The organism is Chryseobacterium vrystaatense (assembly GCF_000737765.1).
Taxonomy (GTDB): Bacteria; Bacteroidota; Bacteroidia; order Flavobacteriales; family Weeksellaceae; genus Chryseobacterium; species Chryseobacterium vrystaatense.
The window spans coordinates 57,672-114,973 of the sequence record NZ_JPRI01000004.1 but is presented as its reverse complement, the minus strand read 5'-3'; the positions used below and the strand labels follow the sequence as shown (position 1 = coordinate 114,973).

At 37.4% G+C, this 57,302-nt stretch carries 61 protein-coding genes (2 of these 61 cut by a window edge); 25 read left to right on the top strand and 36 right to left on the bottom strand.

Annotated features, from left to right (window positions below):
- Positions 1 to 451, top strand: partial view of a ligase-associated DNA damage response DEXH box helicase gene (locus tag IW16_RS12505; RefSeq protein WP_034744679.1) — the final stretch only. Its footprint begins 2,000 nt before the window's first position; 451 of the gene's 2,451 nt are visible here — the last part of the coding sequence; its start codon lies off the left edge, out of view; its stop codon occupies positions 449 to 451.
- 269 nt (positions 452 to 720) lie between these two features.
- Positions 721 to 1,365, top strand: coding sequence for a ligase-associated DNA damage response endonuclease PdeM (gene pdeM, locus IW16_RS12500; RefSeq protein WP_034744675.1), 645 nt, complete (start codon positions 721 to 723; stop codon positions 1,363 to 1,365).
- 54 nt (positions 1,366 to 1,419) lie between these two features.
- On the opposite strand, the gene IW16_RS12495 is transcribed toward pdeM, so the two are convergent.
- Positions 1,420 to 2,640, bottom strand: coding sequence for an MFS transporter (locus IW16_RS12495; protein WP_051890177.1), 1,221 nt, complete (start codon positions 2,638 to 2,640; stop codon positions 1,420 to 1,422).
- A 152-nt stretch (positions 2,641 to 2,792) separates the two neighbouring features.
- On the opposite strand from IW16_RS12495, the gene IW16_RS12490 reads away from it, so the two are divergent.
- From IW16_RS12490 to IW16_RS12475, 4 genes are all read left to right on the top strand, one after another.
- The gene (locus IW16_RS12490; RefSeq protein ID WP_034744672.1) at positions 2,793 to 3,383 is read left to right on the top strand and encodes a TetR/AcrR family transcriptional regulator; all 591 of its coding nucleotides are present in this window, start codon (positions 2,793 to 2,795) and stop codon (positions 3,381 to 3,383) included.
- A gap of 69 nt (positions 3,384 to 3,452) precedes the next feature.
- Positions 3,453 to 3,911, top strand: a complete 459-nt coding sequence (locus tag IW16_RS12485; protein WP_034744669.1) for a hypothetical protein — start codon at positions 3,453 to 3,455, stop codon at positions 3,909 to 3,911.
- Between the two features lie 2 nt (positions 3,912 to 3,913).
- Positions 3,914 to 4,216: a DUF3817 domain-containing protein gene (locus tag IW16_RS12480; protein WP_034744667.1), complete on the top strand. Its 303-nt coding sequence runs from the start codon at positions 3,914 to 3,916 to the stop codon at positions 4,214 to 4,216.
- Positions 4,213 to 4,566: a rhodanese-like domain-containing protein gene (locus tag IW16_RS12475; protein ID WP_034744665.1), complete on the top strand. Its 354-nt coding sequence runs from the start codon at positions 4,213 to 4,215 to the stop codon at positions 4,564 to 4,566. The genes IW16_RS12480 and IW16_RS12475 overlap by 4 nt, the downstream gene beginning before the upstream one ends.
- A gap of 90 nt (positions 4,567 to 4,656) precedes the next feature.
- Here IW16_RS12475 and IW16_RS12470 read toward each other — a convergent pair whose 3' ends face one another.
- The 3 genes from IW16_RS12470 to IW16_RS12460 all read right to left on the bottom strand — a co-directional run bounded on the left by IW16_RS12470 (position 4,657) and on the right by IW16_RS12460 (position 7,716).
- A complete protein-coding gene (locus IW16_RS12470) occupies positions 4,657 to 5,613 on the bottom strand; it encodes a nitrilase family protein (protein ID WP_034744664.1) in 957 nt (318 codons plus the stop codon).
- A 61-nt stretch (positions 5,614 to 5,674) separates the two neighbouring features.
- Positions 5,675 to 6,475 (bottom strand): AraC family transcriptional regulator, encoded by an 801-nt coding sequence (locus tag IW16_RS12465; RefSeq protein ID WP_034744662.1) that lies wholly within the window; start codon positions 6,473 to 6,475, stop codon positions 5,675 to 5,677.
- 2 nt (positions 6,476 to 6,477) lie between these two features.
- Positions 6,478 to 7,716, bottom strand: a complete 1,239-nt coding sequence (locus tag IW16_RS12460; protein ID WP_034744660.1) for a Na+/H+ antiporter — start codon at positions 7,714 to 7,716, stop codon at positions 6,478 to 6,480.
- A 264-nt stretch (positions 7,717 to 7,980) separates the two neighbouring features.
- Between IW16_RS12460 and IW16_RS12455 the strand changes: the two genes are divergently transcribed.
- Positions 7,981 to 8,487, top strand: coding sequence for a pyridoxamine 5'-phosphate oxidase family protein (locus tag IW16_RS12455; RefSeq protein WP_034744657.1), 507 nt, complete (start codon positions 7,981 to 7,983; stop codon positions 8,485 to 8,487).
- A 124-nt stretch (positions 8,488 to 8,611) separates the two neighbouring features.
- Here IW16_RS12455 and IW16_RS12450 read toward each other — a convergent pair whose 3' ends face one another.
- The 3 genes from IW16_RS12450 to IW16_RS12440 all read right to left on the bottom strand — a co-directional run bounded on the left by IW16_RS12450 (position 8,612) and on the right by IW16_RS12440 (position 10,434).
- Positions 8,612 to 8,845, bottom strand: coding sequence for a thioredoxin (locus IW16_RS12450; protein ID WP_034744653.1), 234 nt, complete (start codon positions 8,843 to 8,845; stop codon positions 8,612 to 8,614).
- 7 nt (positions 8,846 to 8,852) lie between these two features.
- Complete coding sequence (locus tag IW16_RS12445) at positions 8,853 to 9,737, bottom strand: dihydrodipicolinate synthase family protein (protein WP_034744650.1); 885 nt, start codon at positions 9,735 to 9,737, stop codon at positions 8,853 to 8,855.
- A gap of 241 nt (positions 9,738 to 9,978) precedes the next feature.
- Positions 9,979 to 10,434, bottom strand: a complete 456-nt coding sequence (locus IW16_RS12440) for a cupin domain-containing protein (RefSeq protein WP_034744647.1) — start codon at positions 10,432 to 10,434, stop codon at positions 9,979 to 9,981.
- A 102-nt stretch (positions 10,435 to 10,536) separates the two neighbouring features.
- On the opposite strand from IW16_RS12440, the gene pdxR reads away from it, so the two are divergent.
- Complete coding sequence (gene pdxR, locus IW16_RS12435) at positions 10,537 to 11,976, top strand: MocR-like pyridoxine biosynthesis transcription factor PdxR (RefSeq protein WP_034744644.1); 1,440 nt, start codon at positions 10,537 to 10,539, stop codon at positions 11,974 to 11,976.
- Between the two features lie 98 nt (positions 11,977 to 12,074).
- Here pdxR and IW16_RS12430 read toward each other — a convergent pair whose 3' ends face one another.
- Together IW16_RS12430 and IW16_RS12425 are read right to left on the bottom strand one after the other, a co-directional pair.
- Entirely contained in the window at positions 12,075 to 12,395 is a 321-nt protein-coding gene (locus IW16_RS12430) for a hypothetical protein (protein WP_034744641.1), read from the bottom strand.
- A 483-nt stretch (positions 12,396 to 12,878) separates the two neighbouring features.
- Positions 12,879 to 14,024: an NAD(P)H:quinone oxidoreductase gene (locus IW16_RS12425; protein WP_034744638.1), complete on the bottom strand. Its 1,146-nt coding sequence runs from the start codon at positions 14,022 to 14,024 to the stop codon at positions 12,879 to 12,881.
- Between the two features lie 69 nt (positions 14,025 to 14,093).
- Between IW16_RS12425 and IW16_RS12420 the strand changes: the two genes are divergently transcribed.
- Complete coding sequence (locus tag IW16_RS12420; RefSeq protein ID WP_034744633.1) at positions 14,094 to 14,900, top strand: AraC family transcriptional regulator; 807 nt, start codon at positions 14,094 to 14,096, stop codon at positions 14,898 to 14,900.
- Here IW16_RS12420 and IW16_RS12415 read toward each other — a convergent pair.
- The 8 genes from IW16_RS12415 to IW16_RS12380 form a co-directional block, all read right to left on the bottom strand.
- The gene (locus tag IW16_RS12415) at positions 14,897 to 15,553 is read right to left on the bottom strand and encodes a DUF6766 family protein (RefSeq protein WP_034744631.1); all 657 of its coding nucleotides are present in this window, start codon (positions 15,551 to 15,553) and stop codon (positions 14,897 to 14,899) included. The genes IW16_RS12420 and IW16_RS12415 overlap by 4 nt on opposite strands.
- Positions 15,554 to 15,618: 65 nt before the next feature.
- Positions 15,619 to 16,119 (bottom strand): CinA family protein, encoded by a 501-nt coding sequence (locus IW16_RS12410; RefSeq protein WP_034744628.1) that lies wholly within the window; start codon positions 16,117 to 16,119, stop codon positions 15,619 to 15,621.
- A gap of 42 nt (positions 16,120 to 16,161) precedes the next feature.
- Positions 16,162 to 18,297 carry a catalase gene (locus IW16_RS12405; RefSeq protein ID WP_034744623.1) on the bottom strand — a complete coding sequence of 712 codons (2,136 nt, stop codon included), beginning with the start codon at positions 18,295 to 18,297 and terminating at the stop codon, positions 16,162 to 16,164.
- A 59-nt stretch (positions 18,298 to 18,356) separates the two neighbouring features.
- A complete protein-coding gene (locus tag IW16_RS12400) occupies positions 18,357 to 18,743 on the bottom strand; it encodes a hypothetical protein (protein ID WP_034744620.1) in 387 nt (128 codons plus the stop codon).
- A 14-nt stretch (positions 18,744 to 18,757) separates the two neighbouring features.
- Entirely contained in the window at positions 18,758 to 19,060 is a 303-nt protein-coding gene (locus tag IW16_RS12395) for a hypothetical protein (protein ID WP_034744617.1), read from the bottom strand.
- Between the two features lie 291 nt (positions 19,061 to 19,351).
- Positions 19,352 to 19,966: a Crp/Fnr family transcriptional regulator gene (locus tag IW16_RS12390; protein ID WP_051890176.1), complete on the bottom strand. Its 615-nt coding sequence runs from the start codon at positions 19,964 to 19,966 to the stop codon at positions 19,352 to 19,354.
- Positions 19,967 to 20,413: 447 nt separating this feature from the next.
- Positions 20,414 to 20,626 (bottom strand): hypothetical protein, encoded by a 213-nt coding sequence (locus IW16_RS12385; protein WP_034744614.1) that lies wholly within the window; start codon positions 20,624 to 20,626, stop codon positions 20,414 to 20,416.
- 84 nt (positions 20,627 to 20,710) lie between these two features.
- Positions 20,711 to 21,592: a DMT family transporter gene (locus IW16_RS12380; protein WP_034745289.1), complete on the bottom strand. Its 882-nt coding sequence runs from the start codon at positions 21,590 to 21,592 to the stop codon at positions 20,711 to 20,713.
- A 93-nt stretch (positions 21,593 to 21,685) separates the two neighbouring features.
- On the opposite strand from IW16_RS12380, the gene IW16_RS12375 reads away from it, so the two are divergent.
- Positions 21,686 to 23,098, top strand: a complete 1,413-nt coding sequence (locus IW16_RS12375) for an aminotransferase-like domain-containing protein (protein ID WP_034744611.1) — start codon at positions 21,686 to 21,688, stop codon at positions 23,096 to 23,098.
- A 6-nt stretch (positions 23,099 to 23,104) separates the two neighbouring features.
- On the opposite strand, the gene IW16_RS12370 is transcribed toward IW16_RS12375, so the two are convergent.
- The 5 genes from IW16_RS12370 to IW16_RS12350 form a co-directional block, all read right to left on the bottom strand.
- Positions 23,105 to 23,698, bottom strand: a complete 594-nt coding sequence (locus IW16_RS12370; RefSeq protein WP_034730236.1) for a Crp/Fnr family transcriptional regulator — start codon at positions 23,696 to 23,698, stop codon at positions 23,105 to 23,107.
- Complete coding sequence (ytxJ, locus tag IW16_RS12365; protein WP_034744608.1) at positions 23,695 to 24,075, bottom strand: bacillithiol system redox-active protein YtxJ; 381 nt, start codon at positions 24,073 to 24,075, stop codon at positions 23,695 to 23,697. The genes IW16_RS12370 and ytxJ overlap by 4 nt, the downstream gene beginning before the upstream one ends.
- Positions 24,072 to 24,518: a DUF1569 domain-containing protein gene (locus IW16_RS12360; RefSeq protein ID WP_223878164.1), complete on the bottom strand. Its 447-nt coding sequence runs from the start codon at positions 24,516 to 24,518 to the stop codon at positions 24,072 to 24,074. The genes ytxJ and IW16_RS12360 overlap by 4 nt, the downstream gene beginning before the upstream one ends.
- Positions 24,519 to 24,526: 8 nt before the next feature.
- The gene (locus IW16_RS12355; RefSeq protein WP_034744604.1) at positions 24,527 to 25,063 is read right to left on the bottom strand and encodes a YfiT family bacillithiol transferase; all 537 of its coding nucleotides are present in this window, start codon (positions 25,061 to 25,063) and stop codon (positions 24,527 to 24,529) included.
- Positions 25,064 to 25,275: 212 nt separating this feature from the next.
- On the bottom strand, positions 25,276 to 26,418 hold the full coding sequence (locus tag IW16_RS12350; protein WP_034744600.1) for a DEAD/DEAH box helicase: 1,143 nt from the start codon (positions 26,416 to 26,418) through the stop codon (positions 25,276 to 25,278).
- A 317-nt stretch (positions 26,419 to 26,735) separates the two neighbouring features.
- On the opposite strand from IW16_RS12350, the gene pncA reads away from it, so the two are divergent.
- Positions 26,736 to 27,341, top strand: a complete 606-nt coding sequence (gene pncA / locus IW16_RS12345) for a bifunctional nicotinamidase/pyrazinamidase (protein ID WP_034744596.1) — start codon at positions 26,736 to 26,738, stop codon at positions 27,339 to 27,341.
- 243 nt (positions 27,342 to 27,584) lie between these two features.
- On the opposite strand, the gene IW16_RS12340 is transcribed toward pncA, so the two are convergent.
- Complete coding sequence (locus IW16_RS12340; RefSeq protein WP_051890230.1) at positions 27,585 to 28,505, bottom strand: pseudouridine synthase; 921 nt, start codon at positions 28,503 to 28,505, stop codon at positions 27,585 to 27,587.
- A gap of 366 nt (positions 28,506 to 28,871) precedes the next feature.
- Between IW16_RS12340 and aroB the strand changes: the two genes are divergently transcribed.
- Complete coding sequence (aroB, locus tag IW16_RS12335) at positions 28,872 to 29,918, top strand: 3-dehydroquinate synthase (protein ID WP_034744590.1); 1,047 nt, start codon at positions 28,872 to 28,874, stop codon at positions 29,916 to 29,918.
- A 115-nt stretch (positions 29,919 to 30,033) separates the two neighbouring features.
- Here the strand turns inward: aroB and IW16_RS12330 are convergent, their stop codons facing one another.
- Both IW16_RS12330 and IW16_RS12325 read right to left on the bottom strand, forming a co-directional pair.
- Entirely contained in the window at positions 30,034 to 30,777 is a 744-nt protein-coding gene (locus tag IW16_RS12330) for a hypothetical protein (RefSeq protein ID WP_034744588.1), read from the bottom strand.
- 72 nt (positions 30,778 to 30,849) lie between these two features.
- Entirely contained in the window at positions 30,850 to 31,353 is a 504-nt protein-coding gene (locus IW16_RS12325; protein WP_034744585.1) for an STM3941 family protein, read from the bottom strand.
- Between the two features lie 426 nt (positions 31,354 to 31,779).
- Between IW16_RS12325 and IW16_RS12320 the strand changes: the two genes are divergently transcribed.
- From IW16_RS12320 to IW16_RS12305, 4 genes are all read left to right on the top strand, one after another.
- A complete protein-coding gene (locus IW16_RS12320) occupies positions 31,780 to 32,412 on the top strand; it encodes a porin family protein (RefSeq protein WP_034744582.1) in 633 nt (210 codons plus the stop codon).
- 317 nt (positions 32,413 to 32,729) lie between these two features.
- A complete protein-coding gene (locus IW16_RS12315) occupies positions 32,730 to 33,425 on the top strand; it encodes a porin family protein (RefSeq protein WP_034744579.1) in 696 nt (231 codons plus the stop codon).
- Positions 33,426 to 33,610: 185 nt separating this feature from the next.
- Positions 33,611 to 34,312, top strand: coding sequence for a porin family protein (locus tag IW16_RS12310; RefSeq protein WP_034744576.1), 702 nt, complete (start codon positions 33,611 to 33,613; stop codon positions 34,310 to 34,312).
- Between the two features lie 427 nt (positions 34,313 to 34,739).
- Positions 34,740 to 35,447, top strand: coding sequence for a porin family protein (locus tag IW16_RS12305; RefSeq protein WP_034744572.1), 708 nt, complete (start codon positions 34,740 to 34,742; stop codon positions 35,445 to 35,447).
- Between the two features lie 150 nt (positions 35,448 to 35,597).
- Here the strand turns inward: IW16_RS12305 and IW16_RS12300 are convergent, their stop codons facing one another.
- From IW16_RS12300 to IW16_RS12275, 6 genes are all read right to left on the bottom strand, one after another.
- A complete protein-coding gene (locus IW16_RS12300; protein ID WP_034744569.1) occupies positions 35,598 to 36,545 on the bottom strand; it encodes a glycerophosphodiester phosphodiesterase family protein in 948 nt (315 codons plus the stop codon).
- 144 nt (positions 36,546 to 36,689) lie between these two features.
- Positions 36,690 to 38,189, bottom strand: coding sequence for an amidophosphoribosyltransferase (gene purF / locus IW16_RS12295; protein WP_034744566.1), 1,500 nt, complete (start codon positions 38,187 to 38,189; stop codon positions 36,690 to 36,692).
- A 269-nt stretch (positions 38,190 to 38,458) separates the two neighbouring features.
- Positions 38,459 to 39,178: a phosphoribosylaminoimidazolesuccinocarboxamide synthase gene (gene purC, locus IW16_RS12290; protein WP_034744558.1), complete on the bottom strand. Its 720-nt coding sequence runs from the start codon at positions 39,176 to 39,178 to the stop codon at positions 38,459 to 38,461.
- Positions 39,179 to 39,211: 33 nt separating this feature from the next.
- Positions 39,212 to 39,907 carry a DUF3307 domain-containing protein gene (locus tag IW16_RS12285; RefSeq protein WP_034744556.1) on the bottom strand — a complete coding sequence of 232 codons (696 nt, stop codon included), beginning with the start codon at positions 39,905 to 39,907 and terminating at the stop codon, positions 39,212 to 39,214.
- Between the two features lie 2 nt (positions 39,908 to 39,909).
- Positions 39,910 to 40,515, bottom strand: coding sequence for a SatD family protein (locus IW16_RS12280; RefSeq protein ID WP_034744552.1), 606 nt, complete (start codon positions 40,513 to 40,515; stop codon positions 39,910 to 39,912).
- A 226-nt stretch (positions 40,516 to 40,741) separates the two neighbouring features.
- Positions 40,742 to 42,622, bottom strand: coding sequence for an endonuclease (locus IW16_RS12275; protein WP_034744549.1), 1,881 nt, complete (start codon positions 42,620 to 42,622; stop codon positions 40,742 to 40,744).
- Between the two features lie 192 nt (positions 42,623 to 42,814).
- Here IW16_RS12275 and IW16_RS12270 point away from each other — a divergent pair, with 192 nt between their 5' ends.
- The 8 genes from IW16_RS12270 to IW16_RS12235 all read left to right on the top strand — a co-directional run bounded on the left by IW16_RS12270 (position 42,815) and on the right by IW16_RS12235 (position 50,828).
- Positions 42,815 to 43,954: an acyl-CoA dehydrogenase family protein gene (locus IW16_RS12270; protein ID WP_034744547.1), complete on the top strand. Its 1,140-nt coding sequence runs from the start codon at positions 42,815 to 42,817 to the stop codon at positions 43,952 to 43,954.
- Positions 43,955 to 44,192: 238 nt separating this feature from the next.
- Positions 44,193 to 47,123, top strand: a complete 2,931-nt coding sequence (locus IW16_RS12265; protein WP_034744543.1) for a reprolysin-like metallopeptidase — start codon at positions 44,193 to 44,195, stop codon at positions 47,121 to 47,123.
- Positions 47,124 to 47,647: 524 nt separating this feature from the next.
- Positions 47,648 to 48,364, top strand: a complete 717-nt coding sequence (locus IW16_RS12260; protein WP_034744541.1) for a glycohydrolase toxin TNT-related protein — start codon at positions 47,648 to 47,650, stop codon at positions 48,362 to 48,364.
- Positions 48,365 to 48,374: 10 nt separating this feature from the next.
- Positions 48,375 to 48,794, top strand: a complete 420-nt coding sequence (locus tag IW16_RS12255; protein ID WP_034744539.1) for a hypothetical protein — start codon at positions 48,375 to 48,377, stop codon at positions 48,792 to 48,794.
- Positions 48,795 to 48,989: 195 nt separating this feature from the next.
- Complete coding sequence (locus tag IW16_RS12250) at positions 48,990 to 49,457, top strand: pyrophosphohydrolase domain-containing protein (RefSeq protein WP_034744534.1); 468 nt, start codon at positions 48,990 to 48,992, stop codon at positions 49,455 to 49,457.
- 1 nt (position 49,458) lies between these two features.
- Entirely contained in the window at positions 49,459 to 50,025 is a 567-nt protein-coding gene (locus IW16_RS12245; RefSeq protein ID WP_034744532.1) for a TlpA family protein disulfide reductase, read from the top strand.
- A 2-nt stretch (positions 50,026 to 50,027) separates the two neighbouring features.
- Complete coding sequence (locus IW16_RS12240) at positions 50,028 to 50,633, top strand: DUF4230 domain-containing protein (RefSeq protein ID WP_034744529.1); 606 nt, start codon at positions 50,028 to 50,030, stop codon at positions 50,631 to 50,633.
- 12 nt (positions 50,634 to 50,645) lie between these two features.
- A complete protein-coding gene (locus IW16_RS12235; protein WP_034744526.1) occupies positions 50,646 to 50,828 on the top strand; it encodes a hypothetical protein in 183 nt (60 codons plus the stop codon).
- Positions 50,829 to 50,953: 125 nt separating this feature from the next.
- Here the strand turns inward: IW16_RS12235 and leuB are convergent, their stop codons facing one another.
- From leuB to IW16_RS12215, 4 genes are read right to left on the bottom strand one after another with little or no spacing between them, the layout of a single operon-like run.
- Entirely contained in the window at positions 50,954 to 52,078 is a 1,125-nt protein-coding gene (gene leuB, locus IW16_RS12230) for a 3-isopropylmalate dehydrogenase (RefSeq protein ID WP_034744523.1), read from the bottom strand.
- Positions 52,059 to 52,664 (bottom strand): 3-isopropylmalate dehydratase small subunit, encoded by a 606-nt coding sequence (leuD, locus tag IW16_RS12225; RefSeq protein WP_034744519.1) that lies wholly within the window; start codon positions 52,662 to 52,664, stop codon positions 52,059 to 52,061. Before leuD ends, leuB begins: the two co-directional genes overlap by 20 nt.
- Positions 52,665 to 52,681: 17 nt before the next feature.
- Positions 52,682 to 54,070, bottom strand: coding sequence for a 3-isopropylmalate dehydratase large subunit (gene leuC / locus IW16_RS12220; protein WP_034744518.1), 1,389 nt, complete (start codon positions 54,068 to 54,070; stop codon positions 52,682 to 52,684).
- A gap of 33 nt (positions 54,071 to 54,103) precedes the next feature.
- The gene (locus IW16_RS12215) at positions 54,104 to 55,267 is read right to left on the bottom strand and encodes a 2-isopropylmalate synthase (protein WP_084694541.1); all 1,164 of its coding nucleotides are present in this window, start codon (positions 55,265 to 55,267) and stop codon (positions 54,104 to 54,106) included.
- 146 nt (positions 55,268 to 55,413) lie between these two features.
- Between IW16_RS12215 and IW16_RS12210 the strand changes: the two genes are divergently transcribed.
- Complete coding sequence (locus IW16_RS12210; protein ID WP_034744513.1) at positions 55,414 to 56,958, top strand: hypothetical protein; 1,545 nt, start codon at positions 55,414 to 55,416, stop codon at positions 56,956 to 56,958.
- A 40-nt stretch (positions 56,959 to 56,998) separates the two neighbouring features.
- Here IW16_RS12210 and IW16_RS12205 read toward each other — a convergent pair whose 3' ends face one another.
- On the bottom strand, positions 56,999 to 57,302 hold the 3' portion of the coding sequence (locus IW16_RS12205) for a dipeptidase (protein WP_034745284.1). 665 nt of this gene lie beyond the right edge of the window; only the last 304 of its 969 coding nucleotides appear in the window; the start codon falls outside the window, past its right edge; its stop codon occupies positions 56,999 to 57,001.

Genomic DNA, 57,302 nt, shown 5'->3' with positions numbered 1-57,302 from the left:
AGATCATCTCCATAAAATTCTGTCCCGTGACAACCTCATGAACGATGTTATAGCCAGTATCAACTCCGCAGAAATGGCAAGAAGAAAATTCAGAGATATTGCCGTAATTTCAGGAATGGTTATTCAGAACTATGCGGGAAAACAGCGGTCCAACAAATCATTACAGAGCTCAGCCGGACTGATTTTCAAAGTTCTGGAAGATCATGATCCGAATCATTTCCTTGTCAGACAGGCCTATACTGAAGTTTTCAATATGCAGCTTCAGGAACAGCGGCTGGTGGAAGCTTTTAAGAGAATTGAAAAATCAAAAATTATTTTAAAATACTCCAATACCTTTACCCCATTAAGTTTCCCTATCAAAGTAGACAGCCTGAGACAGACCCTTTCCAGTGAAAGTTTGGATACAAGAATCAAACGGATGGTGGAACAGGCAAGGAAGAAAGGATTTTAGAGTTTTAGAATTATAAATTTAACCGCGATAAATTGCTTTATCTGCTCGTAGATTATGGGCTCATGTTCGTGATGTGGTGTCAAATTTTTGTGCTGATTACTTATTTTATGACCCAAATTCCCAGCTGGATTTTTGCAAAGCAAAAATCCGAGGCAATGAAAAACAGCCACAAGACTGCACCGGTGCATGATGGTCTGTTTATTGCTGAATCTGTCTGTAATGTCAGAGAAAAAACGCTCTTCTCATTTTTTAACCTCTAATTTCCAACTTTGAATATCGCAGTAAAAAATATCACCATCAACAAAGAGATCTTCACTTTAACCAATCAGCGCGCAGCATTCTGGAAAAAGGAAAAGGCGCTCATTCTGTCTGATCTTCACATTGGAAAAACAGCCCATTTCCGAAAGAACGGCATTGCGCTGGCCAATCATATTATGAAAAGTGATCTGGAAAGACTTTCTGTTTTGATTGAGTATTTTCAACCGGAAAAATTCATTGTGGTTGGAGATCTCCTTCATGCCGGAGACAACTCGGATGTAGATGAATTCTGCATCTGGAGAAATCAATATCCGGATCTGATGTTTTATCTTATTGAAGGTAATCATGACCGCCTGTCAGCGAAATTAGAGAAAAAGTTATGCTTAAATTTCAAATCTGAATCCCTTAATATCAATGGTTTTACTTTTATTCATGATTTCGACAAAACATTGTCTGGATTTCAGATCACAGGACATATTCATCCCGGTGTAGTACTCAATTCTTCTGTTAAAAGGATAAGACTTCCCTGTTTTGTTCAGACCGAAAATCAGTTACTGCTTCCTGCCTTCAGTGAATTTACAGGATTGGACACTAAAAACATTCCTAAAGGTGGGAAATTCTATGTATTTACTGATTCTGAAATTCATGAAATATAAATGAGGCTGCCCGATTATGGACAGCCTCAGAAAATATAAAAAACAGGTGAAAAATTATTTTTGATTTTTGCTTAAACGGATGCTGTACAAAGTAATCAGTACCGTGGCTGCTAAAAATAAAGCCCCTATCCACGGTGTACTTGCCAATCCCAGCGAAGAAGTTACAATAAGACCTCCGGTATAAGAGCCAACAGCAATCCCTATGTTAAACGCTGCAATATTGATTCCTGATGCCACATCTTCTGTTCCCGGAAGCTCTTTTTCTGCAATCTGTACCACCAACAGCTGAAGTCCCGGTACTGTAGCAAAAGACAGACCTCCTAAAAGGAATAAAGTAATAATACTTAAAACCTGATTTCCCGCAGTGAAATAGAACGCTAATAAAACCAACCCTTGTGCAGCAAACATCCACAGAAGTGCTTTTAAAGGATTTTTATTTGCTGTCTTTCCGCCCAAAAGGTTACCCAAAGCAATCGCGATTCCATAGATAAGAAGAATAAAAGTAACGGTAGATTCCTGAAACCCTGTAATCTCCTGCAAGATCGGTGATAAATAAGTAAACACGACGAAGGTACCTCCATAACCCATTGCTGTCATTAAAAATGCAAAGATCATACGTCTGTTTCCGAAGACTTTAGGAAGACTTTTTAAAGAGGCACTCTGATCGCTTTTGAGATTTTTGGGAACCAGCAGCATACTTGCTATTAATCCGATAATCCCCAGAATCGAAACTCCTATAAAAGTAGCTCTCCATCCAAAATGCTGTCCTATGAAAGTTCCCAGTGGAACTCCGGTTACAATAGCCAGTGTAAGTCCGGCAAACATGATGGAAATTGCTGTTGCTCTTTTCTCTTCAGGAACAAGCGATGCCGCAATAGTGGAACCGATAGAAAAATAAACCCCGTGGGCAAATCCAGTCAGAATTCTGGCCATCACCAAAGTAATGAAACCTGGAGCTATAGAAGCCAACCCATTTCCGATGACGAATAGCATCATGATTGAAATCAATAACATTTTGCGTGGTACTTTCCCCGTTAAGGCCGTTAGTATCGGAGCTCCTATCGCCACTCCTATTGCATATAAACTTACCAGAAGCCCGGCTGACGGGATACTGATTCCAAGGTCTCCGGCTACTGTAGGAAGAAGTCCGACAATAACGAATTCCGTAGTTCCAATTCCAAAGGCACTGATGGTCAATGCCCATAATGCTGCAGGAAGACCTTTGCCTTTTACACCTGATTCGGTCTTGATCTGTATGTCTTTTTGAAAATTCATTGCCTTATAATTTTGTTGTGTTTGACGAAGCAAATTTCCGACGATTTATTGTATTATAAAAATTATTTAAATTCTAGTAAAGTATCAGAATAATGATAGTTTGTTTTTTTGGTTAAAAATTCCGTTCCTTTGCAAAAAGCTAGTGCATCCTAATGAAAAAATCAGAAGCAACCCGACTGAATATCCTTCAGAAAGCCTTTGAACTGATCTATGCAAAAGGTTACCAGACCACCAGCATTGATGAGATCATTGCCACTACACAGGTGACAAAAGGCGCCTTTTATTACCATTTTAAAACCAAAGATGAAATGGGACTGGCCATCATCAACGAACTGCTTAAAAACAATTTCAAAAGCACTTTTATTGAACCGTTGCAAAATACCGATCATCCTTTGGACAGCATCTATCAGCTGGTCTATGGTATTCTAATGGAAAATGATCTTTTAAAGGTTGAGTACGGCTGCCCCACTTCCAATTTTACACAGGAAATGGCTCCCTGGCATGTTGATTTCACAAAAGCACTGAATGAACTGTCTTCACGCTGGGAAAATGCGATGATCGCATGTATTGAAAATGGAAAGACAGCAGGCTCTGTGAAAGAGCATGTCAATGCCAAAGAGATTGCCGTTTTTGTTATGTCCGGCTATTGGGGCGTACGTAATTTAGGAAAACTGGAAAACTCAAAATCAGTCTATCTTATTTATTTAAAAGGACTTAAGTCTTATTTTCAATCATTGGAATAATTTTTTATCCAAAAACATACTAACTAGTATGTTTTTTATATACCTTTGGTCCATTCAAAAAACTGATCGATGTACCAGACCCTTACATTTTTGCACTCCACATTCCGGTGGGTGGTTCTGTTAAGTCTTATCTACGCTTTATGGAGAGCTTACAGAGGCTATTTTTATCACAAAACATTTTCAAAAACGGATGATTCTGTTCGGCACTGGACTGCCACAATTGCCCACATTCAACTGATCTTTGGAATTATCCTCTATGTTAAAAGCCCCATTGTTGAGTATTTCTGGAAAAATTTCAGCGAAGCTAAAGAATCTTTGGATATACTCTTCTTCGGCCTGATTCATATTCTTCTCATGATTACTGCCATTGTCGTAATTACCATTGGTTCCGCTTTAGCTAAAAGAAAAAATACAGACCGTAAAAAATTCCAAACGATGCTCATCTGGTTTGCCATTGCACTGTCCGTTATCTTTATAGCTATTCCGTGGCCGTTCTCTCCTTTTGTCAACAGACCTTATTTCAGATAATTATGATACATTTATTAAAAACAAAAATCGGACGCCTGAGAATTCTGGCCATTCTTGAAGGAATATCTCTGCTTACCCTCGTATTTATAGCTGTTCCATTGAAATACTGGCTGGGAAACCCTGCTTTGGTAAAAATGATGGGGCCAGTTCACGGAACGTTATTTCTGCTTTTCCTGTTCAATACTTTAAGCGTAGGGGTTGAACAGCATTGGAAATTTAAAGAGATTACCTGGAAAGTTATTTTGGCGTGTTTCATTCCTTTTGGCACCTTTTACATTGATAAAAAAATTCTGAGTAAATTATGAAAAGCGTCTTAATGTTTTTCGGAATAGCACTTATGGTGCATGTTGTTTACAGAGTTTACCAATATCAGACCTTAGATAACGGCTTAGATCAATTGATTAAAAAAGGAGCTGTCATTCTTGATGTAAGAACAGAAAAAGAATATAAAATGGGACATATTGAAGGTTCCCTGAATATTTCTTTGGGAACCATCAGGGAAAGATATACGGAACTTGATCCTGACAAAACTTATATCACCGTCTGCTCGCATGGATTACGCAGTGTAAAAGCTGAAACTATTTTAAAAGAAAGAGGTTTTACGCTTGTCCATAACGGAGGTGCGTGGAGTGATCTGCAAAAAATCATTAAGTAAGATGAGGCGTATCCCTGCCCATGTTTAAAACCATGACAGGGATATGTTCCACCTTCTCTTTCCGGTTGTTAATCTTTAATACAGACCAGACTAAATCATGTTGTTTTTCATCCAGACAACTTTCTGTTCAGAATGATGATCCATGCCGATGATATCCCTGTAGAGTTCAGGTCTTCTTGCTTTCACATACCTGTTTCCTCCAGCCTGAATGAGTTTTTCAGCAGAAATAGTAACCGTTTCAAAACTGTCATCAAACGAACGGCATTCTGCAATGACATCACCAAAAGGATCAACAATCATAGAACATCCGTTTTTCAGCTGATCATCATCCATCCCTATAGGATTTGAGAAAACGGCATAAATTCCGTTATCATAAGCTCTTGCAGGCAGCCACTTCATCAGCCAGTCTCTTCCCTTCATTCCATCGAATTCCAGACGAAGCGATGTAGGATCAGCTTCTCTGTTTTCCCATAATTCCGGATTTACAAATCCAGCTCCCGGTCTGGTGGATGGTGTACACATGGTCACATGGGGCATAAAGATGATATCCGCTCCCAAAAGTTTCGTAGCCCTCACATTCTCAACGATATTATTATCGTAGCAGATAAGAATTCCGCATTTCCAGCCGTGAATATCAAAAACGCAATATTCATTTCCCGGAGTCAGATGAGGATTGATAAAAGGATGAAGTTTCCTGTATTTAGCTTTAAGTCCTGTCTCATCGACACATACGTAAGCTTTAAAAATATGATCGTTTTCGTCTTTTTCAAAAAGTCCGGCCAGGAGGGTGATGTGGTACTTCGCTGCGATCTGCTGTAATTTCAGAACGCTTTTTCCATCCGGAATATACTCTGCAATATCAAGCATCTGCTCTTTGCTAAGGTTTCTGGCAAATGTATAACCGGTAATTGAGCATTCGTGAAAAGCAATAACCTGCGAACCTTTAGCAGCTGCTTCCGCTGCCAGTTTTTCGATCACCGAAAGATTGTAGTCTTTGTCTCCGCTTTTATTTTCGAACTGTGCGGTTGAAATTTTGAGATTGTCCATCTTTTTTTTCTGCAAAGCTACCCCGCAGGGTTATTCAGAAATTGTATAAAACCGACATCGGTCAGGTAAACGGAATTTCTATAAAATTCACAGCCAGTTTATTTTCAGTTTTAAGATATTGTCCCGGCGTTAATCCGATGGTATTTTTAAATTCTCTGATCAGGTGGGATTGGTCAGAATAGCCCGCTTCATAAGAGAGATGGGTAATACTCTTTTGATCAGGATTATTTTTCATCAGGCTTAAAAAGTGATGAAGACGGATGATTGTACTGTATTTTTTTGGAGATATGCCGATATGGTCTTCAAACTTCCGTTCAATATGCCGTTCGGAATATCCTGTGAAATGTTCCAGTTCTTTCAAAGATAAACCGCCTCTGTTTTGAAGCATATATTGCTGCGTTTTAATAAGCCATGGTTCAGGATTTTTCTTGGCTGAAATGAGCTTCATGAAATAGGCATTTAATGCTGCTATTATTGACTGGGGATCTTCATTATGATAAAGACTTTCCTGAAATGGCAGCAGTTGATCTTTTAGAATATCCGAAGCTGAAATGATTTCATTTTTAATGTCCTTAGCTGCAACACTGAAAAGCAGATTGAAAAAATAGGGTTGAAATACAACCGCTAATAAAGAAAACCGGCCAGTAGTGGTCAGATCTTTATACTGCGTAGGCTGTCCATAGAAAAAAGATAATGGCAGGTTACTATTCTGTTCATCCTGCATATGGATATCCGGAGAAATGATCAGACCTGTATTACCGTCTGCAAATAACCGCAAATGTTTAGCCATATCTTCTGTGTTCTTTAAAAAGATATAATGCTTAATATATCTGGCCAGCGGTTTTGGAGGAGAAATCTGCATGATTATAATTTAAGTTTTTTTATAATCCAGGGTAATGTAAGCCCTTGTCCTAACAGTGAAATTAATACAACAGCAATGGATAGAAAAACAATCTCGCTTCGCAAAGGAAAAGGCTCGCCATCATTTAATGTTGCAGGAAGTCCCAGCGCAATAGCTAATGAGACAATTCCACGCATTCCCGACCAGGTAATAATAAAACTTGTTTTAGAATCAAACAATGCTTCTTCGCTGATTTTCCTTTTACCCTGGAAGGCCTTCTGAAGATTAAACTGCTGCAAATAGACCCTTGCCATTCTGATCAGTAAAGTAATCAGGACAATGACAACAGCATACCCTGCGTACGTCCATACCTGAATATGAGGGATTTTCTTAAGTACAATCGGAAATTCAAGACCGATCAATAAAAATATCAAACCGTTCAGAAGAAAAATAATAATATCCCAAAAGTTTCTGGACTGTTCCTTCACATGATCAGGAAATTTATTTCTGCTGAGTCTGGACATTCCCAAACCGAGGATAACAACAGCAATCACTCCCGATACCTCAAAATGCTCCGCAATAAGATAAGTAACAAATGGCATTAAAAGTATTAAACTGTTGACCACCATTGCATCTTTACGGAAAAAACCGATTACTAAAGCTAAAGCCTTAAAAACAATCCATCCAATAAGAAAACCTCCACCCAAAACAACAAAAAACTCCATTGATGCCTTCCAGGTTACAAAACTTATTCCTGTAACTGCCGCTACGGCAAAACGGTAAGCTACCAGCGCTGATGCATCATTGATGAGACTCTCTCCTTCCAATATGGTCATTGTTCTGTGGGAAAGCCCTAATCCTTTAGTAACCCCCACCGCTGCAACAGCATCTGTCGCAGAAAGAATGGATCCCAGTACAAAGGCCAGCGGCCATGTCATTCCAGGAATCAGGTAATAAGCAATCACTGCAATACCGGCTGTTGTCAAAAACACCAGTCCTATCGCCAGTGTTCCAATCGTGTTGATATTGGTTTTAAACTGTTGAAAGGAAATATTGAAAGCAGCATCATACAGAAGCGGTGGAAGAAAAAGCAGCATAATAATCTCCGGATTGATTTCAATTTCAGGCATGGCAGGAACAAAACCGATCATAATACCCGCAATTAACAGCAGCATAGGTACCGGAATTTTTATTTTGCCTGCCAAACCGGATATTCCGATCATTAAGGCCATAATCACTAAAATAACCGCATAATTCTCCATCAGATTGTATTCTATTGAAATGGGTTCAGACAACAAAAATAATTATTTCTGATGAGTGCCTGTCCTTTTTTCGTTCTTATTCTGTGATATTGTAGTATTCACATCTCTTTTATGATCGTAAAATTGTTGGTGAAAAACAAAGTTTTCATTGATAAAATATTAAAATAATAGATTTTTGGTTAGATTTTTGAACTATACTGATCAACAGGGAATAATTTATTTTTTTCCATTCCAAAAATTTCAAATCACTTAAAATATTATATTATGTCTACAAAAAATTTAACCCACCTCGAAGCTATTAAAAAAATCCAGGAACTCTCGGAAAAGGCAAGAATATGTATGTTCTGTACCGACCTTGACACGGTTCCCGTTAATTCCCGTCCTATGTCGCTGCAGGAAACAGATGACAGCGGAAATTTATGGTTTATCAGCAGTGCAAGCAGTAACAAAAATTTTGAAATCAAAGATGACCGGAGAGTGCAGCTTTTCTTTATGAATAATGGCGATTCTCAGTATCTTTCTGTCTATGGACAGGCATCCGTGTATAAAGATAAAGCCACCATTGAAGAAAAATGGTCGCCCATGGCTAAAGCCTGGTTTGACGGAAAGGATGATCCCGATGTAACGATTATCCGTGTAGAACCTAAAGAAACCTACTATTGGGATACCAAAGCAGGGAAACTGGTCAGCCTTTTCAGCTTTGTAGCTTCTGCTATTACCGGTATCAAGACCAACAATGCAGACGGTGTAGAAGGAAATGCTATTGTGTAAAATAAAAGGTGGCTTCGATTGTATCGGCCACCTTTTCTACAACATAAAATATTAAACTGACAATTACAAAATTGTTTTATTTAAAATCCCGGTCATTGATTCTTCCTCAGTTACCGGGATTTTTTTATTTTTTCACATCCTCCATAGATGCCCCAAAATTAATATGCAAAACGTTTCCGTTTGGTGTTACCAAAGCGGGTACCGACTTTACACCTGCCTTTTCTGCATCCTGAATTCTGTTTCTGTCATCTCCCAAGTGCACGATTTCTACATTTTCGGCACCTATAAGATTGATGATATCATGTTCTGCACTTACACATACTGAACATCCTGCGTGATAAAAAATTGGCTTTTTCATATTTAAATTAATTTATTAAAGTTTTAATAATATTTTTAAGTTCTTCTGTTTCTTTTGCGGTCATAGGTTTTAAGGGACTTCTTAAGTTTCCGCCTTCTTCTCCTAAAATATTAAGACCTGCTTTAACCGCTCTAGGAAGACCTTTATTCACTATAAATTTCAGGAGATCAAACTGTTTATAGAAAACCTCTTTTGCTTTCTCCAGATTTCCTTCTTCAACAGCATTGTAAAGATCAATATTAAGTTCAGGGATCAGGTTGGGAGCTGCAGTACACCAACCTCTTGCTCCGGCAGTAAATGCAGCCAGTGCCAGCGGATTGGATCCGTTATAGAATGCTGTTTCTTCTCCCAGTTCTTTTCTCAGATAATGCATTCTCTGAATATCCCCTGTACTTTCCTTGATCATCGTCACATTGGGAATCTCCAACAGTCTTTTTAAAAGAACCGGAGACATATCTACTCCACTGGTTGCCGGATTGTTATAGGCCATAATAGGAATTGAGATTTTACTTGCAACTGCATCATAATGGGCAACAATCTCGTCGTCAGTAAGTTTCCAGTAGCTCATCGGAATGATCATCACTGCGTCCGCTCCGGCCTTTTCCGCAAATTGAGCATGATATACGGTTTTTTCTGTCGTAAGATTGGAAACGCCCACCAGCGTTGGAATTCTGCCATTGGTCTGCTGTATGGAAGCTTCCGTTATTGCTTCTTTTTCTTCATCAGACAGATAGGGCATCACACCGGTGCTTCCCAACGGAGCAAGCCCGTGACTTCCCGACACAACAAGTCTTTCTACCAGCTTTTTAAAGAGAGGAATATCTACTTTTTCATTCTGATCAAAAGGTGTAATTGGGTAAGCAATTATTCCTTTGAATGGAACATTTTTCATGTTTTGTTTGTTTTAAAATTAAAATAGTTTTTTGAAAATCGTTCTGCTCAACCATTAAGAAAAGTTTAAGCTGCTAAAAAATTGAGTTGATCCTTAATTTTTAAAAACCTTCCTATGTATATTGTGTTTTTTTGAGAAGATTTTTAACCTGATTAAAGTTCTACCTGACTCTGGCCTCCACTAACAATCTGCATGATTTCTTAGCGTGCTTAAACTTTTACACATTCTTAATAATTTAAAATTAAAGGTCTCTTCCTTCTTCTTCTCTTAAGGCTACCCCAAGATTCTGTAATTGAGGGGCATTTTCACATGCTAAATATTTAGCAGATTCAGTATCACTTAAATTTTGGTGCTTATGCCATGCCCATGAAGGAATGTAAACCGCATCTCCAGCTTCCCAGTACACTCTTTCATCTTCTACTTCTGTCCATCCTTTTCCTTCGATGACATACAATACGGTTTCATACGTGTGACGGTGTCTGTTGGTCTGCTGCCCGGGAGTCAGTCCTCCGATGGTCATACTTACATTTTTACTAGGAAGATCAACGAAAAAAACCGGATGCTTTCTTTCTGTTGAAAACTGATTGTGCACCCCTGCATTCTCTACATTTTTATGGATTAAATGACTCGGTTTTACATACTTTGGTCTTGCAAACGTTTCGTGAAAATCTTTTGAACTGAAATCTTTCTTGTCCATGATGTTTTAAATTTTAAATGTTTTGTGCTTTATTGCATGACAAAATTATCTTATATTTGGACCGTGTAAGTGATTCAGTTTTAACATAAACAGGTAGTCCAGATGATTCGTCCTTGGAAATTAGAATTCGAAATAGATAAAGCGCTTGAAAAAGCAGTCTATCTGCAAATCGCAGATACCATCATTGCGGATATACGCTCCGGAAGACTTAAAGCAGATGATGCTCTGCCCGGAAGCAGAATCATGGCATCGATGCTAAAGATCAACAGGAATACTGTGGTAGAAGCTTATCAGGTGCTTATCAATGAAGAATGGGTCATTTCTAAAGAAAGAAAGGGAATTTTCGTATCTGATAAACTTCCCGCTTTACAGGAAAGGTTTACCAAAAAATATAAGGAAACAGAACATAGCTCACCAATCTTTAACAGACCAATGATCAATTTTGATGACGGACATCCTGACAGCAAAATCGCCCCTGTAACAGAACTTGCAAGAGCCTACAGACAGATCTTCAGCAGAAAAGCAAAGTGGCAGATGATGGGCTATGGAAACGAACATGGCGATATTGAATTCCGAAAAACCATTTCCCAGATGCTGAACCATCAGCGTGGAATGCATATCACCGAAAATGAAATTTCGATCACCCGGGGAAGTCAGATGGCGATGTTCCTTACTGCCCAATGTCTTTTAAAATCCGGGGATCAGGTCATTGTAGAAAATCCGGGTTATAAACCCGCATGGAAAGCCTTTGAATATGCAGGAGCCGAACTTTTGCCCGCCGCCGTAGATGCAGAAGGAATTGTTGTTAAAGATATTGAGAAGCTTTTAGCAGACAACAAAAATATAAAAGCAATATACATCACTCCTCACAGACAGTACCCGACGACAGTTACTTTAAGCCTCGCACGAAGGCTCGAGTTAGTCGAATTATGTAACAGTCATGAGATCACAGTTATTGAAGATGATTACGACAATGAATTCCACTTTGGCTACCGCCCTATTCTGCCTGTTTCGAGTTTTTCGGAACTTAATCGGTACGTATACATCGGAACGCTCAGCAAAGTAGTAGCTCCGGCTCTGCGGATTGGTTACCTGGTATCAAAAGACCTCAACCTGATCCGTAAAATAGGAGATCTGCGGAAGATTATTGATGTACAGGGAGATGTCATCATGGAGCAAGCCGTTCTGCAGCTGATCAGGGAAGGGGCCGTGAGAAAACATATTAAAAAAGCGACTGTTCATTATAAAAACAAAAGAGACCAGGTTCATCTGCTTTTGGAAAAACACTTGACCGGTATTGCAGATTTCACACTGCCGGAAGGCGGTCTTGCTTTCTGGATTGTCCCGAAAACAAACGCAAACTGGGATACTGTGACCACTCTGCTTCTGGAAAAAAACATCAATATCATACACCCGAAACAATACAGTTATAATGCTGTGATCAATGGATTCCGACTCAGTTACGGATCACTTTCCGAAGAGAATTTAGAACAGAGCATTATCATTATTTCTGAAATACTAAAGACAGAAATACCCCAATGATCTTGTCCCGAAAAACTTATCACCCTATCATATAAAAAATGGTGATAAGCATATTACGTTTATGAAAAGATATCGACCATCCATTAAAACTGTGAATCTTAATTATTGTTCAGTAACTGGATTTCAAAATAGCTTCCAAAACCTGTTCCTGAAGAGGCAGATACATTTGATAAAAGAGTTAAGCCTCCGGTAGCACCGAAATAATAGGTTTTTCCGGCAGTTAACTGACAGATCCCCAGAAATGTATTAGCTGTCCCTACAGTATTGATCGCTGTTCCAAAGTCCCCTTTCATATAAGAAGACGGAACAGAAAAGCACATTACCCAATTATTGGTCGTTCCATCCACAAGACCAAACATGACGTTAGGAATTGAGGATATATTTTGATCAGCAATTGTAAACTTGGAGGAAACCGTCATAGAAATCGGTACATGCCTGTATCAGGTGCCGTAAAATGCCATTGGCAGGATTAAGATAGTTTCCTAAATTATCAATTTCCGTAAAGGCCGTTAGCCTCAGATCTAAAAAAGACACAGACTCATCTGTTAATATTCGCGAATAATGACAGATTAAAAGGAAAGTTCAATAACAAATCACCCTATGATGACTTGGCTGGAGGATTTTTTAACCCCTTAAATTCTACATATGGTGAATAATTACAACCCCATGACAAAACTGTTGAGATCTTTATATTGGGATTCTGGAAAAAAGAAGCTCAGAAAATGAATTCATACAATTGGATCAATTACATAAAATTGGCTTTAAAAAACTACAGAATAGATGGTTTTATGTTATCGGATTTTTTTACTTATTTAGCCTTATACGTTTCATGGCTGTAACTCAAAAAAAAATTGCGCTTAATCTTAAGTTAAGCGCAATTTTTTATTCTTTACAATAAACTTTTACTCCACTTCAAAAACAGCCTGTATTTCCACAGAAGAATTCACAGGAATGGATGAAGCTCCCAAAGTAGCTCTTGCATGTTTGCCTTTTTCACCGAGAATTTCCACAGTGAGATCAGAGGCTGTATTCATTAAGTCTGCATGCTTGGTATAATCATCTTTCGTATTGAAAATTCCTGTAAGCTGTACACATTGTTTTACTCTGTTCAGATCACCTCCTACAGCTTCTTTTAACACTGCAATCACATTAAGCATCGTGGCTTTCGTTGCCTCTTTTACCTGCTCTTCATTGACATCAACCCCTAATTTTCCAGGATTTAAAATTTTCCCGTCTTTTAGAGCAACCTGATTGATAAATACAAGGTTTCCGGCACGTACATAAGGCTTATAATTTCCGGCTGGCTGCGGTACCTTTGGCAGGGTAATGTTTTTTTGTTTCAACAAAGCATTGATATCTTCCGTTTTTTCTACAGGACCCGCTGTTATTGGTTTTTTACTGAATGTTCCCTTCAGAGCCGCTGCTGTTTTAGCAAAATTTTTACCCTGAAGTTCAGCAAGAGCACGCTCATCTTTTGTAGGTCTTTCCACGTCTTTCAGTGATGCCATGCTTGTTACTCCCAATACTGTATTTCCCTGAGGAATTGCTTTATTAACCGTTTCAGTCCCTCTGATTCCGTTGGAAACCAATACCATACCATGAACGGCAAGAGTATTCCAGAAAGCATTAAGAGCCAATTCTTTTCCGGCACCGCTTCCCGCAGACATAAAAACCGTTGCAGGCATTCCTTCCAGTGCATGGTTAGTCCATAAATTAACGGTTTTAGATAAAAACTCACTCATTCCGGTACTGATATTTCCAAAATAAACCGGTGATCCAAAGGCAATTCCATCATAAGAAGGAAGCTCGTCTACTGAAGCTACAGGAATATTTTTTAATTTTGGATTTTGTGATTCCTTAACCTGCTTGATAACAGCTGTTGCATTTTTACTGCTTTCAATACCTGTTGCTATTTCTTTAGCCAGCTCATAAGTTCCTCCATTATCTGAGTGTATGAGGACCAATATTTTAGATTTGCTTTCCTGTGCCATGATTGTGGTGATTTTTAATAATAAAATTAATACAAAAACCGTACTTAGTTTTTTCATTTTTAATAAGATAAATATTTACTTTACAAATTTAGTATTGTCGTTTTTATTAAATTTGCCAAAAATTCTATGCAGAACGACATGGTAAAATGTGGTTTAACCGAAAATAAAGACAGCCGCTTTGTCGATACCATTCAAAAAGAAGCGTATGTGTGGTGTGAAAAGGACTGGAAACACGACGATCATGATCATGCCCATCATCGTGCCCAGCTTACTTTTGTAGAAGAAGGATATCAATATTTCCATATTGACCAGAAGATCTATCTGGTACCGCAATATCATGTGATTTGGGTTCCGTCAGGAAAAGCTCACAGAATTACTTCCGAAGCAAAAACGGTCAACTTGATGGTCTTCTTATTTAAAACTGTTTTTGATGATCGTTTTTATCAGGATGTTCATGTTTTTGCTGTTCCGCCAGTTTTGAAAGAAATGCTTTTGTATGCTTCCAAATGGAATCAGTCGGTAAAAGAAGATGAAGAACAGGATCTGTTTTTTAAAGCCATTTTAAAAAGTCTACCTAACTTCTGCAGAGAAAGCAGTTATCTTGAAATACCTGTACCGTCTGATGCCAGACTTATTCCTGTCTGCACGTACATTAATTCTAATTTTAAGTACAGCCTCAATGCAGATGAACTGGCAGAAAAAGCACAGATGTCTGTCCGCAGTCTGCAGAGAATATTCAAAAATGAAACAGGAATTACGCTTCAGAAATATGTTCAGCTTGTAAGAATTCTGAAGAGCATAGAACTCATTGATGCAGGACAATTTACTTTAAGCCAGATCGCGTATAAAGTGGGCTATCAAAGTTTATCCGCTTTTACCTCATCCTATCATGCGATCATGAAATCTAAACCCAAAGTAAAAAAAGTGAATTAAGGCGTTTTATCATGGGCCATATCTACCGGCTTTGATTCGGGAGACCCTTTTTCACGAAGCCATATCGACAGGATAACGATAGAAAAAACTGCTAAAAACTCGCTCTGCCAGTTCTGAAAAGATTCAAACCAGAACCGTGAATCTGATAGGTAATGTACCGCAGTGGTGGTTGGCTCTTTTTTTACCATCTGCTCCTCATTGAAATCTTTCAGGCTTCCATAGAAATGCATTCCAAAACTTGCCAGGAACAGAATAGCAAAAGCCAGGGATAGAGAATGTTTATAGAGTCTAAGCCATAACCCGCCTTTCTTTACCGGCCATGGAGCTTTTGCATGAGGCTGTGGTTCTTGATCTACCTCCTCATTTCCATCCAGTGATTTGGATTCACTCGAGCCTTTTTGCCTTAGGGAAACGGTCAATACAACGTAGAGCATCATCTGGAGAAATTCGCTTTCCCAGTTTTCAAAAGTGGCCTGTATAAAATGACCGCTATGAATATAGCTTCCCAGACTAAGCATAGCACTTCCCTGTTCCGCCATTTCCTTATTCAGTGTTGTCCAGCCGGTAAAAAACTGACCCATAAGACAGGCTAACATTAAACCCAGCAAAACAATACTTAAACTATTACGGTAAAAGAAACTTTTTTCAGACATAGTAACCGGTTTAAGCGTTAATATTAAGTTCAAAAATTAAATCTGAGGGCTGTATTTTGACTTCGTTATTTTAAGATCAGCAACTGATTGATTTCACTTTTAAAACATCCGAGAATGAATTCTGTATAATACATCTGAGCATTTAACGCCTGTGTCTTGGGATGAAGTTCCAGTTTTTTGGTGAGAATGATTTCGCCTTTATAAGAAAAGGAAAAATAAGCAAAGATCTTATACATGGAATTTCTTATCGGAGTAAAATAGCCTGTTGTAGCAATGGACCAGTCGGTTTCAAATAGTTTGGCCACATTAAGGGCCATGGTGCGTGCGATGTTTTCTGATACACAGTCACATTCTTCTGCTTCTGCTTTATCTACCTGAAGCAGTTTTACCTTTTGGGGTAATGTGTAGGCCGTGATCCCCCCTTTGTAAAAAAGAGAGGCATTGGGCATCTGTGAAAAAGCCAGCTGCAGACATCCTGAGGTAACACTTTCGGCTACTGAAATGGTTTCGCCTGCTCTCATCACTGACTGACTGATATATTCTAAAAGATTTTTCTGAAATTCCATGATTTTAAATATTTTATGTGGTGTGAAGGGTATTCTTTATTTCTATGCGTTTCTTTCCAACTCAAGATCCCAGACTCTGTGTCCGGAAACAGCCGTTATAAACTGTTGATCAGAATTGTTATCTTTCCAGATGATCACCGCCGGATCGTCATGTTTTTTCGCAGCGATATTACTATTGTTATACAGGGTTTCTGTCCCTGTTCCAAAATAAACCGCTTTACAGTGCTTATAAGTTTCATTGATAAACTGTAAGGCATGATGCTTATTTTCAGAGGCCATGAGTTCTTTCGTAGATTTTTCTCCTGCACTGATATACAGGGCATCAAAACAAACACTTGCAATACTTGTCAGGGAATGCTTGGGAACAAGTGTTGATCCATCATTGGTTTTAACAGGTGCTAAACTTGGAGCAATAAACTCTACTTTTGCGCCTTCTTTTTCAAGTTTTGATCTTAAAGCATTAACTGTTTTCGCATCGGTACCATTGGCTATAATAAATCCTATTTTTCGGCTTTTGATGGTATCTTTTACCGTATTTTTCATGCTGAGTGCCTCCGAAATTTTAGTTTTAGGCTGTTTTTCGGGACTCTGAAGGTCTGCGACATTACCATCTGCCGGGATACTTTGATTGGGCTGCTCTAATTTTTTAACTTTAACGCCCACTTTGTCAGCTACTTTTTGAGCTAAAGTCTTATCGATAAAAGCAAGCTGTCCTACCACTCTTTCTCTGATCTCAGGTATGGTCACTTTTGACAATTCAAAAATAAGCGCATTCTGAACGTGGGTCTGTTCAGGAGCTGACTGGCTGTTATAAAATAATTTAGCCTGTGAATAATGATCTACAAAACTCTGACTTCTTTTTCTCACCTTTTCCCCAGACACCCTTTCCTCCTGAGAAACAAATCCTCCTTCCGACATCATAGCCTGATAAGGACATCCTCCTCCAATGGAATTCGGCTCATAACTAACTTTTCCTTTAACGATCTGCTGTCTCATATGCCCGTCACGCTGATTGTTGTGGACCGTATTAATGGATCGGTTGATTGATATTTCATGGAAATTCGGTGATCCAAGTCTCGATAGCTGGGTGTCGGTATAGGAGAATAATCTTCCCTGAAGTAATGGATCATTACTAAAGTCGATTCCGGGAACCAGATGTCCAGGATGGAATGCCACCTGCTCTGTTTCAGCAAAGAAGTTATCCGGATTCCTATTCAATGTTAAAGTCCCAAAAAGTTCTACCGGAACTTCTTCTTCAGGAATCAGTTTGGTAGGATCCAGGAGATCGAAATCGAATTTGTGTTCGTCTTCTTCCGGAATAAGCTGTACCCCGAAATCCCATTCAGGAAAAGCTCCGCTTTCAATCGCTTCCCATAAATCTCTTTTATGAAAATCGGGGTCCACACCTGATATTCTCTGAGCTTCGTCCCAAGCGACAGAATGAACACCGAGTTTAGGTTTAAAGTGAAATTTAACGAAATGAACTTTTCCTTCTTCATTGATGAATTTAAAAGAATGGACTCCAAAACCTTCCATCATTCTCAGACTTCTGGGAATAGCTCTGTCACTCATTACCCACATGATCATATGCATGCTTTCAGGCATCAGTGAAATAAAATCCCAAAACGTATCATGTGCCGAAGCAGCTTGTGGGATTTCATTGTCCGGTTCCGGTTTCACAGCATGAATTAAATCCGGAAATTTTATAGCATCCTGAATAAAAAATACCGGTACATTATTGCCTACAAAATCATAATTTCCCTCTTCCGTGTAAAATTTAATAGAAAAGCCCCTTACGTCCCTTGCGAGATCAGTACTTCCTTTACTTCCGGCAACTGTTGAAAACCTTACAAAAACAGGTGTTTCTTCCCCTATTTTATTCAGAAATTTTGCTTTGGTATATGCTTTAAGGCTTTTATTGAGCTTAAATACACCATGCGCTCCTGAGCCGCGGGCATGGACTACTCTTTCAGGAATTCTTTCATGATCGAAATGCGTAATTTTTTCCCTTAAAATGAAATCTTCCAGCAATGTTGGTCCTCTGTCTCCGCCTTTTAATGAATCCTGGTTATTATTAATTTTTATCCCCTGGTTAGTCGTCAGTTTTTCATTTTCATTGGAAGTACTGTGCGCATTCAGTTGGTCTAACTTTTTATTCTTTTGAGAATCATTTTTCATATCAATTTTTTTTTGGTGTGGTGTGAAGGGTAAAAAGTCAGACAATGTTATTGTCTGGATTATTCTGTGTGAGTTCTGTCTTTTTCAAGAGTCTGCAAGAGCTTATTAAGATATTCTTCTTCTTTTAATACTTTATAATACGCTGTCTTGGCATATAAAGTGAAAGAAGAATTTTCTATTTTTATTTCTGTCTCAATCTGTGACGAAGACTGTGTTTTTTCGCCATGATATTCACGGATATTCAAAATGTATTCTTTAATATAAGTATCGATCACATTTTTAAGAATATCGCACTTGGCATTATTTTTTATCTTTTCCAATGACTTGATTAGAAAAGCAGTAACTCCATATGAATTGATAACGCTTGGAAATAAAGATTCATTCTCTATCATATTATTTTTATCATTCAGTCCGGAATATTTTAAAGTGTCATTTTCAAATATCATATGCACAATGGTTATTAGTTATCGGAAATTTTTAAATACTTCTCAAAATAATGAAGATCTTCTTTGTCTTTGATTGAAAGATAAAACATGACCTGCTCCGGTTCTTTTTGACCAATACTGCTAAAATTATCAAAATGAGCAATCAGTGCCTGAATATTTTCAATCTCTATGTCCTTTAAAATCACAAAAAGTAAAAAAATATTATGCCTGATCTCTTTGGCGTAAACTGCTGCTCCTTCCTGGAACCAGCTTCCTTTATTAGGAACTCTTTTAAAGTCCTTATGATTCAGGCTTTTTACTATTTTCTGGCAATCCATATTTCTGAATAATCGTGGTTCAATATGTTCTTCAGGGAACTTATTTTCTTATCTCGATTTCAATCTTTCTGAAGTACAGTCACCTCACCCACAGTATTCTCAACTGATTTTTTTACAGAACCGGAAGTGATGTAGTGATCAGGCATCGATTGGGAATTGATGATCAATTCTAAAAGCCGAAAGCTTTTTGCCGCCTTTACTGAGGTCTTAAGAATATATTGAAATTTGATCTCCCAAAGGTACACTACAATAATTCACTTTTTTATGACCTGGATCATATTGATGTGAAGATTAATACACAATTTTTCTGTTTTCTATGGTAATATTTCCTTCTTTTTCCATTTTTTTCAATGCCCTGATTACTGTTTCTACACGAAGACCCACCAAATTGGCAATCTGCTGTCTTGTAAGCTCAACCTGAAAGCAGCTTCCACAGCTGTCATCATGATAACTTTTAAGATAATCGAGAAGCCCTTTAAGCCTTGAAGCAGGATTCAATGATGCCATACTGTGAAGCATAATTGCCTTGAAATAAAGCCTTTGAGAAAGACAAGCATTCATTTCCAAAGATAAATGAGGATGTTTTTTAATCAATTCGATAAATCTCTCCTTCGGCACTCTGATAATTTCAGAAGGAACGATGCAGATGGCATTCGTAGGATAAAATTTATCTAAAAAAAGCATTGAATCTCCAAAGCTCTGTTTTCCTCCAAAAATATTATGAATAAATTCTCTTCCTTCATCATCATAATTATTGAGTTTCACTTTTCCTTCTCTAATCTGGAAATAATAATTAGCATGGTCTCCTTCCCTGTATATGGGTTCACCTTTTTTGTATTGCTTGATCTCTCCTCCGGATGAATATAACAGTTCGTCGTCAATATTCATGCAGCTTATTGTTTTCATACGTATGTCTTTAAATATTTTCAATAAAAAATAGGGAAATTTATTATTGAAACCGTTTTTAATATAAAATTTTTCGATCTTTAATTGAACAAATCTTATTTTTCTGCTTCTCCTGATGTTTTATTCCTTCTCAAAATACCATATTTTCGTCATCGATCATGATAGATGGTCTCACTGAAAAATTTCATTGGGAAGTACATCTTGTTTTAACCTATGCAAATACTGAACCCTAATCATTAAGTAAATTGTTAAATAAAGTTAAAATAATTATCAAAATACAATATAATCAATTTATATATTCATATATATTCATAAAAAAAGTTTAAAAATAAAGATATTCGCAAAGCAAACTTACTAACACCAGAAATTCTTCCTCGCAGAGCACTGAAGGATATTAAAACCCGCTTTAATAAAAAAACGGGTTTTATAAATATATGGCGGTTAAAATTATTTTTTAGTAACCTTCGCTGTATCTGTTTTTTTTACACCTGCGGTATCAGTCATAGGCAAAGTATCAGAAGGCATAGGCGCACCCATTGAATCTGCAGGGACAGTATCTGTAATAACACTGTCGGAAGTGGGAGAAGTGTCTACTTTAGTTTCCTTTTTACAGCTTAATACCGCTAAGCCTAAAAGCATAAGTAAAAGAGTTAATTTCATAATCGTTATATTTTGTACTGCAACCAAAGATAATTCATTACAAAACTTCGTTTTATGATTTGAATCATAATGCCTGATTCCTGTTTATTTGGCGAATTTTTTGGTTCCGGCTACACATAAAATAACACCGACAGTCACTCCGAGCATTCCGACACTCACCTGCTCATGAAGAAAATACGCAGCAAGCCCAAGTCCGAAAAAAGGCTGTAACAGCTGTAGCTGCCCCACGGTGGCAATACCTCCCTGTGCCAAGCCTTTGTACCAAAATATAAATCCAATAAACATACTGAAAAGAGAAATATAAGCCATTCCAAACCAACCCTTAAAACTTACAGTTTCAATGTGATCCGGAAAATAAATAAAAAATAAAGGAATCATGACGGGTAATGCCAACACTAAAGCCCATGAGATAACCTGCCATCCACCTAATGTCTTTGACAGTTTAGCACCTTCAGCATATCCCATCCCGCATAAAATAACAGCAATCAGCATCAGAATATCTCCAATCGGCGAAGCTGATATTCCTTGTGAAACTGCATACCCAATCACCAAAAGACTTCCGATAACTGAGAAAAACCAAAATACAGGATGCGGACGTTCTCCACCACGGAACACACCGAATACAGCAGTTGCCAAAGGAAGCATCCCAAGAAATACGATAGAATGAGCCGAGGTAAGGTACTGAAGTGCCAATGCCGAAAGGAGTGGAAAACCGACTACACAACCTACAGAAACCAGAAGAAGTGGAAATATCTGCTTCTTTTCAGGACGTTTTTCTTTATAGATCATCAATACCGAAAGTGCCAGAATTCCTGCAATAGCAGCCCTTGCAATGGTTACAAAGATCGGGCTCATCTCCATAACCGCTAATTTTGTGGCAGGCATGGATCCACTGAAAAGCAGTACCCCTATAAACCCATTGATCCATCCACTTAGACTTTCGTCTTTAGATATTGTATCACTCATCATTTTATTATTTTTTGATGATTCAAAATTAGAAAGACAAAATGAATAAACACAGTCCCAGTTTTGTATATTTGCATGAGCACAGTTTAAGAAATGAACAGAGAATATATTTATACAGAGATTGCAGACGGGATAGCTTCCCAGATCAGAAATGGTGTACTGAAGGCAGGAGACAGACTTCCTTCGGTGAGAATGATGTGTCAGGAGCACCAGGTAAGTATGAATACTGCAAAGAGAGTTTTCCTGGAACTGGAATCACAGTCTTTGATTGAGTCCAAACCACAGTCAGGTTATTTTGTCAGCCGGATCATGTCTGTAAAGCTTCCTCTTCCGGAAGTAAGCCGACCTTCTCTGATTGCCAATAATGATGAACCGGATGAACTGATCAGCCGCGTTTATGAAAATATGGGTAAAAAAGGAATAACATTCTTTTCTATCGGAGTTCCCTCAGGAGATCTGCTGCCTCAGGCTAAACTTAAAAAAGAAATCATCAATGCTACCCGGGAACTAAAAGAAGGTGGAACGGAATATGAGGAACTGCAGGGAAATTTAAAGCTTCGCAGAATGATCGCAGTCCGCTCGCTTCAATGGGGCGGAAATCTGAATGAACATGATCTTGTTACTACAAACGGCGGTATGAATGCATTGTCATTCTGTCTGATGGCACTGGGGAAACCAGGAGATACAATAGCCATCGAAAGCCCATGTTATCCGGGGATTCTTCAACTTGCCAACGGTTTTGGCTTAAATGTACTTGAACTTCCTACCCACCCTACTACCGGTATAGAAATAGAGGCTTTAAAAAAAGTAATCCCGCAGATTAATTTATGCCTGTTAATTCCAAATTTCAATTCACCTTTGGGAAGCTGCATGCCGGATGAAAATAAAAAAGAGATTGTACAGCTTCTTTCTGAAAATAATATCCCTTTGATTGAAGATGATGTATATGGAGATCTTTATTTCGGGGCAATCCGTCCAAAATGTTGTAAATCTTTTGATAAGGATGGAAATGTCTTGTATTGCAGCTCTATCTCAAAGACTTTAGCCCCTGGATATCGTGTAGGATGGATTGCTCCGGGAAAATACAAAAGCAAGATTATGAAACTTAAATTGCTTCACTCCACATCATCCATTTCTATTGTCAATGAAGCGGTCGCTAATTTCCTCAAATCCGGAAGGTATGAAAAGCACCTTCAACAGATGAGAAGGGCTGTTCAGAATAATTATCAGAATTACGTCCAAACTATTGCTGATTACTTTCCTGAAGGCACCAAAACCAGCCGTCCGCAGGGAGGTCTTTCTCTCTGGGTAGAATTTGATAAAAAAATCCGTACCACGGAACTGTATGATCTGGCGATTAAACAGAATATCAGTATTGCACCAGGTAGAATGTTCAGTCTTCAGGACCAGTTTGAAAACTGCATGCGTCTCTGTATGGGCCTCCCCTGGACAGAAGAAACCCAATTATGCCTGCAAAAGGTCGGACATCTTGCGAAAAAAATCTGATAGTTTTTATTTATCCGGAACGAAATTTTTTCTTGCCAGTTCTTTTCTTACGCGACTCAAACTTTCAGGAGTAATTCCGAGGTAGGAAGCAATCATCCATTGTGGAACTCTTAAGAGAAGATCCGGATACATTTTGATGAACTTCATATACCTCTCTTCGGCTGTTTCTCCCAACAGAGAATTGATCCGGTTCTGCAAACTTCTGATATGTTTTTGCAGGAGGAAATCACTTCTTTCAATACTGTTTGGAAACTGTTCTACCAGTTTGTTGAAGAAATCGGGATGAAGAAAAAGCACTTCTGTATCTTCTACGGCCTCTATATAGTAAATAGATTTTTCATTAAAGTACAAACTGCTTCGGTCAGAAATCAGCCAGCTTTCAGGAGCAAACTGTATAATGTGCTCTTTTCCGTTTTTATCAATGGAATACATCTTCAACAGTCCCTTTTCTACAAAGAATATGTGCCTGCAGATTTCACCATACTGTAAAAGAAACTGGTTTTTAGGTATTTTCTTTACTTCATAGTGTAAGCTGCACATGTTCACTTTTTCTATAGGAACATTTAATACTTTTGCTAAATAAGTGTTTATATTCTTCATGATACAATCTGGCTTGAAGATATATCCTCGTGCGAAGCACTGTTGACCACCTGTCCGTCTTCTATGATAATCAGCTGGGGACTTTCATGTCTTAGTCCAAGATCCTCAGATATCTTATTTGAAATCGGCCTGTGTTCCAGCAAATCAAGATAATATAAATCCGGTTTTTGATCTAAACTATCTATTTCTTTTTCAAAATTGCTCAATACCGTTTTGCTGATGAAGCATCGTGTTGAATGTTTGAAAATAGCAATTCTATGGTGATAGGAATTCTCTATTGCCTTGGCCAAATCCTCTTCTGATTCTATTTTTTTCCAGAAAGATTTACGTTCAGGATTGTCTTGTTTTCCTCCGAATATTTTATCAAAAAAACTCATACATTAAATTGTTTTAAATGATGATCAAGATGTTTGTATTCTAAAAATCCCCAGTCTTTTTCAGTCATTTTACCGAATAACTTGTGATGGTCCGGAAGCTCTTTATTTTCAGATGCAGTCCGGAAATCCTCCAGCGTATTCAGCAGATTGGTTTTTGATTCATCAAAATCACACTCAAAATTAACGATTAGTTTTCGAAAAGTGGGCATGTTTCGGGGAATTCCGTTGTTAAAGATCTGCATTTCCATTTTGGTTGCTGCTCCTATTGCCCTAAATACGATGTTGATATCGGGAAGTTCAACTTTCCTTAAAACGACCTTAAGCACAAGATCACAATGCTTTAACATCTGTGAGCTGTTCATTTTGCCCCATCTTGAAGGAGTATTTTTAGCAAGCAGAGAAATTCTGTGGCCTATCTCTTCAAAATAAAGTGGGTTATGCAAACTCTTTTTTACCACCCCTTTTCTTTCTTCAGGTTTTCAATATGTGCAAAATGATGATTGCAATGCCAAACATACATCGCCAGATAACTTCTCAGATCATAGTTTTTGTTTTGTTCGGGATGATGAAAAGTTCTCTCAAATTGCTTATTCGTAAGGGTTTTGAGCAAAGCTGCCCATCTTTGGTGCGTCCCTTTTATCATTCTCATGGCCGGTTTTACAGGCATATTGACACTGTCCTGAAGTTCTGCCCACTTCGCTTCATCATAAGGCCTTATGGTAGGGTTGTCTTCCGTTAATGCCAACTTGAGACGAATAAAACTGTTGATATGACTGTCTGCTATATGATTGACGAGCTGTCTTACCGTCCATCCTCCTTCTCTGTAAGGGGTGTCCAGCTGATCATCAGAGAGGTCTTCTATTAAGTTTTTAAGCTTTTCAGGGAAGTTTTTGATGACTTTGATATATTCATCCAGTTTGATATCGCAGATGTTCTCAGGTTGTTGGTACTCACCTATCGGAAACCTCTTCTGTTCTAAGTTGCTCATTTTATCAGTTTTAAATTTTAATATCGCAGTTTCGTCCGGTTATTAATTTTTGGACATTTATTTTAAATGGTAATGCTCGTAAATTTATCAAAAATTCAAGAATCTAAAATGAAAAAAGTATGAATTGTACTTATTCTTATTTACAAAGTAAGAACAGCTAAAAAAGGCTTCAATCTGATTAAAATTGAAGCCTTGCTTTTTATATTTGTGCATTAATATCCGTGCAAATCAATACCCTCTGTTCTCTGTAAAGTTACTTTTTTACCCATTTTCTTTTGAATGACTCTGAAATGCTGCAGTTCATCATCTGTAAGAATACTAATAGCAGTTCCTTTTTCATGAGCACGACCTGTTCTACCAATACGGTGGATATAATCCAAAGGCGAACGTGGCAATTCGTAATTGATGACACAAGGTAAAGACTCGATGTGAATACCACGGCCTATTAAGTCTGTAGCAACTAAAATCTGAGCTCCGTTTACTTTAAATTCCTCTAAATTATTTCTACGCGCACCTTGTGATTTCTGACTGTGAATGGCTACTGCTTTGATTTTATTCTTTTTAAGTTTTTCTACCAAATTATCCGCAGATCTTGTAGATGACACAAAGATTAAAGCTTTTTCAACTTTCTTTTCTTTAATTAAATACCGCAAAAAAGGTCCTTTATTTTCAGGAGAAACGTGATAAGCCAATTGCTCGATATTATCAATTTCAACTTCTTCCTTTTTGATTTCAATGATTGTGGGAGTAATTGACAAACGTTCCTTCATTTCAGAAACCTTATCATTTAATGTCGCCGAAAACAAAGTGGTTTGTTTCATAACAGGCATTAAAGCAAAAAGCTTATTCATTTCTTCACCAAAACCTAACTGAAACATTTTATCTGCTTCGTCAATCACCAAATGTTGAATTCCTGAAATGCTCAATGCATTATGATCAATCAAATCCAATAAACGGCCGGGTGTTGCGATAAGAACTTCTACCCCAAACATTCCTTTCATCTGTGGATTGATAGACACCCCTCCATAAACAGCCATTGTACGAATCTCACGCTTCAAATTTTCTGTAAAAGCTCTGAAAACTTCATCAATTTGAATGGCTAACTCGCGGGTAGGAACCAATATTAAAACCTGAACATTACGATCTTTTTTAACTTCTGAATTCTGTAATTTTTCAAGAATTGGCATCACAAAACAAGCTGTTTTTCCCGAACCTGTCTGTGCAATTCCCATCAAGTCTTTTCCCTGTAAAATCACAGGAATCGCTTGTTCTTGTATTGGGAATGGCTTCAGATAACCCAATTTGTTGACCGAATGAATAATATTGTGTGATAACCCTAAAGACTCAAATGACATAAAAATTCTAATTTCCTGCAAAGATAAGCTATTGATATTTGGTTTATAACCTGAAACCAGATACTGATTGTAATTATTCTCTATTTTACATTAAAAAATGATCTTTATTCCTCTATAACTGCCATTCTGGTAACTATATAAATCGTATAATTGGCATCATGTCTGTTTTTAAAGCACCGGAACTAAGCGATTATATCTGTGTTTTGGCTCAGGATACCATGTAATTGGTTTTGAAATTTTATATTGCCGATTTGTCCGATAATTAAATTTTGGACAATTTTTTGAGTAATTTTATCAAAAATTCGAGAAATCTAAATATGAAAAAAGCGTTAATAATCGTAGATGTACAGAATGATTTCTGTGAAGGCGGCGCACTAGCAGTTCCGGAAGCGAATGAAGTGATTCCATACATCAATCTTCTGATGGAGGAAAATGAATATGACCAAATTGTTCTCACCCAGGACTGGCATCCAGCCGATCATAAAAGTTTTGCCAGCAATAACAATAGAAAAGTAGGTGAAAGTATTATTCTGAACGGTGTTCCACAGTTTATGTGGCCGGACCACTGTGTTCAGGGAACTTTTGGAGCGGAATTCCATAAAGATCTCAACAGAGATAAAGTCACCCATATTATTCAAAAGGGAAAAAACACCGAAATCGACAGCTACAGTGGATTTCAGGATAATAACCACTTTATGAAAACTGGACTTGATGACTTCCTTAAATATCATGAGATCCAACTGCTTGAAGTAGTAGGTCTTGCCATGGATTACTGTGTGAAATTCACCTGTACCGATGCAGTAGCAAACGGGTATATTACCTGCCTTCACTTCAATGGAACAAAAGCCGTTAATGTTAAGCCCGAGAATGGCAGAGATGCTATTTACGATATGATTCAGAAAGGAATTACGGTTCTTGGATAGACCTTCTGTACAAATAAATTACAGGATTCAAATATAAATTAGACGTGGAAAGTCATTTTCTGCGTCTTTTTTAATAATGAACTCAAGAGTATTTTAATGAGCCAATTTTTGTCTCCGGGAACCTGCTCTTCATAGAAATGAATTAAAAGTCAGAGTTTGGTCCGATCCATATTGATACAAACAAAAAATGCGCAGAAATAAATTTCTGCGCATTTTCTATACTTATAAACTCTCTTTAAATGACTAAAGCATTTTAAGATTATTAACTTCCAGTTCTGTAAGGATTCTCCAGTGTCCTCTTTTGATGTTTTTCTTCGTCATTCCGGCAAACATTACTCTGTCTAAGGCTTCCACTTCGTATCCAAGTCTTTGGAAAATTCTTCTGATGACACGGTTCCATCCAATATGAATTTCAATTCCGATTTCATTTTTAGGTTTTCCTTCAATGAATGAAATCTGATCTACTACCGCGATTCCTTCATCAAGACGAATTCCTTCTACGATAAGTCTCATGTCTTCATTGGTCAGTTTTTTATCCAGCGTCACATGATAGATTTTTTTGGCATCAAAAGATGGATGCGTCAGTTTTTTCGTCATGTGTCCGTCATTCGTTAGAAGGATAACTCCAGTGGTAGAACGGTCAAGTCTTCCAACAGGGAAAAGACGGTACGGTGATGCATTCGCTACCAGATCCATTACAGTTTTTCTGGCTTTGTCATCTTTAGTGGTAGAAATATACCCTTTCGGTTTATTTAATAGCACATATACCGGTTTTTCAGGCGTAATTCCCTGTCCGTCAAAAACTACTTTATCCGTCTTCTGAACCTGATACCCCATTTCATTCACTACGATCCCGTTTACTTCTACAAGCCCCTGCGTGATCAGTTCGTCAGCTTCTCTTCTGCTGCAGATTCCGGAATTGGCGATATACTTGTTAAGACGGATGGTATCTTTATGAACATCTTTTTCAATCTTGTTTAACCTTCTTTTCTGTACAAAAGATCTTGCCTTATCTTCATTTTTGTCATCTCCACTGGATGGTCTTCTTCCATATTTCAGGCTGCCTCTTTCATACTTGTCTCTGGCATCAAAACTCTTTCCTCCTCTTTTTGGAGCTGATTTTCCGAAAGTTTTTCTGTCCCTTCCTTCTGTAGGATTGGTGATGTACGCTCTGCTCTCAGTTTTTGGAGCTGAATCTTCATCTCTGCTTTTTGAACTTTCTTCACTTCTCTTGAAAGGTTTTGATTCAAACTTTGAATTGCTGCCTTTATGGTCGAAATTTCTTTCGCCCGCTTTAGGAAAAGGTTTCTTAAAAGGTTTTGATCCTGAAGAATTTCCAGATCTGGAAGCACGAGAATCATCAGAATTGTTTCTTGTTGAAATTCTTGGTCTTTTTGGTCTTTCTGAATTATTGTTATCTCTGCTCATTTCTAAAAATTTCTGCAAAGATAGTAATTTAGTTACGAGTTAGAAATTAAGAATCATAACTTTGCAGAATAGTTTTATTTTAATTTTAAAGAAACTCCAATAATGATAACAATATTAAACGATGATTTTTCTCAATTAAACAGCTTTTTACACGAAAAATCTTTCAGTAAAATCTTTATTTTAGTTGATGAAAACACCCATGAATATTGTCTTCCGGTTCTTTTAGGCAACATGGAAACAGACTTAGGCTTTGAGATTTTAGAGATCGAGGCCGGGGAAGAAATGAAAAATATTCAGACAGCCAATCAGCTTTGGGAAATTCTGACCGAAATGCAGGCTGACAGAAAAGCACTGGTCATCAATCTTGGTGGCGGTGTAATTACAGATATGGGAGGTTTTGTTTCATCCACCTATAAAAGAGGGATCCACTTTATCAATATTCCTACTACCCTTTTGTCGATGTGTGACGCCTCTATCGGGGGTAAAACAGGAATCGATCTCATGAATTATAAAAATATGGTGGGAACTTTTGCATTCCCGGAACAGATCTTTATCTATCCCAAATTCTTAGAAACGCTTCCCTTTAAAGAATTGAGAAGTGGTTTTGCAGAAATGCTGAAGCATGGCCTTATTGCAGACACAGCACACTGGGAAAATCTTATTCAGATTCAAAAACTGGATGTAGAAAACGTTGTTCCTCATATCCAGACATCTATGGATATCAAACAGGATGTCGTAGAAAAAGACTTCCATGAAAGAAACATCAGAAAGACCCTGAATTTTGGACATACAATCGGGCATTCCATAGAAAGCCTTTGTTTAAGCCAGGGAAATCCTGTCCTTCATGGTGAAGCAGTGGCAATGGGAATGATTTGTGAAGCTCATCTGGCTTATCTGGAAGGTCTTATCAGTGAACAGGATGCCGCAACTATTATTGAAAATCTTCAGAGATACTATCCTTATCTTGACATCAGTGATTTTACCGATGAAAGCATTACGGATCTTCTTCTTAATGATAAAAAGAATACGGACAGTAAGATCAATTTTTCTCTTCTTACAGCTGTAGGATCATGCACTTATGATCACCAATGCAGTCAGGAAAACATTCTGAAGTCTTTAGATTTTTACAGGAAACTAAATGATCTTTAATTCATATTTTAGTTTAAAATAGTAAACAGATCCGGAAATAAGCTTATGTTTTGTAAACTTATTTCCGGACCTTTTTTTAGATTGTACCTATATTAGGTGAGCATCAGACTACAACTTATAATTTTCTTTCAAGACGTTGCTTGATTGCCTGGTATACTCCTTCCAGTTCGTTGGCATCATTATAAAGGTAAGGAAGATAAAAACTGACACCTTCTACTCTCATTCTTATCTTGTCTCCCTGCCACTTATCATTTATCTTTTCCACGGTAAGCTGATCTGTAAAATAAACCTTCTCCATTTTTTTTCTAAAAAACATAGAAAGTGCATTTGTACTTCTTCTTGCTGTACCAAAGTCATAGATTGGAAAAAATTCTAAACGGTCATCGTCAATAACAAGCTGAATTATATTGTTTCTACGGATAAAAAGTTTGATCCCATGAAAAAAGCAATAAGCTGAAGCAAAAAATAAAATCACAGACAGTACAGACACTATAATGGTCTCAAAAGAGATATCGGCTTTAATTTCCTCAATCATTTGAGGCAATAACTGCACAACAATATATATTAAAAAAACAGGCATAAGGATCATCACCACACTCAGTGTTGTCGTTCTGTAAGGTGAAATCAAAAAAGTCTCCTTCCCGTAAGAACTGGAATTATGTACCGAAATTACAGACTGTTTCGTGTTGAAAAAATCATAGATAAATTTTGCTGTCAACAGAAGTATTATAATACCTGCAGCAATCATCAAATAGGTATTTAAAGGGTATGATATGATGTTTGATAAGGTCATCAACATCAAAAGCACCGTCAAGGCAACGATAGAAACAGTAAATTTTATTATTTTCTTATGTTCCATAATTTATAAGGTCCTGTTGCGATTGTAATTTTAAGAATGCTTTATCTTTAATGGCTATCCTTCGTTGAATACTTATCTAGAAGCATTAAAATATTGCTCTATTAAATTTTTTAGCTTCTCATAGTCAATATCCAATTCCTGCGCGCTGATATTGATGATGGTATGATGTTCATCAAACTCTTTCTTCCCTTTTTCACCAAACATAAAATTCCTGTACCTCTCAGGTTTATTGGTCACGATTGAGATAAAAGATGAGCCCATTAATATGGTAGTTCCTAATCTTTCTACATCTTCCCATGGAATAAACCCTATCTTCTTTCCCACAGAAGTTACTTTTGAATGTATTCCATTGCTGTTGATAATAAGTCCGGCTTTATCTTTACTGAAAACACTCATTAAACCTTTGCTCACAAGCCAACAGCTGATAAGAAAGAACGTAATCGAGAAAAATCTTATCTGATGATCTAAAAACATGGGATAAATCCCAACAAAAAAAATGGCTATCGCTAAACCTACAGCAAATAAAAGTATGATGACCTGTTTTCGGGTATTAAACTGAATGACGGTTTCTTTCATATACTACATTTAAAAGACTCAAACAATAATACACTTTTTAATGTATTGATTCTAAGAAAATAAAATATTTGCAAAAAGCCAGCTATGATACATCATGAGATCTTACCAAATACAAGCCGATTACATGTAAATAAAATTGATCAAAAGTCACAATTTTATAATCATTTTATTATAATTCAAGGTATTATGAGAAAAAAATTTATTTATATCGCTTCTAAACAAACGTTTAACTAACAACGCAAAACACTGATAGTCAAAACGATAAATCAAATACAGGTTCCATTTCATTAAATTTAAAAACTGACATTTGTCATGATTTTTATTTTTGGCAAGCAATTTGAAAGATACTCAGCGTTCAACCGAAAAAGCTGAACAGTAGTAAAATTTAGAATTAAGAATAGTAAAATATTAAAAAAATTAAAAGTTATGAAAAAGTTAATTTTAGGATTAGCAGTAACTGCAAGTTCACTAGCATTCGCTCAGCAGACTCCAACATCTTCTTCTAACCCTGTAACATTTGGTGTGAAAGGTGGAATGAACGTTTCTTCTCTTTCTAAAGACGAAGGTTTAGATGATCAAAAATCTAAAATCGGTTTCAACGCAGGTGTATTTGCTAACATTCCAATTGCGGAATCATTTAGTGTTCAACCAGAGGTATTATACTCTCAGTATGGTGAAAAATCAGAATTTAAGGATTTATTCGGAAATAAATTTTCTGCTTCTACCAAACTAGATTATGTTACAGTACCAGTTATGTTTCAGTATAATTTAATTCCTAACCTTTTTGTTGAAGCAGGACCAGAGTTCGGTTTTATGGTTAGCGCAAAAAATAAATTGAAAAACGAAAGTAACGGAAACTCTACTACTTCTGATAACTACAAAGACCAATTAAAAACATTCAACTTTGGTGTAGGTCTTGGTGCAGGATATTACTTTACTCCTAACTTAGGTATTACAGCGAGATATGTTGCTGGTGTAACTGACATTTTCAAAGATAATTCAGGTGATGCAGTTAGAAACAATACATTCCAAGTAGGATTAGCTTATAAATTCAAATAAGCTTCAACATTCAGATAACAAATTTTATATTTAATAGAAAAAGCCGGATTATTCATTTAATTCGGTTTTTTTGTTATAAAAGTCATCATTCAGCTTCTTTTGGCAAGAAGTTTGCGTATATCTGATAAGCTGGAAAACTTGATGTTTCATCAATGTGTTACAGCAAAGTTTCTTCATATACAAATTGATTTCAATAGAAAAGGTCAGGTTTATTTTTTAAACCTGACCTTTTCGCCTTAAACCTGACATTTATCAGTTTTGTCCCTTTGGCGAGAATTTTGCTGCACTGTGGGGAAATAAGTTAAAACTTTATAATCATGAAAAAACTAATTCTAGGATTAGCATTTGCGGGAAGCCTTATGGTGAATGCGCAGGAAAAAACTAAATCTACATCGCCGGTTACTTTCGGGGTTAAAGCAGGTTTCAACGCTTCTGTTCTTACCAAATATGATGGGTATGATGGCTATAATAACGATCAGAAATTAAAACCAGGTTTTAACGCAGGTGTATTTGTTAATATTCCTGTAGCAGAAAAATTCAGTGTTCAACCTGAACTTCTTTTTAGCCAGCTTGGTTCAAAAACGGAAGAAAAAGAAGAAATCTACAACCTTAACTCTGTTAGTTATAGAAGAGAAGCAGAATACACTAAAACGTTGAACTACCTTGCTGTTCCCGTAATGGTACAGTATAATATTCTTCCTCAGCTTTATGTAGAAGCAGGACCGGAATTCGGATTTCTTTTAGGTGGTAAAAACAAAGGAGATGTTACTAATATCAACACTTCCGGAAATACGACAAGCACTGAAACAACTACTTTCTCAGGTAAGATTCCAATGGATCTTCACAACAAATTCAATTTTGGAATCGGTATCGGAGCTGGCTATTATTTCACTCAGAATTTTGGAGTGACAGCCAGATTTACCGCAGGTATTACAGATATCTATAAGCACAATAACGGAGACGCGATTAGAAATAATGCTTTCCAGGTTGGTGTAGCTTATAAATTCAAATAATAACCTTCATATCCGAAACAAAGCCGGGTTATTATATTTTAGTTCAGCTTTTTAGGAAAAAGTCTACGAAAAAGTCAGGTTTATTTTTTTAATCTGGCTTTTTCATTTCAAATATTGCTTGTATCAGCTCATTCTCGTTGACAAAGTTTTGGTGCAGGCGCAAATAAGGTAAAATTTAAAAAATCATGAAAAAACTAATTCTAGGATTAGCATTTGCAGGAAGCCTTTTGGTGAATGCACAAGAAAAAACTAAATCCTCTTCTCCTGTTACTTTCGGAGTTAAAGCGGGATTCAATGCTACTACTCTTTCCCTCCCAGACTGGCAGGATGAGTCTGTTCAATATGACGGTAATCAGAAAATAAAGCCAGGTTTCAATGCCGGTGTATTTGTTAATATTCCGGTGGCTGAGAAATTCAGTATTCAGCCAGAACTTCTTTTCTCTCAGATGGGTTCAAAATCAAAAGATACCTATACATACTCAGACGGATTTTACGGATTTAAAACTGAGTTGGATGACAAATTCACTCTTAATTATATCGTTCTTCCCTTAATGGTACAGTACAATATCCTTCCTCAGCTTTATGTGGAAGCAGGTCCTGAATTCGGATTATTACTGGGTGCGAAATCAAAAGGAGAAACCACTACTACTGAAATTTCAGGAAGCAAGTCCGTTACAACTACTAAAAGCTATTCCAATAAGCCGCCTATGGAATTGTACAACAAATTCAATTTTGGGATCGGTATTGGAGCAGGATATTATTTCACTCAAAATCTTGCTGCAACTGCCAGATTTACCGCTGGTATTACAGATATCAGGAGCAACAATTCAGGAGATGCCGTTAGAAATAATGCATTTCAGGTTGGCTTAGCTTACAAATTCAAATAAAGATATTTTATTTTTCAGATTTATACCGGGCTTTTCAGTCCGGTATTTTTATTTTAAATCGGGAACAAATGATAAAAATCTGCAACCCTAATTGTCTTTCAGCTTAAAAAAAACAGTTTCTCTTTGCAGTTTCTGTAGAAAATTATTTTTAGTCTGTAGTTATTTTTATTTTTTTTACTGTTCGATTCTATGTTAAATTATTAACAATAAAAACATTTTAACTTAAAATTGAATTAATAAAACAGATTTATACAACATAATTTTTCATAAAAATTGGTTAAAAGAACAAAAATCACAATAGTAAAAACTACTGCTATAGCCCTTAAAATAAGGCTTTTCTGAGTTTGGCAAGCATTTTGCAAAATAATAGACGTCTGATTGAAAAATCAGCTAAGAAGTACAAAAGTAAAATTAAAAAAATAAAATTATGAAGAAGTTATTTCTAGGGTTGGCAGTTACTGCTGGCATGATGACATTTGCTCAAGAAACAAAAACAGTAACGCCAGATCCAATCAAAAAAGAAAAACAACCTATCAGATTCGGTATTAAAGCGGGTGGGAATTCTGCCTATTTCAGCGATCAGAAATTAAGCCTTAACAATCAAAAAGTTGGATTCCATGCCGGGGTTTTAGTTAACATTCCACTTTCTGAGAAATTCAGTTTACAACCAGAGGTTTTATATAACCAATTAGGAGCAAGAAGCGTTATCTCTTCTACAGATGTAACGACAGGTGCTACTAACGTTAAAACGAAAAGCGAGTACAAAACTACGATGAACTATATTTCAGTTCCTTTAATGGTACAAATGAGACCTACTGAAAGATTTTATGTAGAAGCGGGACCTGAATTCAGTTATTTCATCAACGGAAAAAATTCCGGAGACAGTACTATTTCTACAACAACAGGAGGTATTACAACAACTCAGTCTGTATCTAACTCTCAGGATATCGAAAAAGATAACATTAACAAGTTTAATTTAGGTCTTGGTTTAGGTCTTGGATATGATATTACCCAAAATTTAGGGATCAACGCAAGATACATCAACAGTCTTACAGACATGAGAAATCAGAAGCCTGAAGGTACTGAAGCATTAAACCACAGAGCGTTTCAGTTAGGTCTGAATTACAAATTCTAATCAGAGACAATCAATTATTTAACCTATAGTAAAGTCCGGATTTAATTTTTTTAAGTCCGGACTTTCGTTTTTTGTTGACGCTGAATTTGAGAAGTAAGAGTCAAAAGTCATAACATCAAATCCGCTCCTATTATCCATAACACCATCTGGTTACTCAAATATTCGAGGATCATCGCTGATGACTCCGTCTATCCCCATATCTTTTAATTCTTTTAATCTTTCTTTAGTATTCACGGTCCATGGTATGACCTTCATTCCCAAAGCGTGGCATTCCTGTACAAGTTTTGAAGTAACGAGGGTGTGATCAGGACTGTAAATAGTTGGGGTAAAGCTTAAAAACTTCATATCTCCGGCTACACCACTCAAATGATCTGGATACTGTCTGAATTTTTCGACCGGTATATTTTCAAAATGAGTCTGCTGCTGTGCTATCTTTTGATCATCCACTCTTTCTACAAGCAGAGCAGTCATAATTTCAGGATATTGCTTATGAATGATTTCCAGTGTTCTGGGATCAAACGACTGAATAATCACCCGATCCTGAATGCCTTTCTTCACAATAATGTTCATCATCAGATCTACAAATTCTCTGGGTTCCGGATGAAATATATTGTCAGAAAAAGGGCGTGTTTTAGTTTCTATATTATAAAAAGGCAATGGTCTTTTCAGTTCGCGGGAGTAAGCCTCACATGCATCGATCACGTCTGCAAAAAGAGGTTTTTGAACCTTCATCTTCTTTTGGTCAGGATATCGGTCAAGCTTCTTTAAACCTACGTCAAATGTCCGAATCTTGGCATAAGGCATATCATAAATTTTATAGTAAAATCCGGAGTCTTTCGGAATATACGTTCCATCCGGCTTTGTTATTAATTCAGGAGAAAGGAAAGCATCATGGGAAAGGATTACTTTTTTGTCCTTCGTGACAGCAAGGTCCATTTCCAGCGTTGTGACATTCATTTTCAGGGCATTCTTCATTGCCGGGATTGTATTTTCGGGGTATAAGGACTTTCCTCCGCGGTGCGCCTGATTATCGAAAGACTGCGAGGAATACCATTGTGTAAATACCAGAAAAGCACCCGTTAAAAATACGTTCTTCATATCGTGAAATTTTAAAGGAACAAATTTAGAATTTGCTTTAGCAAGGTATAATACAAGAATATTAAGCTTTTAATACATTTCTAAAAACAAAAAAAGCCAGACTTAATGCCTGGCTTCTTCTTTTTTATCTCGAATGGTAGACTATTAATTAAATAATTCTACCTCCTCTCCTTTTCCTACCGGATATTCTTCTGTGAAACATCCGAAACAGTGGTTGGAGGATCCTAAAATTTCTTTAAGGTTTTCTGTGCTTAAAAACTCCAGAGAGTCTACTCCCAGATAATCTCTAAGCTCTTCCGTTGTCATATTTGCGGAGATCAGATCATCTTTTGAAGGAGTATCAATTCCTAAGTAGCATGGTGCGATAATAGGTGGAGAAACACTTCTGAAATGAATCTCTTTTACGCCTGCATCTTTAAGAATCTTTACCAATCTTTTGGAGGTCGTTCCTCTTACGATAGAATCGTCGATGATCACTACTCTTTTATCCTTGATCTCTGAAATAATAGGGTTCAGTTTAAGGTTCACTACCCTTTCTCTCATTTCCTGTGTAGGGACAATGAAACTTCTTCCGATGTATCTGTTTTTGATCAGAACAGGCCGGAAAGGGATCCCGGAAGCTTTAGAGAAACCGATAGCAGCAGGAACTCCAGAATCTGGAACTCCAATCACAATATCAGCATCTACAGGTGCCTGCTCCCAAATTTTCTCCCCTGATTTTTCTCTGATCTCGTATACATTGATGTTTTCTAAAGTAGAGTCAGGTCTTGCAAAGTAAATATATTCAAAAGAACATATTCTCTGTTTTCCTCTTCCTTCGTTAACCATATAAGACTGAAGTTTTCCAGGCTCATTTTCATTGGTATAGATAATCTCTCCAGGAAGAATATCACGTACGTACTGAGCGCCTACAGCATCCAGTGCCACAGATTCAGAAGCTACCACATAAGTATTTTCGTCAACAGCTCCTAAAACCAACGGACGGATCCCGTTGAAATCTCTGAATGCAAAGAATTTATTTCTCGTCATTCCCACTACAGAATAAGCGCCTTCAATTTTCTCCATGGTGGCTTTGATAGCTCCACGAAGTCCTAAATCAAGATTTTTCTGGATCAATCTTAAAATAACCTCAGAATCGGAAGTTGCTCTGAAAACTACGCCTTCAGCTTCCAATTCATTTTTTAATTCTCTCGCATTGGTAAGATTACCATTGTGTGCTATAGAAAGAATAATCTGGTCGTATTCGTTTTTCGCGAAGAACGGCTGGAAATTATACTTCTTTTTATCTCCTGCAGTGGTATAACGGGTATGCCCTATTGCAGAATTTCCCATAAAAGCCTCAGGTTCCTGAATTTCTTTATAAACGTCTAAAACCAGTCCTTCATCTTTCATATTGGTGATCTTTCCGTTCTTTAATACGGAAATACCACAGGCTTCCTGACCTCTGTGTTGCAGGGCAAAAAGTCCGAACTGTGAAAGAGAGAACGTATCCAGATCATTATCAGAATACAGTCCGAAGATACCGCACTCCTCATTGGGAGCATCAAGCCTTTCTTCTTCCTGCGTTCTGAGAAGATTCCTTCCGTAGGTCTGGCCTTTAAACTGTTTTAAATATTCACTTTTATGAATGTCTAAACTTTTCATTTCTATTTTTTCTAAATTAGAAGTTAGATATTAGTCTAAGTCAACTTCAATTATAATTTTAAACTTTCTTTTAATGAGTATATCATTTTCTGAATTTCAGCTAAAAGTTCTTTTAAAGGTACAATTTTAGCTTCAGAAATATTAGACGGTAGTGAAACTGCACATCTTCTGATTTGAGCAGAAACCAAACAGACCTCTTTTACCAAAGCCATTGATTTCTTCTATCCGGTGTGGTTTCATCCTAATTTCTAATATCTAACTTCTCAAATTTATTTACCAAGTAAATTTTTCAGTCTGTTATAGATCTCCACGTAGGCTTCGGTAACTTCTCCAAGATCTCTTCTGAATCTGTCTTTATCAAGCTTCTTCATCGTATCTTTATCCCAAAGTCTGCATGTATCAGGAGAAATTTCGTCTGCAAGGATGATCTCCCCATCTGCTGTTTTTCCCAATTCGATTTTAAAATCAACCAGGATGATATTCATTTTATCAAAAAGATCGATTAGAATTTCGTTGATTCCAGCAGTAAGCTTATACATTTCATCAAGCTCCTCGTAAGTTGCTGCTCCTAAGAAAACGGCGTGGTGATCATTGATAAGCGGATCTCCCAATTCGTCTTTTTTGTAGCAGATATCAAAAATGGTAACCGGAGATTTAATTCCTTCTTCCACTCCTAATCTTTGAGCCATACTTCCGGCAGAATAATTTCTTACTACCATTTCCAATGGAATGATAGAAACTTTTTTTACCAACTGCTCTCTTTCGTCTAATTGTTTAATGAAATGAGTTTTAACCCCTTTTTCATTTAAGTATTCAAAAATCAGGGTAGTGATCGCGTTGTTCATTTCGCCTTTAAGATCAACCTGTCCTCTTTTCTGAGCATTAAATGCTGTAGCGTCGTCTTTAAAACGTACTACTACTTCATTAGGGTTATCGGTAGCAAATACCTGTTTTGCTTTACCTTCGTACAACATTTCTTTCTTTTCCATTTCTAAATTCTTATTAGTTAGATTTATTTTATATTACTTAATTAAAATTCCTGTTAAAACAGCCAATCCAAAACTCAGTAACGTACCTATCAATACATATTCCGTGAGTTTTCTCTGCTTGGCCTGTGCCAGATCACTAAATCTGAAAACTGATTTGGCAGCCACCATAAAACCTACCCCTTCCCAATGGTTCACCATAATAAAGGTAAAAACCAGAAGTCGTTCCAAAATTCCGATATACTTTCCTGCACTTGATAAAGATTCGGTTTGTAAACTGCTTTGTGTTTCCGGAACCGGTGTCCATGAAGACAATAATATTTTAATGAAAATGGAAGCCGGTGTCGTCAGAAATAATGCCGCCATTACTATTTTTAAAAATTCCTGATTGTTCAGAAAATCAAAACTGAATTCCTTACCATAGAAAGAAATTCCGGTAATTACAAAAACATGAAGCAGCTGATCAATAAAAAACCAATTTTTCTTATTTTTTACCGTTTGAAAGCTCAGTTTTGAAGCATCAATAATAAAATGGGTAATCCCTATCACCAGCGAAATCCACCATACATCTGTGTTCCAGAGAAAAATAAAGCTTAAAACAGTATGAATCAGAACGTGCAGATATAGATATGGACTTTTCAGCTTACGGCGTTCTTTATCGGCAACCCAAGAATTTGGCTGAAGAATAAAATCTCCGAGTAAATGTGCCAATATGAGTTTAGTAAAGATCATGCTTACAGTTCTGAGATTTTCTTTCTAAAATATTGATTAGTTTCTACGATAAGTTCGTAGTTAGCGCGTTTCAGTCTCTGACTTACAGAGGACTGTGAAATAGCAAATTTCCTGGCCAGGTCTTCCTGTGTGAGATCCTGGTTCATGATCATTTCATGAATGATCTCTGCTGTAGCGACCGTCCAGCTGTCGAAATCTTTTGAGGACCATTTCAAGAGGATATTTAAATCCCGGTCTACGGCTTCATTTGATGTTTTTATAGAGACGGTGTGTCCGTCGCTTTTCAAATCGTTCAGCAGACGTCCCGAATGTACATAAGCTGTTCCGTTGGACTCAGTGATTTTTTCGGAGGAAAAATTCTCTTCACCAATACCTATGGCAATTCTTACATCTAAATTTTCCTGACTTCTTATGAGGGATTTTATGGCTAGAAAACGCCAGAACACTTCATCAATGCTGCATTTGAACTGGAATTCGTCTCCTCTGTAGATTTCCCATGCGAGCGGTGAACTTCCCCAATTTTCCAGGAGATTCTTAAGTCTGGTGATCCAAACTTCCGTGTCTGCATGCTGTGAATTTATAATATCACCGGTTATGACCGCTATCATTATGCAAATATAAGCATAATTACTTATAAATAAAAAATATAAGCAGAAACACTTATAGATAATGATTATTAGTGAATCTGCTTATATCGATTATGTATTGTTTATAAGGTTTTTAACGAATACTGCAAATACAGAGACTTCATTTTTATAACCTGTAAAGTGAATAATTTTCTTCTTTTTCACCAACCTGCTTCCCCCAAACATTCAATGGCCAGTTGATTTCTATTTATTTTTTAATAAACTGATAGGCTTTATCATCAATCTTTAAGAAATATAAACCATGCGGCAGACTCTGCACAGAAATATTTTTCTTATTTCTGAACGGATCTTTCTCTGTATAGATAACTTTTCCTGAAGCATCCAGTACCTGCGCTACTTTCGCATCCTGAGCTTCTCCACTTACGAAAAGATCATCATGAACAGGGTTCGGATATATTTTAAACCCTTTATTAGAGGTAATAAGATCGGCTGTAGATAATGTTCCTCCGAGATTCTGACAGTAATCCAAAGGATAAGAGTCCCACTCCCCTAAAGTGAATGTACTTGATGGCTGACTTACGGTGTTCTTTCTGTAAAGAGAAACATCTCCGTATGAATTGCTTGTAAATTTACTTCCTATAGCATCAATCGTTGTCGATTTATAGATTAACTCAACATATTGGGTTCCTGAAAAATTCAGGGCATCACCTGCTGTAAGAAAACGCGCATCATTATTAGTGTAACATGACAGTGCAGATTTAGGGTTCAGAATAACGAAATTTTTATTATTGGGTATTTTTCCCTCAAGTTCAAAACTGTTGCCAAAATAATAAGAACCGGTTAAACTATTGTAATACTGTACCCTTACCTTGTAATTGTTTAAATCTACTTCATGACCGGTCCTGTTTACAATTTCCAGAGCCTTGTTACTGTCTGTACCTTCAATATATTTAACGATAAAAAGATCTCTTGAGTTGGTGTCAGCAGCTGATGTAGACACTGTAATCACATTGCTGTCTGAAGACTGAAGATACCCCTGATCATATGCTTTTACAGTAAACGTATAAGAGGTGGAAGGCGTCAGATGATCAATTACTATTGATGTAGATTTTGTGGTGGCCACTAAAGCACCATTCTGATAAATATTATATCCCGTAACATCTGAACTTGTACTGGGCGACCATGCTAAATGAGTGTAGTAAGCTCCGGATTGGACGGTATTTAAGTTTAAAGGCGCCTCTGGCACAACAGCATCCGGCGTCTGCACCCAAATAGAATTCACCCATTGAGGATGATCAATAAAGGGATTTCTATTATTCTGAATGGTATAGATGGCATTATTCCGATCTGTTTCCCTTTGGGATACAGGGTCCTGGAGATGCCACTGGAGAAGCATAGAAATATAGGCTGGATCAAAAGCACGCTCTGCCGTTCCATCAAAAGGAGAACGGTCTATCGCAGGATTAATATTGGTAAAATAATTAAATGAAGGCAGTTTATCTTCATATCTTACTGCAAAATAAAGCAACATTCTTGCAATATCTCCTTTAAATTCATCAATAGGCTCGTACACCCTGTTGGTATAGACATAATTGGGAATAGCACTGTTGGCTATTTTAGATGAATTTGAAAATGTATAATGAACTGTGGAATTCCCAACTCCATATGGATAATTATTTCTAAGCTGATTGATTCGTGCGTCCGTAGGAATCACAAAATGCAAATCAGAATACATTGGATAATTACTGTTAAAAGTACTTTGCGGCACAGCATGTTCCCTGTTGTATCCTAATCCTTCAGCACCAGAAGTACTTATTAAGTTGGCTGATGTATATTCATAAGCATCAGCTCCGGCAGGAATTTCTGAATAAATATCTAATAATATATAATCTCCATTTACAGGGTTATTGGTAGTATTATGATCATAGTAAACATCTAAATCTGTCTGTTTATACAGATTGGGTAAATCACTGTAATGCCAGTTGACATTCTTTGCAGCAATGATATCATGCAATTTAGACTTCAGCGCGTAGCCTGTAAGTCCCACTGTTCCGTCATAATATCCAGCCGGAGCCTGGGCAGAAATATAAGACGAAATAAGAATAATAGGTAGTAGAAGTTTTTTCATTCCTTAAAAATTGGGTGGCTAAAATAGTAAATTAAAACACTTAAAGTTCTGAATAAATTATTAAAAAATCATTAATTATCGAAATATAAAAAATTGATTATTAAAATATTGCCAAAAGAATATTATGAGTTAAATAATTATTTTTGGCTTTCCGTCAATTTAATTATCTTTGGGCACTAACTATTTATCTATATGAATACAGAGACTATTGACAACATTAAAATGATAGCGGAAACAGCAAAAGAATTTGCTGAGAAAAATATCAGACCGAATATTATGGAGTGGGACGAGAGCCAGACATTTCCAAAAGACTTATTTCACCAGTTAGGAGAAATGGGATTTATGGGGATTGTAGTTCCCGAGCAGTACGGAGGTTCCGGTTTAGGCTATCATGAATATGTTGCTATTCTGGATGAAATCTCTCAGGTAGACCCTTCTATCGGGCTTTCTGTAGCGGCACACAATTCACTTTGTACCAATCATATTTATGAGTTCGGGAATGAAGAGCAGAGAAATAAATGGCTTCCACAGCTTGCTTCAGGAAAAGTAATCGGAGCATGGGGTCTTACTGAGCACAATACAGGTTCTGATTCAGGAGGTATGTCTACGACTGCTGTAAAAGATGGCGATGAGTGGATTATCAACGGAGCTAAAAACTTTATTACTCACGCTATCTCAGGAGATATCGCAGTAGTGATGACCAGAACAGGGGAAATTGGAGCTAAAAACAACTCAACTGCTTTCGTTTTGGAAAAAGGAATGCCGGGTTTCACATCGGGTAAGAAAGAAAACAAACTGGGGATGCGTGCTTCTGAAACTGCTGAGCTTATTTTTGACAGCGTTCGTGTACCGGATTCGCACCGTTTAGGAGAAGTAGGAGAAGGATTCAAGCAAGCTATGAAAATACTTGACGGAGGAAGAATCTCTATCGCTGCTTTAAGTTTAGGTACAGCAAGAGGTGCTTACAAAGCCGCTTTAAAATATGCAAAAGAAAGACATCAGTTTGGAAAAGCAATCGCTGAATTCCAGGCGATCAACTTCATGCTTGCTGATATGGCGACTGAAATTGATGCTGCTGAGCTTTTGATTCAAAGAGCTTCTACTTTGAAAAATGCTAAACAAAAAATGACTAAAGAAGGTGCAATGGCAAAATTGTATGCTTCTGAGGCATGTGTAAGAATTTCCAACAATGCTGTTCAGATTTTCGGAGGTTATGGTTATACAAAAGATTTCCCTGCTGAGAAATTCTACAGAGATTCTAAATTATGCACAATCGGTGAAGGAACTTCAGAAATTCAAAGAATGGTAATCGGAAGAGACATCACAAAATAATTCATCATTTTTGAATTTCTGACCTGGAAACTCAATTGAGAATTATTCACTAATAAATGAATAGCACACGTATTTTACGTGTGCTATTTTCTTTTTTTGAGATAATAGATTTTCAAGTATATTCAATGTAAAGCATAATATCTTACACGAAGACTCTAAATTTTTCTTAAATAATTTTGTTTTTCGTAATATAATTTTTATTAGCTTTGATATTCCACAACCAAAACAAATAATTAATATGAAAAAACAATTATCCATGATTGGAATGCTTCTGATTACAGGCATTTCTTTCGCGCAGACTGACCGTCTCTGGAGCGAAGGTTCAAAAAAAGCACCTTCAGACATTTTTGAAAACAAAACCCAAATCAATAATCCTAAGATTTACAGTTTAGATTTTGCAGGATTAAAAAACGCACTCGCAAGAGCTCCCAAAAGACTTGCCGCGGGAGAGAAATCTGAGATCATTATTTCTTTTCCCAATTCGGAAGGAAAGATGGAGAATTTTAAAGTAAGGGAAAATTCAAACTTTGACCCTCAGCTTGCCGCGAAATATCCGGATATCAAGTCTTATGTAGGCGAAGGCCTTACCGATTCCAATTCAACAGTCTATTTCAGTATTTCTTCACTCGGACTGTCTTCTATGGAAATTTACGGTGATAAATCTGCCGTTTTCATTGAACCATATACTAAAGACCTTTCTTCTTACGTCGTGTACAAAAAGTCCGACAAAAAAGACAATCTCAACAAATTTGAATGTACCGTCATCGACGTAGCTCAAAAAGGAGTATCCGGTGCAAATATCGCTGCAAGACCCAATGCAGATGATGCCAAACTGAGAACATTCAGACTTGCCCTGTCAACTACCGGAGAATATACGGTATATTTCGGAGGAACCAAAGCGAATGCACTGGCTGCCATCAACAATACCATGACCCGTGTCAACGGCGTTTTTGAAAAAGATTTTGCAGCAAGAATGGTACTGATTGCCAATAATGACGCTGTTATCTACACCAATGCTTCTACAGACCCTTATTCTGCAGCTTCAGGAATGAGTAGCTGGAACTCTCAGCTTCAAAGTACCCTGACATCAGTAATCGGTGAGGCAAATTATGACATCGGACATTTATTCGGAGCTTCCGGAGGAGGAGGAAACGCCGGATGTATCGGATGTATCTGTACAAACGGATCGAAAGGAAGCGGATATACTTCTCCTGCAGACGCTATTCCTTCGGGAGATAATTTCGATATTGACTATGTAGCTCATGAAATGGGACATCAGTTTGGAGGAAACCATACCTTCTCTCATGGCAATGAAGGCACAGGTGTGAATATGGAACCCGGCTCAGGATCAACGATCATGGGTTATGCCGGAATTACCGGCCAGGATGTACAGCCTCACTCAGACGCATTCTTCCACGCAGTAAGCATCCAGCAGATCACCAACAATATTAAAGCTAAAACATGTCCGGTAAGCACCTCGACAGGAAATGCTATTCCTACAGCTAATGCCGGCCTTGATTATACCATTCCAAAAGGAACACCATTCATGCTGACAGGAACAGGAACCGATGCTAATGGAGATTCATTAACCTATATCTGGGAACAGATGGACAATGCATCATCTTCACAAACAGGTGCCAGTTCTGCAGCAAGTGCTACAAAGGCAACAGGTCCAACCTTCAGATCATGGACTCCTCAAACTACCCCAACAAGATATTTCCCAAGAATGGCCTCTGTATTAACCGGAGCCACGACTACCGCTGGTTCAGAGATCGCGGTAGAAGCTTTATCGAATGTAGCACGATCATTAAATTTCAGATTTACAGTTCGTGACAACAGAGCGGGAGGTTCAGGAAATAATTCTGACGACGCACTGATTACCGTAAATGCAACAGCAGGACCATTCAGCGTATCTTCACAAAACTCAGCGACATCCTATGCAGGAGGAAGCTCCCAGACCGTTACCTGGAATGTAGCAGGAACTACTGCCAACAACGTAAATGCTGCTAATGTAGACATCCTTTGGTCTACAGACAGCGGAAACACATGGACTACCCTTCTTGCCGGAACTCCAAATGATGGATCCCAGGCTGTAACAATCCCTAATTCATCCACAACAACAGGAAGAATCATGGTAAAAGGGTCCAACCATATTTTCTTTGACGTGAACAATGCCAACATCACTGTTAATGCAGGATCAGGTACAGACACTGTAGCCCCTACAGCTCCTACCCTTGCAGCTTCAGGTACTACAGCAACAACAACCAATCTTTCATGGAGTGGCGCTACAGATAATGTAGGCGTTACAGGATATGATGTCTACATGAACGGATCAATGATCGGCAATACAGCATCTACCACTTATACTGTAACAAGTTTAACACCTGCAACAACGTACAGCTTCACCGTTAAATCTAAAGATGCAGCAGGAAATGAGTCTCCTTCAAGCAATACAGTAAGCGTTACAACACTTTCAGGAGGTACCGTAACCTATTGTTCAGCTTCTGCCAACAATACAGCAGATGAGAGAATCGGAAACGTAAAATTCGGAACGATCAATAATACTTCAACGGGAACAGCCGGTTATGAAAACTTCACTTCAGTTTCTACCAACGTAACAAGAGGAAGCGCTTATACGGTGTCAATAACTCCGGTATGGACTTCAACTGTTTACAGCGAAGCTTATGCAGTGTACATCGATTATAACGGTGACGGTGACTTTACAGACAGCGGAGAATTGGCTTGGTCTAAAACAGGCTCTACTACAACTCCTGTAACCGGAAGCATTACAATTCCTGCAACAGCAACTGCCGGTTCTACAAGAATGAGAGTAATGATGCAGTACAGTTCTGTTCCAACATCTTCATGCGGTACATATACTTATGGCCAGGTTGAGGACTACACTCTGAATATTGTTTCTTCAGGAAGAGGAGAACTAACCTCCGATATCAAAGATCTGATCACTGATCTAAGACTGTATCCAAATCCTGTAAAAGATGTATTATACATTTCCAATACGACATCAGAAGATTATAAAATCTTCGACATGGGTGGAAAGCTAATTAATTCAGGAAAACTACAGAGAGGCAGTGTGAATGTAAGCGGACTTATCAAGGGCGCTTATATGATCCAGATCGGAGAAGCTGCCAAGCGATTCATTAAAAACTAATAACCATAAAGTAATCACTTTGAAAGGCCGTTCAGTAATGAGCGGTCTTTTTTTTGGGCCCTGTAGTCAGATAAAATGAGAATGGTTATTGAAAAAAGAGGAATGGACCCAACTCCTCAATCTTCTTTTTTAGTTAAAATAATTGATAATAGATAAATACATTTTACTAAAAATAAATATATTAACATATTTGACACATCAATATTATTTTATTTTTACAAATATTCACTACTATTTGATTTTTTTGAATTAAATTTATCCCTCAAAATTATCCTTCAACTGTACCGTTGAACCAGCATTCATCTGGGAAATTCTGAAATTGAATTTTCTGCAGTTGGTGATCCCACTGTTTCATTCCCTCTTATTTTTGATAAAAATTCGTTTTGCCTTAAAACACTTATTTTATGCTGATAAAAGCAGCTGTCGAAAACGGGTTCTGGCTGCCAAAATATATTTTAGATAATCAGCTCATTGCCGGGAGGAATGCGCTGAAAAAAAATTAAATAACCATTAAAACTTTTATTATGAAACATTTATTTAAGTACATTTTTGTTTTAGCAATTGCTTTTTCTTCAATTGCCTGTAACTCCGACAGAGAGGAGGAAATCGACGGTACAAATGGAGGCGTTACGCATGTCTTCTATAAAACTGCTGATGAATTTGCTGCCACCTACGATCCGGCAGGAACTGTAAATCAAACGATCAGAAACCAGGCATTTGATTTATACAAGCTTGGAAAATGGAGTGAGCTGGAAGCACTCTTTAAAGCTAATAGTTTAAACGGTGGCTGGCCTCCTGCTAATGGTGGATATAATATTTATGACGATATTCCTTTTCAGGCAGGTCAAAAATTTGACAGATACAGTGGAGCAGTTGGCAATTATAACGGAACAGATATTCCGACATTAGGAGGAAGTTTTACAAGCCCTATTATCAATGGATATGTGTATACTTTCTCTCAGAGAGCCCTAAATCAAACCGAAGACAAGTATGATTTTTATTACGAAATAGACGTTTTAAACAATGCATTACCTTTCAAATCTCAGGTAGCTGATGTCATTCCGTGGTTTAATCAAGCTGGTGGCGGTAAACAAACTATGTGGAAAATCCCTATTGATGTTACAACCGGTTATCAGAAAACATGGAATAAACTCGCAGCGGAAGGTTATGTGAAAATTACCATTAAAAGAAGTCCAAGCGGAAAATACACTAACTTAGTAGGCACCGTTATCCAGCAATAAATAAATTTCAATGTATTCAATTTCAAAAAAAATAGCCCTCAGTCAACAGGCCCGTATTGCCAGGAGCATTTTCAGCAATGAGGAAATTATTCCATCTGCCGTCACATCATTTACCTGTTGTGCATGCAGTCATGAAAATCCTATAACAATAACGCCCTACGAATCCGGATTTCCAATCTTTCAAATTTATAATGAGGACAAAGTTTTGTCTAAAAACGAACTGCTGCAAAATAAATTGGCCGCAGAAACTTCAGGCAGAATGATACATTTCGGCGAATTAACCGTCAATGATCTCCCTACCTTGTATTTTGGAACTCAATGCTCCTCCTGCCATTCAAAATACTTTTGTGTGTTCAGTTATGGTGAAAAACAACCTGGATTAACGGTCTTAAACATCTCCGGTATCTGGAAATATGAGGAATTGGATTGATTTATTTTGAATATGAAATATCTGACTACATACTATATTTTAGAAAAGTTTAAGAAACAGATAAATCCACAGTTTTTCAGCTGTGGATTTTTATTATACGATTGTTCTTTTTATCAGCATATCGGCCAGAATAAACAATCTGCATTATAAATTTTCCAAAATCGTTTTCTATCTTTGTGGTAAATAATAAAATTCATGGATAAAATTGACAGTCTGAACCAAGTTGCAGAATTCCACACTACGTTTAAAGCCCCTATTTTAGATACCCCACAGATTCCTTCTCAGGAAAGATGCAATCTTAGAGTTGAGCTTTTGCAGGAAGAATTAAATGAATTAAAACAGGCTATCGCAGATAATGATATTGTAGAAATCGCTGATGCATTATGTGATCTTCAGTATGTTTTAAGTGGCGCAGTACTGGAATTCGGACTTGGCAGTAAATTTGTAGAGCTATTCAACGAAGTTCAGCGTTCAAATATGTCTAAAGCGTGCGACAACGAAGAACAGGCAGAGGAAACTGTAGCATTTTATAAGGAAAAAGAAGTAGAATCTTTTTATGAAAAGTCAGGTGAGAAATTTAATGTCTACAGAAAAGCAGACCATAAAGTTCTTAAAAATAAGTACTACTCCCCTGCTGATTTAAAAACAATTATCGAAAAATAATATGAAAAAAATTATTACCCAAATAGTTGCCGTTTCAAGCCTTGTTTTGGCTTCCCAGCAGTTCAGCGCCCAAAAGGTAGTCATGAACCGGGAAGTAGAAACAAAGAATGATGGCAAAATGCTTTTGGGAAACCAATTCAAAGAGCAGTTTTTAAAAGCTCCCTATGCAGACTGGTATGTGAAAGAACATGATGAATATGCCATTGACCAGAAAGCTATTGACCAACTGAAAAAAGCCAAATTCACCACCTATTCGCTTGTTATATTTATGGGAACATGGTGTGAAGACAGCCACAGAGACTTCCCGAGACTGATGAAGATCCTTGAGGAACTGAAGTATCCTGATAATAAAATGACCATTATTGCTGTTAACCGTAAAAAGGAATCTCCTACCGGGGACGAAGTACGCTATAATATCCAGAAAGTCCCGACTATTATCGTAGAAAAATACGGTAAAGAGATTGGAAGGATTATAGAAATGCCTACCAGCGGATATATTGAAAGAGATCTTGCTGAAATAGTGAAAAAAGATGACGGTTCTGTAATCAAAGAAATTTTTAACAAATAGTGTTGAGAAATTATAAAGTAATCATATCATTTGCAGCGGGAATTATTGCGATGCTGATCCTGTTCTTCGGACTTAAATCATGTTTAAACCTTGGGGGGAAAACGGAAAAATCAGATTATTATATTCTGACCAACCAGATCTCCAAAATGAATAAAATGGTCGTCATGGAACAGAATGTTTCAAGTATGCAAAAAACCAAGATGGGCTACGAAGTGTTTGGAAAAGAGGTTTCAAACAACAGTATCATTACCTATACCAAGACCAATGCACAGGTTTCTTATGATCTTAACAAAATGAAAATAGAAGTAGATTCTATTAATAAAAAACTGGTTATTACTGAACTTCCCGATGCAGATATAAGAATTACGCCAAGTGTTGAGATTCAGTCGCTGGATGATTCTTTTTTCAACAGAATTTCTGAAAAGGACATTAAAAATGTGACGCAGAAAGCCAAGGAGAATGCTATGAAATCTATTGATCAGAACCAACTGAGGACTGAAGGACGTAAACAATTAATGGAAAATCTTAATAATATTTTCGTTTTGGCAAAAGCTTTGAATTATACTATAGAAGACGAAACCGGCAAGCTCGGTGTTTTAGGACTCTAAAAATAGAAAGCTATGGATTCAAAAGATAACAAAAAGAAAGAATCTGCCAACAGTGCGGAAACAAAAAAGCAGAATGAGGATTTTCAAAACATTCCTGCTTCATCTGAAAAAAGCAATCCCCCTGATGTTGATAAAGAAGATGTTCAAAAATCTTCAAAAAACAAATCAGGAAAAACGGATAATACGAAAAAATAAAAAAGAAAGGTTCTGCTCATTGGAGTGGAACCTTTTTAATAATTCCAGGCAGATAAAACAGAAAGGCTCCACTCATTTGAGCAGAACCTTTCTTACTATCTATTATTATATGGACTACTTCCTGATTATACGATCGTAGATTTTCCGATCTTGATATTTTCGAAATTGTAATAGGATTTTTCAGAATATTTAATGTAATCTGCAATAAAACTTCCCACTTCACCTGTGGAATAATGCTGCTCTGCATTAAGATCTACCGTAACATATCCGTTTTCAACAGCGTGCTCCACTGCTCTTCTTAATTTATCGGCGGCTTCAGGAAGCTCAAGATAATCCAGCATCATCGCTGTACTTAAGATTGACGCAACAGGATTGGCAATCCCTTTTCCTTTAGCCTGCGGATAGGATCCGTGAATCGGCTCAAATAATGCATTCTCCTCACCTACCGAAGCCGAGGGAAGAAGCCCGATAGAACCTCCAATCACACTGGCTTCATCAGAAATAATATCTCCGAACATATTTTCAGTTAAAATAACATCGAATTGTTTTGGATTTAAGACCAACTGCATTGCTGCATTGTCTACAAACATATAGTCCAGCTTCACATCAGGATATTGAAGAGCAATTTTCTGGCAGGTCTTTCTCCAAAGCCTTGAAGTATCCAAAACATTGGCCTTATCAATCAAGGTCAGTTTCTTTTTCCTTTTTTCTGCTTCTTTAAAAGCCATGTGTGCGATGGGAGTAATATCTTCAGTACTGTATCTGCAAACGTCATAAGCATACTTGCCATCAGGATCCGTAAATTTTTCGCCGAAATAAATCCCACTCACCAACTCTCTGAAAATCTGAATATCAGTCCCTTCAATGATTTCTCTTTTTAAAGGACTTTTCTCTATCAATGAAGGATAGGTTTTCAAAGGTCTGATATTGGCATACAATCCCAGTTCTTTACGGAGTTTCAGCAAACCTTGCTCAGGCCTTACTTTAGCCTCCGGATTATTGTCGAAAACAGGATCTCCGATTGCCCCGAAAAGAACAGCATCAGAATCTTTACAGATCTTTAATGTTTCGTCAGGGAGAGGATCGCCTGTTTTAAAAATAGCTTCTGCACCCATCAGCCCATAGGAAAACTGAAACTGACAGTGAAAGACTTCTGCCACAGCGTCCAATACTTTAATACTTTCACCGACCACTTCGGGTCCGATCCCATCTCCGGGAAGAACGGCAATTTTAAAATAACTGTTGCTCATACTTTTGTGTTTTTAGTTCAAATTCTTTTATCGCCTGTTTTTTGCTGATTAAAAAATCAATATCATCATAGCCGTTAAGAAGGCATATTTTTTTATAGGAATCCAATTCAAAGGTTTCGGTTTTCCCATTAAAGCTGATGGTCTGCAGTTCTACATCCACACTAATTTCCGACTCAGGATTCCGCGTAACATTCTTTAGAATATCTTTTAAAAATTCTTCTGAAACTTTTACGGGAAGCAAGCCGTTATTCAGGGCATTCCCTTTAAAAATATCTGCAAAGTAGCTTGAAACAATTACTTTAAAACCATAGTCTGTTAAAGACCATGCTGCATGTTCCCTGCTGCTTCCGCACCCGAAATTATTTCCTGCCACTAAAATCCCGCCACTGTATGCTGATTTGTTCAACACAAAATCAGGATCAGGCTCTCCTGTATGGATATTAAATCTCCAGTCCCTAAAGAGGTTTTCACCAAAGCCCTTTCTGTCAATACTTTTCAGGAATCTGGCCGGAATGATCTGGTCTGTGTCTATATTTTCTGCCGGCAATGGTACTGCACGGGATTGTATACGTTTTAATTTTTGCATGACGTCTGTCTGATCTTTTAGTTTAAATTTTCAAAAGTTGAAATTCTTCCTTCTATAGCAGCTTTTGCTGCAGTAAGCGGACTGGCAAGAATGGTTCTTGCCCCCTGTCCCTGTCTTCCCTCGAAATTCCTGTTTGACGTAGAAACACAATACTCTCCTTCCGGAATTTTGTCATCATTCATCGCAAGGCAGGCTGAACATCCCGGCTGACGAATCTGAAATCCTGCATCGCTGAATATTTTATCCAGACCTTCTTCATAGATCTGTTTTACAACCTGCTGGGAACCGGGAACAATCAGAGCGTTTACACTGGCGGATTTATTTTTTCCTTTAATATACTGTGCTGCTGAACGGAAATCTTCTATTCTTGCATTGGTACAGCTTCCGATGAATACATGGTGTACTTTAATGCCTGAAACCTCCTGACCTGCCTTCAGTCCCATATAACGCAGGGCTTTCTCTTCCGATTCATTTTGAGGAACAGGAATGACTTCATGCACAGAAATCCCCATACCCGGATTGGTTCCATAAGTGATCATTGGAAATATTTCTGAAGCATCGAAGCTTAATTCTTTGTCAAAAAAAGCTCCAGCATCTGTTTTAAGAGTTTTCCAGTACGCAAGCTTTTCAGCCCATTCTTCACCCTTCGGGGCAAAGGTTTTCCCTTTTACGTATTCAAAAGTTTTCTCATCCGGCGCGATCATTCCGCCTCTGGCACCCATTTCAATACTCATATTACAGACTGTCATTCTACCTTCCATGGACATTTCTTCGAAAATATTTCCCGCATATTCACAAAAATATCCTGTTCCTCCATCGGTCCCGATTTTAGAAATAATATAAAGAATTACATCTTTTGCCTGAACATTTTCATTCAGCTTTCCGTTTATTGTAATTCTCATCGATTTGGGTTTATCGAGCAACAGGCACTGACTGGCAAAAACCTGTGCGACCTGGCTGGTTCCAATCCCGAAAGCAATGGCCCCAAAAGCTCCATGAGTGGATGTATGACTGTCCCCGCACACCATACTCATCCCAGGTTGGGTAATCCCCAGTTCAGGAGCAATGATGTGTACAATTCCCTGGTATTCATGACCTAATCCAAATAATTCAATATTGTTTTTCTTACAGTTTTTTGTGAGCTGCTCCACCTGATTTCTTGAAAGCTCATCCCGTATTGGCTGATCCTGATGAAGAGTGGGAACATTATGATCTGCTGTCGCTACGATCTGATTTGGTCTGAAAATCTCCAGGTTTCTCGCTTCAAGTTCCGCAAAAGCCTGAGGGCTGGTAACTTCATGGATCAGATGTTTGTCTATATAAATAATTTGAGGTCCGTCCGGAATGGTTTCTACAACATGAGCATCCCAGACTTTATCAAAAAGTGTCTTTTTCTTGGTATCCATATTCTATTTTTCTATGATTTTAAAAATCAGTTACTACACTATTTTTCGGCTGCATGTTTCCATGATCATATAGAGATCATCATTTTTAATTTCTTTTTTCATGTCAGCAATCTTTAGAAATTCCTGATACAGATAGTCAAGCTCATTTTTAGTAATATCATAACCGATATGCTTAAACCTGTAGGCTAATGCGGAGCGTCCGCTTCTCGCTGTAAGAATAATGGATGATGCATTGACTCCCACTTCTTCCGGGTCTATGATTTCATAGGTTTCACGGTTTTTAATAACGCCGTCCTGATGGATTCCCGAGCTGTGAGCAAAAGCATTGGCTCCTACAATAGCTTTATTGGGCTGGACCGGCATTCCCATCAGGTCAGATACCATCAGACTCATTTCGTTAAGCATTCTGGAATTAATATCAGTATGAAAATTTAAATCCTTATGCTGTTTTAAAATCATCACAACTTCTTCGAGGGCTGTATTTCCTGCTCTTTCTCCCAATCCGTTGATTGTACATTCAATCTGACGCGCTCCATTGACCGCCCCTGAAATTGAATTGGCTGTTGCAAGCCCAAGATCATTGTGACAGTGGCATGACAGGATCGCTTTGTCAATGCCTTTGACGTTTTCTTTAAGGTATCTTATCTTCTGGCCATATTCCTCAGGAAGGCAGTATCCGGTCGTGTCCGGGATATTCAGGACTGTAGCCCCTGCCTTGATCACTTCTTCACAGACCTTTGCCAGATAAGCATTATCTGTTCTTCCGGCATCTTCTGCATAAAATTCTACATCTTCCACATAGCTTTTGGCATATTTTACAGCTTCTGCAGCGCGCTCCAGAATATCTTCACGGGTGGAGTTGAATTTATATTTAATGTGAGAATCAGAAGTTCCTATTCCTGTATGGATACGTGGCCTTTTTGCATATCTTAATGCCTCTGCAGCTACATCTATATCTTTTTTATTAGCTCTTGTCAGTCCGCAAACTCTGGCATTTTTTACCAGTTTCGAAATTTCTGAAACAGATTCAAAATCTCCGGGACTTGAAATCGGAAAACCAGCTTCAATAATATCAATCCCTAGCTTATCAAGCCTTTCGGCAATCATCAGCTTTTGCTTTGTATTCAGTTTACATCCGGGAACCTGTTCCCCATCCCTCAGCGTCGTATCAAAAATTTCAATTTTTTCGGAATTCATAATGAAGTTTTTTACTTAATTTTGATCAAAACTACTGCTTACAATATTTTTACGTTTTCATTTTTGCTGAAAATTACAATATTCAACGGCTGACAAATTAACCTCATTTATTTAATAATCAATTTATTACGTTTTATAAATTTACAATGGCAGAATTGCAGAAAGATTTTTTGTTTGTACTGATTAAGTCATTAACTACGTCCGAGAAACGACAGTTTAAACTTTACGTAAACCGTCTCGGAATCAATGTTGATGCTAAATTTTTACTCCTTTTTTCGGAACTTGATAAGATGAAAGAGTATGATGAATCGATCATCATTGAGAAAAAAATTTCGACCAAGCAACAGATATCCAATCTGAAAGCTCACCTGTACAAACAGATTCTGGTAAGCCTTCGAATGAACCCCAGCCACCAAAACTACCGCATACAGCTTAGGGAACAACTTGATTTTGCTACAATTCTCTATCAGAAAGGACTTTATAAACAGGCTCTTAAAATACTGGATAAAACCAAGCAGTCTGCTATGGAACTGGATGAAAAAAGCATTGCTTCTGAAATCATCGACCTTGAAAAGGTAATTGAATCACAGTTCATTACAAGAAGTATTAAGGGCCGGGCAGATGAACTAATCTCACAATCTACAGAGATCAGCCGACAGAACCATTACGCTACAGAACTTTCCAATCTTTCGCTGAAATTATACAGTGAAATGCTGACCCATGGCTATGTGAAAAATGACACCGACCGTGAAAAGATATTGGATCTTTTCAATGACCAGATCCAGAAAATTAAACTTGATAAATTAAACTTCACGGAAAAACTTTGGTATTTTAAAGCTCATGTCTGGAAGAACCAGTTACTGCAGGATTACAAATACACTCTTAAATATGCTTATCAATGGGTAGATATTTTTCATAAAAAGCCCGAAATGATCATCAGCCATCCGGTATGGTATATCAAAGGCAATACCTACCTTTTGAAAATACTGTTCATGTATGGGAACATTGATATTCTGGAGGAACGTTTTGAAAATTTTAATAAGATGGTGAATGCCCAGAATTTTACTCAGAATGAAAACCTGCAGGCCCTTATTTTTCTGACCCACTACAATACTTTAATGAATATTCATTTTGTAAAAGGTGAATTTTTTACAGGGACCAAACTTATTCCTGAAATTGAACTGAAAATGGAGCGGCTTAGAGAAAGAATTGACGAACACCACTTTATGATCCTGTATCTGAAAATGGCTGCGATGTTTTTTGGAAGCAAAAATTTTAAAAAGTCAATTGCCTATTCAACAAAGGTGGTTGAATGCAAAGGAAATGTTCAGGAAGATCTTCTTTTCCATACCCGTATCCTGCTTTTAATGGCGAAATATGAATCCGGAAACGATGAAGATTATGATGACTTGATCAATTCAACATTAAAATTTGCTAGAAAAATGAAGAAGCCTGAAGCATTTCATTTTGAAAGCATTCAGTTTTTTAAAAGCATTAATAATCTGGTATCAGGTAAACAGCAGAAAGCTTTTGAAGCTTTTGATGAAGTCCTTGAGGGATTTTCCACAAATGAATATTACAGAAGATCACTGTTCTATATTGATATTCATGGTTGGGTTCAATCAAAAGTCAAAAATGTTGATGTCATAGAGATTATCAAGGAGAAAGTAAGATATAAGAGGAAAAAGTAAAATCTGGTGGCATCAGGAGTCCTTTGCCACCAGACATTTGTTATATATTTTCTATGAATTTCAACGCATTTTTGTGACTGATCTTTTCCATGATTTCAGTGGAAAAATCTTTTTCAATCCTGCTGTTGATTGAGTTCATTGCTGCAGCATCGTCATATCCTTTAAAGAAAAACGGATACCGCGATTTATCAGGGTGATTTTTACAATAGAAGAAATCTGCACCATAAGCAATAGCATCTTCTCCTCCTAAGTCCAGTCCGTACTGAATGTGTTCATACAGTTTTTCAGGATTTGTTTCATCTACACAGTTCCTGATAAAGTTGAGCCCTATAAGACCTTTTCTT

Excerpts from the sequence above, each read along its gene's own strand:
- purF (WP_034744566.1), bottom strand. The coding sequence starts at position 38,189 with ATGAAAAGTTTAGACATTCATAAAAGTGAATATTTAAAACAGTTTAAA.
- IW16_RS12285 (WP_034744556.1), bottom strand. The coding sequence starts at position 39,907 with ATGATCTTTACTAAACTCATATTGGCACATTTACTCGGAGATTTTATT.
- purC (WP_034744558.1), bottom strand. The coding sequence starts at position 39,178 with ATGGAAAAGAAAGAAATGTTGTACGAAGGTAAAGCAAAACAGGTATTT.
- IW16_RS12490 (WP_034744672.1), top strand. The coding sequence starts at position 2,793 with ATGAAAAAATCAGAAGCAACCCGACTGAATATCCTTCAGAAAGCCTTT.
- IW16_RS12325 (WP_034744585.1), bottom strand. The coding sequence starts at position 31,353 with ATGAAAGAAACCGTCATTCAGTTTAATACCCGAAAACAGGTCATCATA.
- leuC (WP_034744518.1), bottom strand. The coding sequence starts at position 54,070 with ATGGATACCAAGAAAAAGACACTTTTTGATAAAGTCTGGGATGCTCAT.
- IW16_RS12270 (WP_034744547.1), top strand. The coding sequence starts at position 42,815 with ATGAATACAGAGACTATTGACAACATTAAAATGATAGCGGAAACAGCA.
- IW16_RS12315 (WP_034744579.1), top strand. The coding sequence starts at position 32,730 with ATGAAAAAACTAATTCTAGGATTAGCATTTGCGGGAAGCCTTATGGTG.
- IW16_RS12445 (WP_034744650.1), bottom strand. The coding sequence starts at position 9,737 with ATGAAAAATGTTCCATTCAAAGGAATAATTGCTTACCCAATTACACCT.
- IW16_RS12415 (WP_034744631.1), bottom strand. The coding sequence starts at position 15,553 with ATGTCTGAAAAAAGTTTCTTTTACCGTAATAGTTTAAGTATTGTTTTG.
- IW16_RS12380 (WP_034745289.1), bottom strand. The coding sequence starts at position 21,592 with ATGAGTGATACAATATCTAAAGACGAAAGTCTAAGTGGATGGATCAAT.
- IW16_RS12375 (WP_034744611.1), top strand. The coding sequence starts at position 21,686 with ATGAACAGAGAATATATTTATACAGAGATTGCAGACGGGATAGCTTCC.
- IW16_RS12385 (WP_034744614.1), bottom strand. The coding sequence starts at position 20,626 with ATGAAATTAACTCTTTTACTTATGCTTTTAGGCTTAGCGGTATTAAGC.
- IW16_RS12425 (WP_034744638.1), bottom strand. The coding sequence starts at position 14,024 with ATGAAAAAACTAAGTACGGTTTTTGTATTAATTTTATTATTAAAAATC.
- IW16_RS12355 (WP_034744604.1), bottom strand. The coding sequence starts at position 25,063 with ATGAGCAACTTAGAACAGAAGAGGTTTCCGATAGGTGAGTACCAACAA.
- IW16_RS12320 (WP_034744582.1), top strand. The coding sequence starts at position 31,780 with ATGAAAAAGTTAATTTTAGGATTAGCAGTAACTGCAAGTTCACTAGCA.
- IW16_RS12265 (WP_034744543.1), top strand. The coding sequence starts at position 44,193 with ATGAAAAAACAATTATCCATGATTGGAATGCTTCTGATTACAGGCATT.
- pdxR (WP_034744644.1), top strand. The coding sequence starts at position 10,537 with ATGATTCGTCCTTGGAAATTAGAATTCGAAATAGATAAAGCGCTTGAA.
- IW16_RS12450 (WP_034744653.1), bottom strand. The coding sequence starts at position 8,845 with ATGAAAAAGCCAATTTTTTATCACGCAGGATGTTCAGTATGTGTAAGT.
- IW16_RS12350 (WP_034744600.1), bottom strand. The coding sequence starts at position 26,418 with ATGTCATTTGAGTCTTTAGGGTTATCACACAATATTATTCATTCGGTC.
- IW16_RS12430 (WP_034744641.1), bottom strand. The coding sequence starts at position 12,395 with ATGACGGTTTCCTCCAAGTTTACAATTGCTGATCAAAATATATCCTCA.
- IW16_RS12210 (WP_034744513.1), top strand. The coding sequence starts at position 55,414 with ATGGCAGAATTGCAGAAAGATTTTTTGTTTGTACTGATTAAGTCATTA.
- IW16_RS12305 (WP_034744572.1), top strand. The coding sequence starts at position 34,740 with ATGAAGAAGTTATTTCTAGGGTTGGCAGTTACTGCTGGCATGATGACA.
- IW16_RS12215 (WP_084694541.1), bottom strand. The coding sequence starts at position 55,267 with ATGAATTCCGAAAAAATTGAAATTTTTGATACGACGCTGAGGGATGGG.
- IW16_RS12235 (WP_034744526.1), top strand. The coding sequence starts at position 50,646 with ATGGATTCAAAAGATAACAAAAAGAAAGAATCTGCCAACAGTGCGGAA.
- IW16_RS12470 (WP_034744664.1), bottom strand. The coding sequence starts at position 5,613 with ATGGACAATCTCAAAATTTCAACCGCACAGTTCGAAAATAAAAGCGGA.
- IW16_RS12400 (WP_034744620.1), bottom strand. The coding sequence starts at position 18,743 with ATGATATTTGAAAATGACACTTTAAAATATTCCGGACTGAATGATAAA.
- IW16_RS12330 (WP_034744588.1), bottom strand. The coding sequence starts at position 30,777 with ATGGAACATAAGAAAATAATAAAATTTACTGTTTCTATCGTTGCCTTG.
- IW16_RS12410 (WP_034744628.1), bottom strand. The coding sequence starts at position 16,119 with ATGGAATTTCAGAAAAATCTTTTAGAATATATCAGTCAGTCAGTGATG.
- IW16_RS12310 (WP_034744576.1), top strand. The coding sequence starts at position 33,611 with ATGAAAAAACTAATTCTAGGATTAGCATTTGCAGGAAGCCTTTTGGTG.
- IW16_RS12245 (WP_034744532.1), top strand. The coding sequence starts at position 49,459 with ATGAAAAAAATTATTACCCAAATAGTTGCCGTTTCAAGCCTTGTTTTG.
- IW16_RS12280 (WP_034744552.1), bottom strand. The coding sequence starts at position 40,515 with ATGATAGCGGTCATAACCGGTGATATTATAAATTCACAGCATGCAGAC.
- aroB (WP_034744590.1), top strand. The coding sequence starts at position 28,872 with ATGATAACAATATTAAACGATGATTTTTCTCAATTAAACAGCTTTTTA.
- IW16_RS12250 (WP_034744534.1), top strand. The coding sequence starts at position 48,990 with ATGGATAAAATTGACAGTCTGAACCAAGTTGCAGAATTCCACACTACG.
- pncA (WP_034744596.1), top strand. The coding sequence starts at position 26,736 with ATGAAAAAAGCGTTAATAATCGTAGATGTACAGAATGATTTCTGTGAA.
- ytxJ (WP_034744608.1), bottom strand. The coding sequence starts at position 24,075 with ATGAGTTTTTTTGATAAAATATTCGGAGGAAAACAAGACAATCCTGAA.
- leuB (WP_034744523.1), bottom strand. The coding sequence starts at position 52,078 with ATGAGCAACAGTTATTTTAAAATTGCCGTTCTTCCCGGAGATGGGATC.
- IW16_RS12395 (WP_034744617.1), bottom strand. The coding sequence starts at position 19,060 with ATGGATTGCCAGAAAATAGTAAAAAGCCTGAATCATAAGGACTTTAAA.
- leuD (WP_034744519.1), bottom strand. The coding sequence starts at position 52,664 with ATGCAAAAATTAAAACGTATACAATCCCGTGCAGTACCATTGCCGGCA.
- IW16_RS12495 (WP_051890177.1), bottom strand. The coding sequence starts at position 2,640 with ATGAATTTTCAAAAAGACATACAGATCAAGACCGAATCAGGTGTAAAA.
- IW16_RS12460 (WP_034744660.1), bottom strand. The coding sequence starts at position 7,716 with ATGGAGAATTATGCGGTTATTTTAGTGATTATGGCCTTAATGATCGGA.
- IW16_RS12420 (WP_034744633.1), top strand. The coding sequence starts at position 14,094 with ATGCAGAACGACATGGTAAAATGTGGTTTAACCGAAAATAAAGACAGC.
- IW16_RS12465 (WP_034744662.1), bottom strand. The coding sequence starts at position 6,475 with ATGCAGATTTCTCCTCCAAAACCGCTGGCCAGATATATTAAGCATTAT.
- IW16_RS12480 (WP_034744667.1), top strand. The coding sequence starts at position 3,914 with ATGATACATTTATTAAAAACAAAAATCGGACGCCTGAGAATTCTGGCC.
- IW16_RS12455 (WP_034744657.1), top strand. The coding sequence starts at position 7,981 with ATGTCTACAAAAAATTTAACCCACCTCGAAGCTATTAAAAAAATCCAG.
- IW16_RS12485 (WP_034744669.1), top strand. The coding sequence starts at position 3,453 with ATGTACCAGACCCTTACATTTTTGCACTCCACATTCCGGTGGGTGGTT.
- IW16_RS12260 (WP_034744541.1), top strand. The coding sequence starts at position 47,648 with ATGAAACATTTATTTAAGTACATTTTTGTTTTAGCAATTGCTTTTTCT.
- IW16_RS12275 (WP_034744549.1), bottom strand. The coding sequence starts at position 42,622 with ATGAAAAAACTTCTACTACCTATTATTCTTATTTCGTCTTATATTTCT.
- IW16_RS12440 (WP_034744647.1), bottom strand. The coding sequence starts at position 10,434 with ATGGACAAGAAAGATTTCAGTTCAAAAGATTTTCACGAAACGTTTGCA.
- IW16_RS12300 (WP_034744569.1), bottom strand. The coding sequence starts at position 36,545 with ATGAAGAACGTATTTTTAACGGGTGCTTTTCTGGTATTTACACAATGG.
- IW16_RS12255 (WP_034744539.1), top strand. The coding sequence starts at position 48,375 with ATGTATTCAATTTCAAAAAAAATAGCCCTCAGTCAACAGGCCCGTATT.
- IW16_RS12390 (WP_051890176.1), bottom strand. The coding sequence starts at position 19,966 with ATGAAAACAATAAGCTGCATGAATATTGACGACGAACTGTTATATTCA.
- IW16_RS12475 (WP_034744665.1), top strand. The coding sequence starts at position 4,213 with ATGAAAAGCGTCTTAATGTTTTTCGGAATAGCACTTATGGTGCATGTT.
- IW16_RS12370 (WP_034730236.1), bottom strand. The coding sequence starts at position 23,698 with ATGAAGAATATAAACACTTATTTAGCAAAAGTATTAAATGTTCCTATA.
- IW16_RS12405 (WP_034744623.1), bottom strand. The coding sequence starts at position 18,297 with ATGAAAAATGATTCTCAAAAGAATAAAAAGTTAGACCAACTGAATGCG.